Genomic DNA, 52872 nt, shown 5'->3' on the forward strand with positions numbered 1-52872 from the left:
TGGGGGGGGTTGGGGGGGGGGGGGGGGGTTTTGGGGGGGGGGGGGGGGGTGTTTGGGGGGGGGGGGGGGGGGGGGGGGGGGGGGGGGGGGGCCCCCCCCCCCCCCCCCAGGGGGAGAAGGATCAGACGGTCGCGGAGTACTGGCTGTCCTTCATGAGGAAGGTCGCCAGCGGCTTGCCGTCGCCCTTCGACATGGCGGAGAAGGTGATGCCCAGCTGCGAGGCCGCCTTGCGGGCCAGCTTGATGTCGTCGGACGCGGTGACCTGGCCGCGCGGGATGATGAAGCGGTACGTGACCGCGGTCGAGCCGCCGGCCTTGACGTCGGTGAACTCCAGGCCGAGAGCGCGCACGTCCGCGAACGGACGCTCGGCGACCTCGTACTTGTAGGTGTCGGTCGCCGGGGCGCCCACGGCCTCGACCTTGCCGCCGCCCATGAAGAACGGGAGCGTGTTCTCGTTGAACTGGAGCATGGAGAACTTCAGCGAGAGGTCACGGGCCGAGTAGATGTAGTGCACCGGGGAGACCGACTGCCACGAGTCGATGGCCTCCAGCTTGTCCTTCTTCGAGAAGGTGACGCCGTCACCGGTGGTGAAGCCGAGGTCCGTCCAGGACGCCCAGTCGGTGGCGGAGTCGGCGCCGAAGGCCGGGATGTCGGTACCGGCGTTGGCGACGTAGAGCTTGCCGATGCCTGCGACGCGGATCTCGGCGGAGTTGTTTCCTGCCATGGTGGATTTCTCCTTGGGTTGAGGAAGGGGTGGCGGCGCCGCCCCGGGTGTTGGCCCGGGTACGGCAAAGGCCCCGCCGGACGGCGAGGCCTGGTCTGTGGGGTGAGCGTCGGTCGGGGAGGGCCTTAGAAGACGCTCACGGAGAGCTGGATCACGCAGAGGTAGCGGTTGGCGCCCCGGTAGACGTAGTCGGGCAGCCAGCGCGGCCCGTCCTGCTCCTCGACGTCGCTGACGAAGTTGACGCCGATCTTCTTGCCGATGGTGGCGAGCAGCGCGCGCCGGGCGCCGTTGGCGAGCACGTGGGCCGCGTTCTTGGTCGGCCCGTACACCTCGAACTCGATCAGCGGCTTGTCGACGTGCAGATCGCCGATCCAGGCGCCGCCGCGGCGGTTGACCAGGACGGCGCTCTGCGTGCCGTCGAATCCGGCAGGCGCCTGTACGGCGATCACGGCGCCGGCCAGGGCGGGGTCGGCCTTGAGGACGTCGACGACCAGCTTCTCGACGTCCGGGAACGCACTCGGGGGAGTGGTCATGACGGTTCTCCTCGGTGGAAGGGGAGGCGGGACGGGGTGGTGCGGGGCGATGCGGGTGGTACGGGGGCCGTCCGGGGCGCTCGACGCGGGCGAGGGGGAGGGGGCGCGGAGCGCTCCCGGACGGCGAACGGCGGAGCCGCCGCCCGTTGCTCGGGCACAGCTCCGCCGCTGCACCAACCGTGACAGAGAGCGTGCGCGCACGCAACTAATTCGTCGACGGGCTGGGATTCTCCTGGCCGGGCGGGCCCGATCGGGCCGCGGTACGGGGGCGACTACCTCCGCAGCCAGCCCTTCTTGGGCGGATCGAGGAGAGCCGGCTCCCGCTCCATCACCAGCTCGGCATTCGCCACCGGTTCCGGACCGTCGGTCTGCGCACGACGAAGCGCCCCGTGTCTCTCCAGGAGACACGGGGCGCTTCGTCGTGCGGGGGTCGCGGGGGCTACGCGGTACGAGGGCGGCGGCGGGCGGTTCGTTCCGCCGCGAAGACGTCCTCCAGGCGGAACAGTTGGGCCCGGCCCGCCTTGCCGGCCGCTCGCAGATGGCCGAGCTGGACCCACTTGCGGATCGTCGCCGGGGCGACGCCGGCCTCTTCGGCGGCCAGGGGGCCGGGGATCAGGGCCGGCAGGGACAGCGGCATCGAGGTCGAGCTCAGCAAGGGGTCTCCTTCGTCGTGTCCATCGCCGTCTCGATCTCCTCCGTACGGGCGCCCGCCGCGTCCGCCAGCTCGGCCCACTCCGCCTCCGGCCACAGGTGCCGGTACGCCGGGTCGTCCTGGCAGCCGCAGTCGTCCACCGTGCACGTACAGGCCGGGTTGACGCACAGCACCGCCCGCCGGTCCGGGAACGCCCGCAGCGACACCGAGTCGCACCACGGGCAGCGGCCCGAGACCCGGACGACCGTCTCCGTGTCGCCGAGCGTCCGCGCGCACCGCCGCGCCATCCGGCGCAGCTCGTCGCGCACGTGCCGGGCCAGGTCGGGGTGGACCGCGATCTCGTCGAGCAGGGCCATGGTCCGCCGCAGCCGCTCCACGACCGGGGCGCGGCCGGGACGGGGGAGGCCGAGCCGGGCGCGTACCGCCTCCTCCAGCTCCACCACGCCGTCCGTGATGTCCCGGATCGCGTCGCTGACGTGCAGCCGGATCGGCGCGGCGCCGTGGCCCGGGACCACGAGCCCGTGCCGCTGTTCGAGCAGCAGCGCCTCGCGGCGCTCCTCGCGGATCAGTTCGTCGCGGCCGGGGTGCGGCGCGGCGGGCGCTGCGCCGGTGGGCGAGCGGCGGCCGGGCGCGAGCTCCTCGGAGAGCTCGGGGAACTGCCGGACGAGGGAGGCGGTCCACAGGGCGATGTCGGTGAGGATCCGCTCGACGGCGGCCTCGGCGGGGATGCGTTCGGGGGTCGGCTCGGCGAGGACCCCTTCGGCAGTCCGCTCCGCGAGGCTCCGTTCGGCGGCCGGCCCGGCGAGGGCCCGTTCGGCCGTCGGCTCCGCGGCCATCCGCTCCCCGGTCGGCTCAGCCACGGACGCCCCCCGCGGTCGCCGCGCCCAGGGCCTTCGCCGTACGTGCCTCCGGCACCGCGCGGCCGTTGCGCCACAGGCGGCCCGCGCAGACGCCGTCGAAGTAGCTCTCCGCGGGGGCCACGGCGGCCTCGCACTCGCGGCGGACCAGGCAGGCGGCGCAGGCGCGCAGGGCGGGGGCGGCCTGTTGGGGGCGGCGGGCGAAGACGACGGCCGGGGAGAGGCCGACGCACGCGGCGGCGGCCTGCCATGAGGACGAGTCGGGCAGGAGCATGGTTCTTCTCTCCACGGTCCGGGGCCACCGAGCCCTGGGGCCGGTGCGACTCCTGGGACTCATGAGGCCGACGAGTGCGACGGCGAGTCAGAGAGTGACATGTTGCGTGCGGGCGCGCAACAAATTTGGGGAGCGGCGTGAAGCGCCCTTCACTGATTCGACACGATTGCGTGCTCAAAAGCACGTAATTCTTTGCGCGCAAGCACGCTAGAGTGTGGTCCCCGGAGGGTGGGGGAGTTAGGGAGCGGTACATGAGCACTCAAGGGCTCGACGAGTTCGCAGGCTGGGTGGAAGGCCTGATGAGAGCGCGCGGCTACGACATCGACAGTCCGCGCGGTGGAGGAAAGTCCCGGATCGCCGACGAGGCCGGCGTCCACCGGGCCGCCGTGACCCGGCTGCTCCAGCGGCAGAGCATGCCCGACCTGGAGACCATGCGCAGGATCGCCCCCCTCCTCGGGGTCTCCGTACGCGACATGCTGATCCGGTCCGGCCGGGTCACGCCCGACGAGCTGCCGCTCGCGGCGGATCTGCTGCCGCCGGGCGACTGGCAGCCCACCATGGAGGACTTCGCCCGCTGGCTCGGCGTACCCGACGAGCGGATGGGTGTGTTCGTCAAGGTCGTCAACCAGTTCCTGGAACCCGGCGAGGAGGAGGGCGAGCCACGCTCCCCCGGCGAGCCCCGCCGGGCCGGCCGGGACTGACCCCCACCCCCGCCCCGGCGCGCGGCCGGAGCCCGTACCCACGACGCGGGTACGGGCTCTCCGTCACCGCCGGCTCACCGGCCGTCCCGGGATTCGTTCTCCCACGTCGGCCGGGCCCCGTGCGCGTGGGCATTTGTTTTGACCGGAGTCCATGCGATAGGTACGCTCAGACCTTGTGCCTGGGGTGTGCCTGGGCTCGTGTGCGTGTCCTCAACCGCATGGCGAGTTCGACAACGGCCACCGCAATCTGCGCCTTTTCCGCTTCCGGCGGAGGTCCGCAGTATTCGACACACCCGACCGCGTGGGTCGGTGGCGTGTTTCAGGTTAGTTTTACGACGGCACACAGAAACCGGAGAAGTAGTGCCTACGATCCAGCAGCTGGTCCGGAAGGGCCGGCAGGACAAGGTCGAGAAGAACAAGACGCCCGCACTCGAGGGTTCCCCTCAGCGTCGCGGCGTCTGCACGCGTGTCTTCACCACCACCCCGAAGAAGCCGAACTCGGCCCTCCGTAAGGTCGCGCGTGTGCGTCTGACCTCGGGCATCGAGGTCACGGCCTACATCCCGGGTGAGGGCCACAACCTGCAGGAGCACTCCATCGTGCTCGTGCGTGGTGGCCGTGTGAAGGACCTGCCGGGTGTTCGTTACAAGATCATCCGCGGTTCCCTCGACACGCAGGGCGTCAAGAACCGTAAGCAGGCTCGCAGCCGCTACGGCGCCAAGAAGGAGAAGTAAGAATGCCTCGTAAGGGCCCCGCCCCGAAGCGCCCGGTCATCATCGACCCGGTCTACAGCTCTCCTCTTGTCACCTCGCTGATCAACAAGATCCTGCTGGACGGCAAGCGTTCCACCGCCGAGCGCATCGTCTACGGTGCCATGGAAGGCCTCCGCGAGAAGACCGGCAACGACCCGGTCATCACGCTGAAGCGCGCCCTCGAGAACGTCAAGCCGTCCCTCGAGGTCAAGTCCCGCCGTGTCGGTGGCGCCACCTACCAGGTGCCGATCGAGGTCAAGCCCGGTCGCGCCTCCACCCTGGCTCTGCGCTGGCTCGTGGGTTACTCCCGCGCCCGCCGCGAGAAGACCATGACCGAGCGCCTCATGAACGAGCTCCTCGACGCCTCCAACGGCCTCGGTGCTTCGGTCAAGAAGCGCGAGGACACGCACAAGATGGCCGAGTCCAACAAGGCCTTCGCGCACTACCGCTGGTAGTCGCAACCCACATCGAGACCGAGAGAAGACTGAGCCGATATGGCTACCACTTCGCTTGACCTTGCCAAGGTGCGCAACATCGGCATCATGGCTCACATCGACGCGGGCAAGACGACCACCACCGAGCGGATCCTGTTCTACACCGGTGTTTCTTACAAGATCGGTGAAGTCCACGACGGCGCTGCCACGATGGACTGGATGGAGCAGGAGCAGGAGCGCGGCATCACGATCACGTCCGCCGCGACGACCTGCCACTGGCCGCTCGAGGACGTCGACCACACCATCAACATCATCGACACCCCGGGCCACGTCGACTTCACCGTCGAGGTGGAGCGTTCGCTCCGCGTGCTCGACGGTGCCGTGACGGTGTTCGACGGCGTCGCCGGTGTCGAGCCCCAGTCCGAGACTGTCTGGCGTCAGGCGGACCGCTACGGCGTTCCGCGTATCTGCTTCGTCAACAAGCTCGACCGTACGGGTGCCGAGTTCCACCGCTGCGTCGACATGATCGTGGACCGCCTCGGCGCCGTCCCGATCGTCATGCAGCTCCCCATCGGTTCCGAGATGGACTTCCAGGGTGTTGTGGACCTCGTCCGCATGAAGGCTCTGGTCTGGTCCGCCGAGGCGACCAAGGGCGAGATGTACGACATCGTCGACATCCCGGCCACGCACACCGAGGCCGCTGAAGAGTGGCGCGGCAAGCTGGTCGAGACCGTCGCCGAGAACGACGAAGAGATCATGGAGCTCTTCCTCGAGGGCCAGGAGCCCACCGAGGAGCAGCTGTACGCCGCGATCCGTCGTATCACCATTGCCTCCGGCAAGGGTGGCGGCGAGAAGACGATCACCCCCGTCTTCTGTGGCACCGCGTTCAAGAACAAGGGCGTTCAGCCCCTGCTCGACGCGGTCGTGCGCTACCTCCCCTCCCCCCTGGACGTCGAGGCCATCGAGGGCCACGACGTCAAGGACGCGGAGCTGGTCGTCAAGCGCAAGCCGTCCGACGACGAGCCGCTGTCGGCCCTCGCGTTCAAGATCGCGAGCGACCCGCACCTCGGCAAGCTCACCTTCGTCCGGATCTACTCCGGTCGCCTGGAGGCCGGCACCGCGGTGCTGAACTCCGTCAAGGGCAAGAAGGAGCGCATCGGCAAGATCTACCGCATGCACGCGAACAAGCGTGAGGAGATCGACTCGGTGGGCGCCGGCGACATCGTCGCCGTCATGGGCCTGAAGCAGACCACCACCGGTGAGACGCTGTGCGACGACAAGAACCCGGTCATCCTGGAGTCCATGGACTTCCCGGCGCCGGTCATTCAGGTCGCGATCGAGCCCAAGTCCAAGGGTGACCAGGAGAAGCTGGGTGTCGCCATCCAGCGTCTCGCGGAGGAGGACCCCTCCTTCCAGGTCCACTCGGACGAGGAGACCGGCCAGACCATCATCGGTGGTATGGGCGAGCTTCACCTCGACATCCTCGTCGACCGTATGCGTCGCGAGTTCAAGGTCGAGGCGAACGTCGGCAAGCCGCAGGTCGCGTACCGCGAGACGATCCGCAAGGCCGTCGAGCGCGTGGACTTCACCCACAAGAAGCAGACCGGTGGTACCGGTCAGTTCGCCAAGGTGCAGATCGCGATCGAGCCCATCGAGGGCGGCGACGCCTCGTACGAGTTCGTGAACAAGGTCACCGGTGGCCGCATCCCGAAGGAGTACATCCCTTCGGTCGACGCCGGTGCGCAGGAGGCCATGCAGTTCGGCATCCTGGCCGGCTACGAGATGACTGGCGTCCGCGTCATCCTTCTCGACGGTGCCTACCACGAGGTCGACTCCTCCGAGCTCGCGTTCAAGATCGCCGGCTCGCAGGCCTTCAAGGAGGCCGCGCGCAAGGCTTCCCCCGTCATCCTTGAGCCGATGATGGCCGTTGAGGTCGTCACGCCCGAGGACTACATGGGTGAGGTCATCGGCGACATCAACTCCCGCCGTGGCCAGATCCAGGCCATGGAGGAGCGCAGCGGCGCTCGCGTCGTGAAGGGCCTCGTGCCCCTTTCGGAGATGTTCGGCTACGTCGGAGACCTCCGCAGCAAGACCTCGGGTCGCGCAAGCTACTCGATGCAGTTCGACTCCTACGCCGAGGTTCCGCGGAACGTCGCCGAGGAGATCATCGCGAAGGCCAAGGGCGAGTAACTCACCCGAGTGCACGCTTTAGGCTTGACACCACTCACCGGGGTTCCGACCCCGAAACCCGAGGAATCGGGCCCCGGTGCGTGGCATCCCAGCAAAGATCACCTGGCGCCGATGAAGCAAGGCGTACAGAACCACTCCACAGGAGGACCCAGTGGCGAAGGCGAAGTTCGAGCGGACTAAGCCGCACGTCAACATCGGCACCATCGGTCACATCGACCACGGTAAGACGACCCTCACGGCCGCCATTACCAAGGTGCTGCACGACGCGTTTCCGGACCTGAACGAGGCCTCGGCCTTCGACCAGATCGACAAGGCTCCCGAGGAGCGCCAGCGCGGTATCACGATCTCGATCGCGCACGTCGAGTACCAGACCGAGTCGCGTCACTACGCGCACGTCGACTGCCCCGGTCACGCGGACTACATCAAGAACATGATCACGGGTGCCGCGCAGATGGACGGCGCCATCCTCGTGGTCGCCGCCACCGACGGCCCGATGCCGCAGACCAAGGAGCACGTGCTCCTGGCCCGCCAGGTCGGCGTTCCGTACATCGTCGTCGCCCTGAACAAGGCCGACATGGTGGACGACGAGGAGATCCTGGAGCTCGTCGAGCTCGAGGTCCGTGAGCTCCTCTCCGAGTACGACTTCCCGGGCGACGACCTGCCGGTCGTCAAGGTCTCGGCGCTCAAGGCGCTCGAGGGCGACGCGGAGTGGGGCCAGTCGGTCCTCAACCTGATGGCCGCCGTCGACGAGGCGATCCCGCAGCCCGAGCGTGACGTCGACAAGCCGTTCCTGATGCCGATCGAGGACGTCTTCACGATCACCGGTCGTGGCACCGTCGTCACCGGTCGTATCGAGCGTGGTGTCCTCAAGGTCAACGAGACCGTCGACATCGTCGGCATCAAGACCGAGAAGACCACCACCACGGTCACCGGCATCGAGATGTTCCGCAAGCTGCTCGACGAGGGCCAGGCCGGTGAGAACGTCGGTCTGCTCCTCCGTGGCATCAAGCGCGAGGACGTCGAGCGCGGCCAGGTCATCATCAAGCCGGGTTCGGTCACGCCGCACACCCAGTTCGAGGCCCAGGCCTACATCCTGTCGAAGGACGAGGGTGGCCGTCACACCCCGTTCTTCAACAACTACCGCCCGCAGTTCTACTTCCGTACCACGGACGTGACCGGCGTCGTGACCCTCCCCGAGGGCACCGAGATGGTCATGCCGGGCGACAACACCGCCATGTCGGTCGAGCTGATCCAGCCCGTCGCCATGGAGGAGGGCCTGAAGTTCGCCATCCGTGAGGGTGGCCGGACCGTGGGCGCCGGCCAGGTCACCTCGATCACCAAGTAATTGCTGATCGTTTGACCTGTGCCGCTCCTGACGGAGCGTCATGAGAGGGCCCCCGGCCCGCCGTTCGCGGCGGGACCGGGGGCCCTCTTCTTTGTTCTGTGCGGTTTTCGTTCTGTAGGGGCCGTGCTCCGTACGGGGTCTTCCCGTACGGAGCACAGCCCGAACGGGTCTACGAGTGCGAGGTCGCCCCCGAGCGCTGCGCCGGGCGCCACACCCACGGGTGGGCGTCCGCGCCCAGGCCGACGGCGACCGGGCCCTCCGGCGGCAGCCGCAGGACCGAGCTCTGGACGGCCGCCGCTCCCTGCGTACGGGTCCAGAGCCGGCCGCCCCGCCGCAGCTGGACGCGGCCGCGCAGGTCCCGGCCGAGCAGGACGGTGCCGGAGGCGTCGGCCGCCGCGGCCACGGGACCGTACCCGTCGAAGGACACGTTCCCGTGACGCTGCGACAGCAGCTCCTTGGCGGCGGGCTTGCGGTAGTACACGTCGAGCCCGGTGCGGCCCCGGCCCGGTACGGCGGCGACCGGGTCGCCCGCGAGGGGCAGCGGGGCGGCCGGCACGGAGTCGATCCAGTGCTGGACGGTCTTGCTGCCCGCGGCCAGCACGTGGACGCGTCCGTCGGCGTCGACCACGACGTCCAGACCGTCCTGGATCTCTTCGGTGACGGGCAGCGCGCGCCACGGGGACCAGCTGCCGTCGGTGGACCGTACGCGCGTCGACACGCCCTTGTCCGCGTTGCGCAGGAAGAGGTGGACCCGGCCGTCGGGGGTGGTCACCGCGACCGGCACGCCCACGCGGCGGCCCCGGTCGTCCTTGCGCTCCGGGTTGCCCAGACCGCGCCAGGCGAGGAACGGGCCGTCGGGGGAGCGCTGCTCCAGGAGGACGACCTCCCTCTTGTTGGGCCCGCCGCGCCCGGTGAGCGAGGCGATCCGTACGCCGAAGAGCAGGACCCGGCCGTCGGGCAGGGTCGCCGAGCCGAGCGCGGGCACGAGCGGACCGCCGCCCAGGTCCGTCGGCTCGCCCCACACCCCGGTGCCGCGCTCCGTCTCCCGCCAGCGGACCGCGCGAAGGCCGAGCACCCCGTAGGCGTCGAGCCGCCCGTCGGGCCGGGTGACGACGGCCGGGCCCGCGCCGGGCCAGCGGTAGTGGGTGGCCCGTACCCAGCCCTTGGTGTTCTTCAGGGGGCGGCCGCCGCCGACGCCGTAGTCGCCGCAGCCCGAGGCGTTGCCGCACTCCCAGTCGGGATTGCCGCCGTACGCGAAGAGGTGGCCGGCCTTCTCCTTGAGGACCTGCGGGGGGAGGTTCTTGGGCCAGTGCCGGTTGTAGTAGCCGCGGAAGGCGGTCGCGACGAACGCGGGTATCTGTCCCGGGCCCTTCTGGCCCTCGGCGACCCAGCGTATGAGCGCGGCCCAGGTGAAACAGGCGACCGCGGTGTGGTCGCTGTGGTCGGAGTAACCGGGCTGCTCGGCGTCGCGCTTGCGGACCGCCTCGGGGCTGACCTGGACGTCCGGGTCGGGGTCGAGGGTCTGGACGACGGTCGGGCGGTAGCGGTCGAGGAGGCCGACGAGGACGTCGATCAGCTGGTCGTGGTCGTAGCTGTCGGAGCGGTCGACGGGGGAGTCCGCGGAGAGGTGCGTACGCAGTTCGAGCGCGCGGTCGCGCCAGAGGGAGGTGAGCGCCAGGTAGCGCCGGGGCGCGTGCTCGGGCAGGTTGAGGAAGATCAGCTCGACCCGCCGGCCGCCGTGGACCAGCGTGTTGATCTCGGCACGCCGCCCGCCTTGAAGGGTGGTGACGCCCTTCTGCCAGGGCGTGAACATGTCGAGCCCCAAAGCCTTCGCGTACGCCTGGCGCAGGCCCTGGTGGCGCGAGGACGAGTAGGCGGCCCGGTTGGGCGGGGCGGGCGGCATGCCCTTGATCCGGTTCTCGCCGAGGTGCTCGCCGGCGGTGACGTAGACGGAGACCAGCGGGACACCGGCGTCGACCATGCGCTGGGTGTCCGGGTTCATGAAGTACAGGTCGTCGTCCGGGTGCGCGGCGAACTGCATGAGCTGCTCGCGCCGGGTGCTGGCGATCGGCACCCCGGGCGCCGGATCGGCGACGGGCTGGGCCCGTCGGGGCGGCTCGGGCACGGAACACCCGGAGAGAACCGTCGAACCGAAGGCGGTGGCACCGAGGGCGGCACCTGCCGCGAGAATCCCGCGCCGACGGAGGAGACCCTTCTTGAGCAGCCCGAAACCGTCCACTGTTGCTTTCCCCCCGTACCACGCGCACGTGCCCTGGAATCCGCGGGAGGCCTGCTCCAGGCCCGCTGCCGCGACTGGCTAGACGGGAATTCGAACGGGGAGGTTGCCCGGGAATTCGCTCATGTGCCCGGAGGGTGAAGAAGGTTGGGGGTGGGGTGAACGGCCAGGTCACAGGAAGATCAACAGTTCTGCCCCGCGCGCGTCGGGCGACGGGTGCCGTGAAACTCTCCGGTCCGTAGGTGTGTTGAGGGGTGGGGGAGCAGCATGAGCGAGAAGGATCCGTCGGTCTCGGACGAGGAGTGGGCGGCGTTCGTCGAGGCGGCGAAGAAGGACGGGGTGGGGGTCGGGGGCGGGGGCGGTACGGGTCGGGGCTCCCGTTCGGCACCCGCGCGGGAGCCCGAGGGCTGGCGCAGTGGCCCGGCCTGGCAGGAGGAGACCGGACGCGGCAGGCGGAAGCGCCAGGTGAAGGGGGTCCTGGGCTTCGCCGCAGCCGCCGCCGTGCTGCTCGTAGCCCTCCGCCCGCAGCTCGTCACCGACCATCTGCCCGAGGCGCTCGGGGGCCCGGGGGAGACCACGCCGCTTGCGGCCGAGAGCGCCCGCCCCACGGCGGCGCCGTCCGAGGAGGCGTTCGCGGAAGACCCCACGCTGCGCGAGCCGTTCCGCGGCTCCCCGGCGCTGCGGTGGAGCGACGGGGCCGCCGGGATCGAGACGCCGCAGGCCACGGCCGTCGGCTGGATGTCGAAGAACGAGGTCGGGGCCGCGCTGAAGTCGGCGAAGGACTTCCTCGTCGCCGCCAACCTCGACCCCACCGTGGTCAACGGAGGCAGGCCGACGGCCGCGCTGGCGCTGCTCGACCCGCACCAGCCCGATGTCCTCCCCGCCATGGAGAAGGGCCTGACCAAAGCCACCGAGAAGAACGACCCCACACTTCTCTTCAGCCGGTTCAGCCCGGCCGAGGCGAAGCTCGTCGGGTCCGTGGTGAAGGTCCGGGGGCGGATGACCCTGGAGAACGGCAAGGGCGCGTACGCCAACTACGTCCTGATCCACACGGACTACACCTTCGTCTACCCGGTGGTGAAGGTGCGGCCGGGCGCCGACGAGGTCGCGCGGACGGTCGCGCGCCGCCAGATCACCTTCGCGCTGCCCGACCCGGACGTGTACCGGGCGACCAAGGGCAAGCTGTCGGTGAGCCGGATGAACTCGAGCGTCGGCAACGACGCGTGCGACGGGCCGAAGGACGGGTTCTTCCACCCGATCTTCGCCGAGGACCGCACGGCGTCACCGGGCACGGACCCCTCGGGCCCGGCCACCGACCCGTACGACCGCAGCAAGGACCTCGCGGACCTCCCGCAGGAGTGCGGACGGCTCACGCGGAGCTGAGCTGGGGGGCTTCGGCGGCCGAGGTCACCTCTCCACTCCCGAGCGCGACGGTCGCCCGGACCAGCATCGGACCGTCCTCGCGGCGGGACAGCAGCACGACGTCCCTGACCCGGGCGGTCGCGCTGCCGAGGAGGGCCTCGGCGGTGGTGGCGAGGGTGTGCGGGTCGCGGCTGCGGCCGAGGGAGAGGTGCGGGGTGAAGCCCCTGCCCCGGTCTCCGCACAGTGGGAACCGGGCCTCCAGGCCCTCCCGCAGCCGGGCCCACGGCTCCTCGCCGTCCGCGCAGGGATCGAGCCATACGGTGGCGTCCTCACGGTGCCCGAACCAGTGCACGCCCTCCAGCCGGGCCCGGAACGGCGGCACCTGCCGTGCCGCCGCCGCGACGAGCGGGACCGCCCGCTCGAAGTCGGCCTCCGGTACGAAGCCGAAGAGGACGTTCACGTGCGGCGGCCAGCGGTGGACCTGGCGGTCGTGCGCGCGGCGGACATGCTGGATGGCGGGCCACAGCCGGCGGGGCGGGATCCACGCGACGGCGGTCCTGGCGGTCGGCGGCACGGCGAGCACCTCCCCGGGCGGCACGGGCCCCTCGACCCGGGCCGGCAACACGGCATCGAGCCGGTCGACCCCGGTGGCCCGGTCCCAGACGACCCGCCCGTCGACCTCGAAGAACACCACCCGATGCCAGGGCACGTCCCCACCGGGCACGAAGTCGGGAAGCGCGACGCGCGCCGGCTGGTCGGTCCCACGCTCGTGGATCCCCATCACGAACCGCTCGGGATCGAACCGGTCGTCCCACAGGACCCGGTGGTAGATCTCGTCACTCGTATGCACGCTGGGCGACTGCCCGCGGGGGGTGGGGGTTACTCGGACGGGGGCGGGGGCGGGGGCGGGGGCTTGGGGTGGGGCGGGGCTTGGGGTGGACGCACACGGGGGCTTCTGGTTCGGCCGCCCTCGTTCTGAGTTCTTCGCGTCCGGCGACGGAAAGGCATGGCTGGACGCTCAGTTCGAGCAGGTCGGATGGGAGCTTGAGGAGCTGCTCGACCGCGCCGCGTACTTCGCCCCCGACGCGAAGCGCGTTCTGGTCGGCTACCCCAGGCTCGTACCCGCAGACACGAACAAGTGCCTGGCCCCGGCACCCGGCCAGACCGAGCTGCCGCTCGCCGACATCCCGCAGGACGCCCTGCCGGTCCTGGACCAGATCCAGAAGCGGCTGAACGACGTCACCAAGAAGGCAGCCACTGACGCGGACGGTGGCGCCGACTTCGTCGACCTCTACACCCACACGGGCAGCAACACGGCCTGCGACGCTGCCGACCGTGGCATCGCCGGCCTGCTGGAGAACTCCCAGATCGGCGGAGACGGCCAGTGGCTCCCCTGGTACGCGCACCCCAATGAGAAGGGCCGCGACATCCAGGCCCAGCACGTGGCCGACAAGGCCGAGGAGATCCTCAACCGGTAGCAGGTACCCGCCCACGGACTCGTAGCCCCAGGTCACCGGCCTGGGGTTACGCCGTGCGGCCCCCCAAACCCACCCGGAATGATCAGCCGGGCATGAAGCCCAGCCGCCCGCCCGACGCCAGCCGCTGAGCCGGTGCCGTCACCGCGCCAGCGCCTCAAGCGCGTCCGCTTGGCCCCGAAGTCGCCCCCGCGTAGCCGACACCCCCGGCAATTGCCGCCGTCCGTGCGCGGCTATGCGGAGTTCGCTGCACTTAGGGCCCCACAGTGGCTCCCGCAGGGAACTGGGACCCACCGGGAGCAATCAGCGGGGCATGAAGCCCAGCCGCACGCCCGACGTCAGTCGCTGAGCCGGTGCCGTCGCCGCCCCACTCCACTGTCGCGCACCCAGAGCCGACCGGCACCAGCTTCCCTGCCTCGGCTGCGAACCGAGCCCCCACCCACCGGGGCGAGGCACCCGCTCGACCGGAGCGATACCCGGCCCCCCACCCACCGGACGCAAGGGGCCCACCCCGCCCGACCAATCCCCAAGCCCCCACCCACCGGGCCGCAGGCGGCCTCGCGGCCGGAGCGATTCCCGCCGTTCCCCGTGGCCACGCCCCCGGGCCGCCCTCCGAGAGTGTTTTCGCGCCTGGAGGCGTCGGGTCAAGGGTGGCCGTAGGCCATCGCGGAGCGACGCGACCGGAGGGAGCGCCCTTGACGCGGCGGTGGAAGGTGCGACTCTCGGAGAGAGGGCGGCCCCACCAGAAGCTCGCGAGGGCCAGGGCCTCGACTGCTCAGGCGCCCCGCGCTTCGAAGGCCGGTCGGCACTCGCGGCAGTGGCCTGGCTCCGGGGCTCTGAAGGCGCGGTCGCAGGTGTCGCAGTTCTGGAGCGGGTCGGCGGCCTGCGCTGCGGCCGGGAGCGGGGGTGGCAGTAGGACGGTGAGGCGGTGGGCCAGGAGGCCGGCCGGGTGGGCCAGGTTGTCGGGGAGGTTCGCGGCGAGCGTGCGGACGATGGCCTTGGGGTGGGCGCCGCGCTCCAGCCAGGTGGCTACGGCGGGAGTCAGGCGGTGGATGTCCCGTTCAGCGAGGAGGAGCCGGGGCTCGTGGACCCGCAGGCCGGCGAGGACGTCGGCGGCGGGTCGGTGGGCGTGCGCGAGTGGAGCGGGTGGAGCAGCAGGCGGAGTGGGCGGAGCTGGGGCTACGGCTACGGCTACGGGGCCGGGCGCGGGGCTGGGCGCGGGTTCCGGGCGATGCTCCGTCCAGGCCGGAGGCTCCGGCGGCGGGGGAGGCTGGAGGTCCGGGGGAGGGGCCGTGTCCCGGTGAGGCTGGAGGTCCGGGGGAGGCTCCGTGTCCCGGGGAGGCTCGGAATCCGGGGGAGGCTCCTGTTCTGGGGGCAACTCGTGGCCCCGGGGCGTCTCCCGCTCGCGGGCCGGTTCAGCCCCTGGTCGGTTGTACGAGATCGTGCGGGGCGCGAGGCGTCCGTTCGGCAGGCGTTCGTTGAAGCGCTTCAGGTAGCCGTGGTCCTCCAGCTCGTGCATGGCGCCCGCGATCCGTAGCTCGCTCTCGGGGAACCAGGCGGCCAGGGCCTTGATGCCGACCGAGGCGCCGGTGGGCAGCGACTGGAGGTGGACGGCCAGCCCGATGGCGAGCAGCGAGAGCTCGCGGTGCTGGGCGAGGTGGTTGCCGACGACCGTGTACCGGGTCGTATGCCGGACGTTGACGTGAATGAGCCCGGAGGCGCGCCGGGGCGCGCTAGGCTGCGAGGAAGCCATCAGGAAGCTCGAATCTTCCGTGTTGGTCAGGCCCTCGATCGGGATCGCTAGTCCCGGCCGGGGGCCGACGTCTGTCTGGGGTTGTGTGGCGAGAGCATATGCCAGGCAACCGGCCCCAAATCCAGCCCAGTTGGCGCAGATCACCCGTGTGAGTGACGGCGAGTCACGGCGACCGGCTGGGGAGGCTGGAGGGGTTGGGAGGGGTATTTCTGCTCTTGGTTCTTTATCTCTTGTAAGCGTCGTGCGTCACCGCATCGCGGCCGCTCGCGACGCGGTGACGATCTCCGCCCAGACCGTCTTCCGAGGAACGGGCCCCGAGCTGACACCCCACCCGTCCGCGAGCGCCTCGACGAGCACCAGCCCGCACCCGGGTCCTGCGACGGGCAGGCGGTCACAACGGGTGTCCGCCACCTCGATGCGGAGAACGGTCTCCGTGGCGCGAAGCGCCAGGCAGAAGTCTCTGCCGGGTACGCGGCCGTGCGTCACGGCGTTCGCCGCCAACTCGGCGACGACGTGAGCGGCGGCCTCCGCCACCGCCTCCAGCTCCCAGGTGCGCAGCTGCTCGACGGCGAGGAGCCGTGCGAGCCGGGCACCCCGAGGAGTAGCGGAGAGCTGGATTCCGAACTGGCGTACAGGTGCCAAGAGTTGGGTTCGTTCTGGATTCATGTCACTCAGCGTGGCGGCGCGTGCGTACGCTGCCCATCGAACAAGCCCTTACGTACCGTGACTGTCCCGAGACTGTCCGGCCCTGTCCCGGCTGTCCTGGGTGGGCCCCGGGGTAGGGGCGGCCGAGGAGGTGGCGCGCATGAGCGTGGACAGTGTGGATGGCGTGGGGACGGAAGAGCCGGGCTGGGAGATTGACCCGGACGACGAGTCGGGCGTCGCGGTCGTGGCGACGGTGGGGCGCCAGATCAGGATGTGGCGGGAGGCGAAGGGCCTTCGGGCGGCGGAGTTCGGTGAGCGGGTCGGCTACGGCGAGGACATGATCCGCAAGATCGAGCGCGGTGCCCGGATCCCCCGCCCGGAGTTCCTGGACAAGGTGGACCAGGTCCTGGGGGCGGGTGGGCTGATCTCGGCCATGAAGAAGGACGTGGTGGAGGTCCGGTACCCGAAGAAAGTGCGGGATCTGCAGCGGCTGGAGGCGCGAGCGGTCGAGTTCGGGCTCTACGAGAGCAACAGCATCCATGGACTGTTGCAGACACCGGAGCATGCGCAGGCGCTCTTCGAAGCCGGACAGCCGGCGTACTCCCAGGACGACATCGAACGCATGCTTGCCGCGCGGATGGCCCGGCGTTCGGTCTTCGAGCGGTCACCGGCGCCCGCGCTCAGTTTCGTGCTTGAAGAGGCCCCGCTGCGCCGTCCCGTTGGAGGCACAATGGTGTGGCGACAGCAGCTCGAACGTCTGCTGGAGGTGGGGCGGTTGCGCAGCGTTTCGCTCCAGGTGATGCCGACGCACAGTGAGGCTCACCCCGGGTTGGACGGTCGGATCGAGGTGCTGAAGTTCGGGGACGGCACGGCCGTGGGCCGATCCGACGGAGCGTTCGGCGGCCGCCCGGTCTCCGAACCGAAACAGCTGCGCATCCTTGAACTGCGGTACGGCACCATCCGGGCGCAGGCTCTCACCCCGAGGGAGTCGCTGGCCTTCATCGAGCAATTGCTGGGAGAAAGATGATCCACAAGCCCGAGCTCGCGTGGTTCAAGAGCAGCTACAGCAGCGGCACCGATGGTGAGTCCTGCGTCGAAGTCGCCACCACCCCCGCCACCATCCACGTCCGCGACTCCAAGGTCACCGAAGGCCCCCGTCTCGCCTTCACCCCCCACGCCTGGGCCGGGTTCCTCTCGTACGCCGGTCGGCGCTGATCCCGCCCCGTTGCCGGGCGGGACGATCACCCGCGCCTTAGTGTCCGGGTATGAAGCCCAGGGCCGGGGGCGTGCTCACCTCGATCATGGTTGTGCTCACGATGACGACCGGGATGATTGAGGCCGTCAGCTTTCTCGCGCTCGGGCCGGTCTTCACCGCCATGCAGACCGGGAACCTGCTGCTGCTCGCGTTCGCGCTCACCGGGGCCGCCGGGCTCTCGCCGGCCGCTGCCGGGGTGTCCTGTGCCGGGTTCGTGGTCGGGGCGGTCCTCGGGTCGTTGCTGGAGTCGAGTGTGGACGCGCGTGAGCGGCGGTGGTTCGCTCCCGCGTTGCTCGCCGAGGGGGTGCTGCTGGGGGGTGGGGCGCTCGTCGCCTGGCACGGCGGGGTCGACGGGCCGCCGGCCGGGCCCGTGAACGGGCACCATTTCGGGGTGATCGCGCTGGTCGCCGCCGCCATGGGGGTTCGTAACATCACCACCCTGCGGGTGCGGGTACCTGACGTGCCCACGACGCTGTCCACCCGTGCCCTGACCGCCTTCGTCGGCGGTCTGCCGCACGTCGCCGACCCGCGCATCGGTGCGGGGGCCCGGCACGAGGGGCGGCGGTTCGCCTCGATCGGCGCCATGTTCGCGGGGGGTCTGGTCGGTGGCTGGCTGCTGCACGAGGGGGTGCGCCCGGCCGTGGTGCTGGGGGTTCCGTGTGGGCTGGTGCTGCTGCTCGGATTCGCGTCCTGGGCGGTGCCCGCGCGGCGTACGACCGAGCCCGGATGACCCCCGCGTGAGTGGGCGGCGGCGCGGCCCGACCGCACCCGAACGGCACGGCACAGACCCCTGAGCAGCATCGACCCGCCCCACTCGGAGGGTCGGCGTTTGACTTGCGTCACGTGCGGGGTATTCTCTCGGGCTCGATTGGCCAGGCCCGCATCCCGTATGGCAGACTGTCGGGGTTGCTCGGTTGAGTGCCGATGCTGCGCGCCTCCCGTCGGGAGGACCGGAAGCGAGTCCCACAGTACTCGTCGACCCCTCGGGTCGGACGTACGGGAATCTTCCGGGAAGCGTCAGCGGGGTACCGGCCAGGCGCTCGGGTGGTGTTCTGCCCCCCGGCTTCGCGGTTCTGGGAACCGCACCCCCTTGGTTGGGAGATCCCTAGGGATTTCTGCGTAGAGGGAGTGCGACACGCCCGACCGCGTGGGTCGGAGGCGGAGTCAAGAGATCCCCCGAGTACCAGAGCGTTACTAGACAAAGGACTACTGAGTAGCCATGGCGGGACAGAAGATCCGCATCCGGCTCAAGGCCTACGACCACGAGGTCATCGACTCCTCGGCGAAGAAGATCGTCGAGACGGTGACTCGCACTGGTGCGTCGGTCGCGGGCCCGGTGCCGCTGCCCACTGAGAAGAACGTGTACTGCGTCATCAAGTCGCCGCACAAGTACAAGGACTCGCGCGAGCACTTCGAGATGCGCACGCACAAGCGCCTCATCGACATCCTCGACCCCACGCCGAAGACGGTTGACTCGCTCATGCGCCTCGACCTGCCGGCGGGCGTCGACATCGAGATCAAGCTCTGAGGTGACGCGCGAGATGGCTAAGAACATCAAGGGCATCCTGGGCGAGAAGCTCGGCATGACGCAGGTCTGGGACGAGAACAACCGGGTCGTCCCGGTGACCGTCGTCAAGGCCGGTCCGAATGTCGTGACCCAGGTGCGTACGAACGACATCGACGGCTACGAGTCGGTCCAGATCGCCTTCGGCGAGATCGACCCGCGCAAGGTGAACAAGCCCCTCAAGGGCCACTTCGCCAAGGCCGACGTCACCCCGCGCCGCCACCTGGTGGAGCTCCGCACCGCTGACGCCTCCGAGTACACGCTCGGCCAGGAGATCACCGCCGAGGTCTTCGAGGCCGGCGTGAAGGTCGACGTCACCGGTAAGAGCAAGGGCAAGGGCTTCGCCGGTGTCATGAAGCGCCACAACTTCCGTGGTGGCAAGGCCTCGCACGGTGCCCACCGCGTGCACCGCAAGCCCGGTTCGATCGGTGGCTGCGCCACCCCGGGCCGTGTCTTCAAGGGCATGCGCATGGCCGGCCGCATGGGTAACGAGCGCGTGACCACCCAGAACCTGACCGTTCACGCCGTTGACGCGGAGAAGGGCCTGCTCCTGATCAAGGGCGCGGTTCCTGGTCCGAACGGCGGCCTCGTCCTGGTCCGCACCGCGGCCAAGGGGGCCTGAGGATATGAGCACCATTGACATTCTGTCGCCCTCCGGCGACAAGACCGGGACCGTCGAGCTCCCGGCCGAGATCTTCGAGGCCAAGATCAGCATCCCGCTGATCCACCAGGTCGTCGTCGCGCAGCTGGCCGCCGCCCGTCAGGGCACGCACAAGGTCAAGTCGCGTGGCGAGGTCCGCGGTGGTGGCAAGAAGCCGTACCGCCAGAAGGGCACCGGCCGCGCCCGTCAGGGTTCGACCCGCGCCCCGCAGTTCGCCGGTGGTGGCGTCGTGCACGGTCCCGTGCCGCGTGACTACTCGCAGCGCACCCCCAAGAAGATGAAGGCCGCCGCCCTCCGCGGTGCCCTCTCCGACCGGGCGAACCACTCCCGCATCCACGTCGTCTCCGGCGTGGTCGAGGGTGACATCTCCACCAAGGCCGCCAAGACGCTGTTCGGCAAGATCTCGGAGCGCAAGAACCTGCTCCTGGTCGTCGAGCGCTCCGACGAGGCCGCGTGGCTGTCCGCCCGCAACCTGCCCCAGGTGCACATCCTGGAGCCGGGCCAGCTGAACACGTACGACGTGATGCGATCCGACGACGTGGTCTTCACCCAGGCCGCCCTCGAGTCCTTCGTGTCTGGCCCCAAGGCCGCTGACAACGAAGGGAGCGAGGCCTGATGTCCGAGGCCACGATCACCAGCAAGACCTTCACGGACCCGCGTGACATCCTCGTCAAGCCGGTTGTTTCCGAGAAGAGCTACGCGCTGCTCGACGAGAACAAGTACACGTTCATCGTTGCGCCCGGCGCCAACAAGACCCAGATCAAGCAGGCCGTCGAGGCGGTCTTCTCGGTCAAGGTCACCGGGGTCAACACGATCAACCGTCAGGGCAAGCGCAAGCGCACCCGCACCGGTTTCGGCAAGCGCGCCAACACCAAGCGCGCCATCGTGACCCTTGCCGAGGGCAACCGTATCGACATCTTCGGCGGCCCGACCGCCTGACGGCGGTCGAGTCGTCCGGAATCGGACGAGGACTGAGAAATGGGAATCCGCAAGTACAAGCCGACTACGCCGGGCCGTCGTGGCTCCTCCGTAGCCGACTTCGTCGAGATCACGCGGTCCACGCCGGAGAAGTCGCTGGTCCGCCCGCTGCACAGCAAGGGCGGCCGTAACAACGCCGGTCGTGTGACCGTTCGCCACCAGGGTGGTGGACACAAGCGCGCCTACCGCGTGATCGACTTCCGTCGTCACGACAAGGACGGCGTGCCGGCCAAGGTCGCGCACATCGAGTACGACCCCAACCGCACCGCGCGCATCGCGCTGCTGCACTACGCCGACGGCGAGAAGCGCTACATCATCGCGCCGCGCGGTCTGCAGCAGGGTGACCGGATTGAGAACGGCCCTGGCGCCGACATCAAGCCGGGCAACAACCTCGCGCTCCGCAACATCCCGGTCGGTACCACGATCCACGCGATCGAGCTCCGTCCCGGTGGTGGCGCCAAGTTCGCCCGTTCCGCGGGTGCCTCGGTGCAGCTGCTCGCGAAGGAGGGCACGATGGCCCACCTTCGTATGCCTTCCGGTGAGATCCGCCTGGTCGACGCGCGCTGCCGCGCGACCGTCGGTGAGGTCGGCAACGCCGAGCAGTCGAACATCAACTGGGGCAAGGCCGGCCGTATGCGGTGGAAGGGCGTTCGCCCGACCGTCCGTGGTGTCGCGATGAACCCGGTTGACCACCCGCACGGTGGTGGTGAGGGCAAGACCAGCGGTGGTCGTCACCCTGTGTCCCCGTGGGGCAAGAAGGAAATGCGTACTCGCGACCGTAACAAGGCCAGCGACAAGTACATCGTCCGCCGCCGCAAGACGAACAAGAAGCGCTAGGAGCGGGTTTAGATGCCGCGCAGTCTCAAGAAGGGACCCTTCGTTGACGGCCACCTCGTAAAGAAGGTGGACGCTCAGAACGAAGCCGGTACCAAGAACGTCATCAAGACCTGGTCCCGTCGCTCGATGATCATCCCGGCCATGCTCGGCCACACGATCGCGGTGCACAACGGCAAGACCCACATTCCGGTGTTTGTCACCGAGTCGATGGTCGGCCACAAGCTCGGCGAGTTCTCGCCGACGCGCACCTTCCGGGGTCACGTCAAGGACGACCGGAAGTCGAAGCGCCGCTAGTAGCGGGGTGGAATGACCATGACAGACACTGGAAGGACAACCATGGAAGCCAGGGCCCAGGCGCGGTACATCCGCGTTACGCCCATGAAGGCCCGCCGCGTGGTGGACCTTATCCGTGGCATGGATGCCACGGAGGCTCAGGCGGTCCTGCGTTTCGCCCCGCAGGCCGCGAGCGTGCCGGTCGGCAAGGTGCTTGACAGCGCCATCGCCAACGCCGCGCACAACTACGACCACAGTGACGCCTCTTCGCTGTACATCAGCGAGGCGTTCGTGGATGAGGGCCCGACCCTGAAGCGGTTCCGTCCGCGTGCTCAGGGCCGTGCCTACCGGATCCGTAAGCGGACCAGCCACATCACCGTGGTCGTCAGCAGCAAGGAAGGAACCCGGTAATGGGCCAGAAGGTTAACCCGCATGGGTTCCGGCTCGGCATCACCACGGACTTCAAGTCCCGTTGGTACGCCGACAAGCTGTACAAGGACTACGTCAAGGAAGACGTCGCCATCCGTCGGATGATGACGTCCGGCATGGAGCGCGCCGGCATCTCGAAGGTTGAGATCGAGCGCACCCGTGACCGCGTGCGGGTGGACATCCACACCGCGCGTCCCGGCATCGTCATCGGCCGCCGTGGCGCCGAGGCCGACCGCATCCGCGGCGACCTCGAGAAGCTCACGGGCAAGCAGGTCCAGCTGAACATCCTCGAGGTCAAGAACCCCGAGATGGACGCTCAGCTGGTTGCTCAGGCCGTTGCCGAGCAGCTCTCCTCCCGCGTCTCCTTCCGTCGCGCCATGCGTAAGAGCATGCAGGGCACGATGAAGGCCGGCGCCAAGGGCATCAAGATCCAGTGCGGCGGTCGCCTCGGCGGCGCCGAGATGTCCCGCTCGGAGTTCTACCGCGAGGGCCGCGTGCCCCTGCACACCCTCCGTGCGAACGTCGACTACGGCTTCTTCGAGGCCAAGACGACCTTCGGCCGCATCGGCGTGAAGGTCTGGATCTACAAGGGCGACGTCAAGAACATCGCCGAGGTCCGCGCCGAGAACGCCGCTGCCCGCGCCGGCAACCGTCCGGCCCGCGGTGGCGCTGAGCGCCCCGCCGGCCGTGGTGGCCGTGGTGGCGAGCGTGGCGGTCGCGGCCGCAAGCCGCAGCAGTCGGCTCCCGCCGCCGAGGCCCCCAAGGCCGAGGCTGCCGCCGCTGCTCCGGCTGAGAGCACCGGAACGGAGGCCTGACCGAAATGCTGATCCCCCGTAGGGTCAAGCACCGCAAGCAGCACCACCCGAAGCGCAGCGGTATGTCCAAGGGTGGTACGCAGGTTGCGTTCGGCGAGTACGGCATTCAGGCCCTCACTCCGGCGTACGTGACCAACCGCCAGATCGAGGCGGCTCGTATCGCGATGACCCGCCACATCAAGCGTGGCGGCAAGGTCTGGATCAACATCTACCCGGACCGCCCGCTGACCAAGAAGCCTGCCGAGACCCGCATGGGTTCCGGTAAGGGTTCGCCGGAGTGGTGGATCGCGAACGTCAAGCCCGGTCGGGTGATGTTCGAGCTGTCCTACCCGAACGAGAAGATCGCGCGCGAGGCCCTGACCCGTGCGGCCCACAAGCTGCCGATGAAGTGCAAGATCGTTAAGCGCGAAGCAGGTGAGCTGTGATGACCGCCGGTACGAAGGCGTCCGAGCTGCGCGAGCTGGGCAACGAGGAGCTTGTCGCCAAGCTCCGCGAGGCCAAGGAAGAGCTGTTCAACCTCCGCTTCCAGGCGGCGACGGGCCAGCTCGAGAACCACGGTCGGCTCAAGTCCGTCCGTAAGGACATCGCCCGGATCTACACCCTGATGCGTGAGCGCGAGCTGGGCATCGAGACGGTGGAGAACGCCTGATGAGCGAGAGCAACGTGACTGAGAACAGCGAGCGCAACGCCCGCAAGGTCCGCGAGGGCCTCGTCGTCAGCGACAAGATGGACAAGACCGTCGTCGTCGCTGTCGAGGACCGCGTCAAGCACGCGCTGTACGGCAAGGTCATCCGCCGTACGAACAAGCTCAAGGCTCACGACGAGACCAACGCTGCCGGCATCGGCGACCGTGTCCTCCTGATGGAGACCCGGAAGCTGTCCGCCACGAAGCACTGGCGCGTCGTCGAGATCCTCGAGAAGGCCAAGTAATTACTTGAAGGGGTAACCCTTCGAGTTTCGTTCCGCCAGGCTCGGTGGGGGCCACGCCTCGAAAGAGGCCGGCCCCCGCCGGGAACCGGCAGACAATCAGGAGATAGACGTGATCCAGCAGGAGTCGCGACTGCGTGTCGCCGACAACACTGGTGCCAAGGAGATCCTTTGCATCCGTGTTCTCGGTGGTTCCGGTCGCCGCTACGCGGGCATCGGTGACGTCATCGTCGCCACCGTCAAGGACGCGATCCCCGGTGGCAACGTGAAGAAGGGTGACGTCGTCAAGGCGGTCATCGTTCGCACCGTCAAGGAGCGCCGCCGCCAGGACGGCTCGTACATCCGCTTCGACGAGAACGCCGCTGTCATTCTCAAGAACGACGGCGACCCTCGCGGCACCCGTATCTTCGGCCCGGTCGGCCGTGAGCTGCGCGAGAAGAAGTTCATGAAGATCATCTCGCTCGCGCCGGAGGTGCTGTAAGCATGAAGATCAAGAAGGGCGACCTGGTCCAGGTCATCACGGGTAAGGACAAGGGCAAGCAGGGCAAGGTCATCACGGCCTTCCCCCGCGAGAACCGCGTCCTGGTCGAGGGTGTCAACCGGGTCAAGAAGCACACGAAGGCCGGCCCCTCGCAGGCCGGTGGCATCGTCACGACCGAGGCGCCCGTCCACGTCTCCAACGTCCAGCTGGTCGTTGAGAAGGACGGCAAGAAGGTCGTCACGCGCGTCGGTTACCGCTTCGACGACGAGGGCAACAAGATCCGCGTTGCCAAGCGGACGGGTGAGGACATCTGATGGCTACCACCACCACTCCGCGTCTCAAGACGAAGTACCGCGAGGAGATCGCGGGCAAGCTGCGTGAGGAGTTCTCGTACGAGAACGTCATGCAGATCCCCGGCCTCGTCAAGGTCGTGGTCAACATGGGTGTGGGCGACGCCGCCCGCGACTCCAAGCTGATCGAGGGCGCCATCCGCGACCTCACCACGATCACCGGTCAGAAGCCGGCCGTCACCAAGGCCCGCAAGTCCATCGCGCAGTTCAAGCTGCGTGAGGGCCAGCCGATCGGTGCCCACGTCACCCTCCGTGGCGACCGCATGTGGGAGTTCCTGGACCGCACCCTGTCGCTCGCGCTTCCGCGCATCCGCGACTTCCGTGGTCTGTCCCCCAAGCAGTTCGACGGCCGTGGCAACTACACCTTCGGTCTCACGGAGCAGGTCATGTTCCACGAGATCGACCAGGACAAGATCGACCGTGTCCGGGGTATGGACATCACCGTGGTCACCACGGCGACCAACGACGCTGAGGGCCGCGCCCTTCTCCGTCACCTCGGCTTCCCCTTCAAGGAGGCGTAAGCGAGATGGCGAAGAAGGCTCTCATCGCGAAGGCTGCCCGCAAGCCCAAGTTCGGCGTGCGTGGCTACACGCGCTGCCAGCGCTGTGGTCGTCCCCACTCCGTGTACCGCAAGTTCGGCCTGTGCCGCGTGTGCCTTCGTGAGATGGCTCACCGTGGCGAGCTGCCGGGCGTGACCAAGAGCTCCTGGTAATCCCTGTAATTCAGGGATGACCGGAGTCTCTCGGTAAGCAGAGGGTTGGCGGAGGCCCACCTCTCCATGGCTTAGGCTAGGAGGGTTGGGCGTCCGCCGCCCGTACGACTTACTACGCCGTAGGTCCCCGCGCCGCACCCGTCCCGCCCCTGTGTGGGGAGAGGGATGGCGCATACAGGAAACCCCGGCGAGAGAGGCCGAAGGCCAATTCATGACCATGACTGATCCCATCGCAGACATGCTCACGCGTCTGCGTAACGCGAACTCGGCGTACCACGACACCGTGACGATGCCGCACAGCAAGATCAAGTCTCACATCGCGGAAATCCTCCAGCAGGAGGGCTTCATCACGGGCTGGAAGGTCGAGGACGCCGAGGTCGGCAAGAACCTCGTTCTCGAGCTCAAGTTCGGTCCGAACCGTGAGCGCTCCATCGCGGGCATCAAGCGGATCTCGAAGCCGGGCCTCCGGGTTTACGCGAAGTCCACCAACCTGCCGAAGGTTCTCGGCGGCCTGGGCGTGGCGATCATCTCCACGTCCCACGGTCTCCTGACCGGCCAGCAGGCAGGCAAGAAGGGCGTAGGTGGGGAAGTCCTCGCCTACGTCTGGTAGTCGGGAACGGAGGAATAGCTAATGTCGCGTATTGGCAAGCTGCCTATCCAGGTTCCCGCCGGCGTGGACGTCACCATCGAGGGCCGCTCGGTCACGGTGAAGGGTTCCAAGGGCACCCTGAGCCACACCGTTGCCGCGCCGATCGAGATCGTGAAGGGTGAGGACGGCGTTCTGAACGTCACCCGCCCGAACGACGAGCGTCAGAACAAGGCCCTTCACGGCCTGTCCCGCACGCTGGTGGCCAACATGATCACCGGTGTGACCCAGGGTTACGTGAAGGCGCTCGAGATCAGCGGTGTCGGTTACCGCGTGGCCGCGAAGGGCTCCAACCTGGAGTTCCAGCTCGGCTACAGCCACCCGATCCTGGTCGAGGCGCCCGAGGGCATCTCGTTCAAGGTCGAGTCGCCGACCAAGTTCTCGGTCGAGGGCATCGACAAGCAGAAGGTCGGCGAGGTCGCGGCGAACATCCGCAAGCTGCGGAAGCCCGACCCGTACAAGGCCAAGGGCGTCAAGTACGCCGGCGAGGTCATCCGCCGCAAGGTCGGAAAGGCTGGTAAGTAAGCCATGGCATACGGTGTGAAGATCGCCAAGGGCGACGCTTACAAGCGTGCGGCCAAGGCTCGCCGCCACATCCGCATCCGCAAGAACGTGTCGGGTACGGCGGAGCGTCCGCGCCTCGTCGTGACGCGTTCCAACCGCGGTATCACCGCTCAGGTCATCGACGACCTCAAGGGTCACACCCTTGCGTCCGCGTCGAACCTGGACGCGTCGATCCGCGGTGGCGAGGGTGACAAGTCGGCCCAGGCCAAGCAGGTCGGCGCTCTTGTCGCCGAGCGCGCCAAGGCCGCGGGTGTCGAGACTGTCGTGTTCGACCGTGGTGGCAACAGGTACGCCGGGCGCATTGCCGCTCTGGCTGACGCCGCCCGCGAAGCCGGGCTGAAGTTCTAAGCCCCGGTTCCGGGACTAACGGACGTAACAGAGAGAGGTAATCCAATGGCTGGACCCCAGCGCCGCGGAAGCGGTGCCGGTGGCGGCGAGCGGCGGGACCGGAAGGGCCGCGACGGTGGCGCTGCCGCCGAGAAGACCGCGTACGTTGAGCGCGTTGTCGCGATCAACCGCGTCGCCAAGGTTGTCAAGGGTGGTCGTCGCTTCAGCTTCACCGCGCTGGTCGTGGTGGGCGACGGTGACGGCACCGTAGGTGTCGGTTACGGCAAGGCCAAGGAAGTTCCCGCGGCCATCGCCAAGGGTGTCGAGGAAGCCAAGAAGAACTTCTTCAAGGTTCCCCGCATCCAGGGCACCATCCCGCACCCGATCCAGGGCGAGAAGGCGGCCGGCGTTGTCCTGCTGAAGCCCGCTTCCCCCGGTACCGGTGTTATCGCCGGTGGCCCGGTGCGCGCCGTTCTGGAGTGCGCCGGCGTTCACGACATCCTGTCGAAGTCGCTCGGCTCCGACAACGCGATCAACATCGTGCACGCGACCGTGGAGGCCCTCAAGGGCCTGCAGCGTCCCGAGGAGATCGCGGCTCGCCGTGGTCTGCCGCTCGAGGACGTCGCCCCCGCGGCTCTGCTTCGTGCACGTGCGGGAGCGGGTGCGTAATGGCCCGTCTCAAGATCACGCAGACGAAGTCGTACATCGGTAGCAAGCAGAACCACCGCGACACCCTGCGTTCGCTCGGGCTCAAGCGCCTGAACGACGTGGTCGTCAAGGAGGACCGCCCCGAGTTCCGCGGAATGGTGCACACCGTCCGCCACCTCGTGACGGTCGAGGAGGTCGACTGACATGGCGGAGAACAACCCGCTGAAGGTCCACAACCTCCGTCCCGCCCCGGGCGCCAAGACCGCCAAGACCCGTGTGGGTCGTGGTGAGGCGTCGAAGGGTAAGACGGCCGGTCGTGGTACCAAGGGCACCAAGGCCCGTTACCAGGTTCCGCAGCGCTTCGAGGGTGGGCAGATGCCCCTCCACATGCGTCTGCCGAAGCTCAAGGGCTTCAAGAACCCGTTCCGCACCGAGTTCCAGGTCGTGAACCTGGACAAGCTGGCCGCGCTCTACCCGCAGGGTGGCGAGGTCACGGTGGCCGATCTGGTCGCCAAGGGTGCGGTTCGTAAGAACCAGCTCGTCAAGGTGCTCGGCACCGGCGAGATCACCGTGGCGCTGCAGGTTTCGGTTGACGCCGTCTCCGGCTCCGCCAAGGAGAAGATCGCCGCCGCTGGTGGCACCGTCACCGAGCTCGTCTGAGTCTCGGCCTGACAGCACGGAGCCCGGCCGGTTCCCCCTCGGGGGAGCCGGCCGGGCTTCTGTGCGTCCGGGGTGGGCCTTCCGTGTGTCGGGGGCCGTGGCGGCCGCTCGGTCCGCCCTCGTGAGGTCGTTCGTCCGGGTTGCCGCCCCTTCGTAGCCCCTACGCCGACCCACCGCGCCGTCCGGGCCCCTGAGGGCATGTCAACGGCCGTACGGGACTCCCCGTACCCGGCCCTGGGGGCACGATCCGCTCGAACGGTGGCCGATACCGGGTTGACGTGCCTGGGAGACGTTTCCCGCTGGCTGTAGGGGCGGGTATGGTAGCGGCTGTTAGCTTCCCCGGCAGTCTGCGCTTGTGGCGTGCGGCTGCCGTGTTCTGTAATTGCTCACATTCAAACCGTCACCCTCACGCGCGTAACGCGGGGGTCGCAGGAGGCACCGTGCTCACCGCGTTCGCCCGGGCGTTCAAGACGCCCGACCTGCGCAAGAAGCTGCTCTTCACACTCGGCATCATCGTGCTGTACCGGCTCGGGGCACACATCCCCGTACCCGGTGTCAGTTACCAGGCCGTCCAGCAGTGTGTGGACCAGGCGAGCCAGGGCAACAACTCCCTGTTCGGCCTGGTGAACATGTTCTCCGGCGGGGCGCTGCTGCAGATCACCATCTTCGCGCTCGGCATCATGCCGTACATCACGGCGAGCATCATCCTGCAGCTGCTGACCGTGGTGATCCCCCGCCTCGAGGCCCTCAAGAAGGAGGGGCAGTCGGGCACCGCCAAGATCACGCAGTACACGCGTTATCTGACGATCGCCCTCGCCGTCCTCCAGGGCACCGGCCTCGTCGCCACGGCCAAGAGCGGTGCGCTGTTCAGCGGCTGCACGGTCGCCAACCAGGTCGTTCCGGACCCGTCGATCTTCACCATCGCCACCATGGTCATCACGATGACCGCCGGTACGGCCGTCGTCATGTGGCTCGGTGAGCTCATCACCGACCGCGGCATCGGCAACGGCATGTCGATCCTGATGTTCATCTCGATCGCCGCCGGCTTCCCGGGCGCGCTGTGGAAGATCAAGGTCGAGGGTGACCTGGCCGACGGCTGGATCGAGTTCGGCACCGTGATCCTCGTCGGATTCGCGATGGTCGGCCTCGTCGTCTTCGTCGAGCAGGCCCAGCGCCGCATCCCGGTGCAGTACGCGAAGCGGATGATCGGCCGCAGGTCCTACGGCGGTACGTCCACTTACATCCCGCTCAAGGTGAACCAGGCAGGTGTGATTCCTGTCATCTTCGCCTCGTCGCTGCTCTACATCCCGGCCTTGATCGCTCAGTTCTCGAGCTCCACCGCAGGGTGGAAGACCTGGATCGAAGCCCACTTCGTCAAGGGTGACCACCCCTACTACATCGCTACGTACTTCCTCCTGATCGTGTTCTTCGCCTTCTTCTATGTGGCGATCTCGTTCAACCCCGAGGAAGTCGCGGACAACATGAAGAAGTATGGTGGCTTCATCCCGGGTATCCGGGCTGGTCGACCTACTGCCGAGTACCTGAGCTACGTGCTCAACAGGATCACTTGGCCGGGCTCGCTGTATCTGGGTCTGATCGCTCTTGTGCCGACGATGGCGTTGGCGGGCTTCGGCGGTGCCAATGCCAACTTCCCCTTCGGTGGGACGAGCATCCTCATCATCGTGGGTGTGGGGCTGGAGACCGTGAAGCAGATCGAGAGCCAGCTCCAGCAGCGCAATTACGAAGGGTTCCTCCGCTGATGCGAATCGTCCTCGTCGGACCGCCCGGGGCCGGGAAGGGTACGCAGGCCGCGTTCCTTGCCAAGAACCTGGACATTCCGCACATCTCCACGGGTGACCTGTTCCGTGCCAACATCTCGCAGGGCACGGAGCTGGGCATGAAGGCCAAGGCGTTCATGGACGCCGGCGACCTCGTGCCCGACGAGGTGACCATCGGGATGGCCAAGGACCGCATGGAGCAGCCGGACGCCGTCAACGGTTTCCTGCTCGACGGCTTCCCGCGCAACGTGGCCCAGGCCGAGGCGCTGGACGTGGTCCTGAAGGCCGAGGACATGCAGCTGGACGCGGTCCTGGACCTGGAGGTCCCCGAGGACGAGGTCGTGAAGCGGATCGCGGGTCGCCGCATCTGCCGCAACGACAGCGCGCACGTGTTCCACCTGACGTACAACGCTCCGAAGACCGAGGGTGTCTGTGACGTCTGCGGCGGCGAGCTCTTCCAGCGCGACGACGACTCCGAGGAGACCGTCCGCCGGCGCCTGGAGGTCTACCACACGCAGACCGAGCCGATCATCGACTACTACCGGGCGCAGAACCTGGTCGTGACGATCTCGGCGCTCGGCAAGGTGGACGAGGTCACCGCGAAGGCGATGGCCGCGCTCAAGAAGTAACCCTGGTTCGTACGACACGGCCGCGGTGCCCCTGGGGGGCGCCGCGGCCGTATCGTTGTTCTGTCCGTGTACTCGCAAGGAAAGGCCCCCGTCACGATGGTGCAGATCAAGACCCCTGAGCAGATCGCGAAGATGCGCGAGGCGGGGCTGGTCGTCGCAGCCATCCACGCGGCCACGCGCGAGGCGGCCGTTCCGGGCGCGACGACGAAGGACCTGGACGAGGTCGCCCGCAAGGTCATCGCGGACCACGGCGCGAAGTCGAACTTCCTCGGCTACGGCGGCTTCCCCGCCACGATCTGCACCTCGGTGAACGAGGTCGTCGTCCACGGCATCCCGGACGAGAAGACCGTCCTGAAGGACGGCGACATCATCTCCGTCGACGCCGGCGCGATCATCGACGGCTGGCACGGCGACGCCGCGTACACCGCCTTCGTCGGCACCGGTCACTCCCCGGAGCTGGTCGAGCTCTCCCGGGTGACCGAGGAGTCGATGTGGGCCGGCATCGCCGCGATGAAGGCCGGCAACCGCCTGGTGGACATCTCCCGGGCGATCGAGACGTACATCCGCCGCCAGCCGAAGCCCGGCGGCGGCAAGTACGGCATCGTCGAGGAGTACGGCGGCCACGGCATCGGCACCGAGATGCATATGGACCCCCACCTGCTGAACTACGTCACCCGCAAGCGCGGCAAGGGCCCGAAGCTGGTCCCCGGCTTCTGCCTGGCGATCGAGCCGATGGTCGCGCTCGGCACCCCGCACACGGAGGTCCTGGCGGACGACTGGACGGTCGTCTCCACGGACGGCACCTGGTCCTCCCACTGGGAGCACTCGGTGGCCCTGACGGAGGAGGGCCCCCTGGTCCTGACCTCCCCGGACGGCGGCAAGGCGAAGCTGGCCGAGCTGGGCGTCGTCGCGGCGCCGGATCCGTTGGCGTAGGCGAGGCGCGCGGATCGCACTGTCCCTCGCCCCGGCTCCGCCGGTCGGAGGCCGGCGCAGCCGCCCGAAGCTTGTGAGGCGCCCCCAGGGCGCCGAGCCCGCGAGGGCTGCGTCGAGGAATGGGTCGGCGGCAAGGCGAAGCTGGCCGAGCTGGGCGTCGTCGCGGCGCCGGATCCGCTCGCGTAAGGGCTTCGTAGTGCGGCGTGGCTCCTTGCGTAAGGATCTTTCCGGGTGGGCAAACTTTCCGGATTCGTCTTTTCCAGGGGCCTGACGTAGACTGATGCGTCGGCTCTCGTGTACCCGTGTGTCCGCACACGGAGCGGGAGTCGATCAAGGTAGCCGATTCGAAAGGCGAAGCGTGGCCAAGAAGCAAGGTGCCATCGAAATCGAGGGCACCGTGATCGAGTCCCTCCCGAACGCCATGTTCAAGGTGGAACTCCAGAACGGTCACAAGGTCCTCGCGCACATCTCCGGCAAGATGCGGATGCACTACATCCGAATCCTTCCGGACGACCGGGTCGTGGTGGAGCTCTCTCCCTACGACCTGACGCGTGGCCGGATCGTCTACCGGTACAAGTAGATCTTGCCCGCACCCCGGCATCGCCGCGGGTGGTGGCACTGACCCGGAGAACCTCACATCCCATGAAGGTCAAGCCGAGCGTCAAGAAGATCTGCGACAAGTGCAAGGTGATCCGCCGTCACGGCCGGGTCATGGTCATCTGCGACAACCTGCGCCACAAGCAGCGCCAGGGCTGACGCACGCCGACCGACCTGCACCCCGCAGTTCTTCGCGCGACGCAAGCAATTCGTACATACGCAGAGCCCGCCCAGCCCGCAAGGGTCGGCGGCACCTCCGGCGGGGGCCGGAGACCCGATTCGTACCTCATACGGCGAATGGGGAGCGGCTCTGCGGAAGACCCCCGAACACACAGGAGCCATTGAATGGCACGCGTTTCCGGTGTTGACATCCCGCGCGAAAAGCGCGTGGAGATCGCACTCACCTACGTCTTCGGCATCGGGCGTACCCGGTCCAAGGAGATCCTCGCCTCGACCGGCGTCGACCCGAACACCCGCGTTCGTGACCTGGCCGAAGAGGACCTCGTCAAGATCCGCGAGTACGTGGACGCCAACCTCCAGACCGAGGGTGACCTCCGCCGCGAGATCCAGGGCGACATCCGCCGCAAGATCGAGATCCAGTGCTACCAGGGCATCCGCCACCGTCGTGGCCTGCCCGTGCACGGACAGCGCACCAGCACGAACGCCCGTACCCGCAAGGGCCCGCGTCGCGCCATCGCCGGTAAGAAGAAGCCGGGCAAGAAGTAGTCCTCAGCGGACGCTTGACCAAGCGGTCTTCGCTGTAGGACCGACCACCTCCCGTAGGAGTAATAGATGCCCCCCAAGGGTCGTCAGGGCGCTGCCAAGAAGGTGCGCCGCAAGGAAAAGAAGAACGTCGCTCACGGCCACGCGCACATCAAGAGCACGTTCAACAACACGATCGTCTCGATCACGGACCCCTCGGGCAACGTGATCTCCTGGGCCTCCGCCGGCCACGTCGGCTTCAAGGGCTCGCGCAAGTCCACCCCGTTCGCCGCGCAGATGGCCGCCGAGTCGGCCGCTCGCCGCGCGCAGGAGCACGGCATGCGCAAGGTCGACGTCTTCGTCAAGGGTCCCGGCTCCGGCCGTGAGACCGCGATCCGTTCCCTCCAGGCCACCGGCCTCGAGGTCGGCTCGATCCAGGACGTCACCCCCACGCCGCACAACGGCTGCCGTCCGCCGAAGCGTCGTCGCGTCTGACGCACGACCGGCAACGGTTGGTTTGAGGGTTGGGCGGTACGCCTCTTTGGAGGGGTGCCGCCCGTACCCTTGCAGTACGAGCAGTAACACCATCGGGCTCTGCCCGGTGGCCCGTCGGGCGTCAAATAGTGGGCGTCCACGACTGAAGGAACACACACCATGCTGATCGCTCAGCGTCCCTCGCTGACCGAAGAGGTCGTCGACGAATTCCGCTCGCGGTTCGTCATCGAGCCCCTGGAGCCGGGCTTCGGCTACACGCTCGGCAACAGCCTCCGTCGTACGCTCCTCTCCTCGATCCCGGGTGCGGCTGTCACGTCCATCCGCATCGACGGTGTCCTGCACGAGTTCACCACCGTGCCGGGCGTCAAGGAGGACGTCACCGACCTCATCCTGAACATCAAGCAGCTGGTCGTCTCCTCGGAGCACGACGAGCCGGTCGTGATGTACCTGCGCAAGCAGGGTCCCGGCCTGGTCACCGCTGCTGACATCGCCCCGCCGGCCGGTGTCGAGGTGCACAACCCCGACCTGGTGCTCGCCACGCTCAACGGCAAGGGCAAGCTGGAGATGGAGCTGACCGTCGAGCGCGGTCGCGGCTACGTCTCCGCCGTGCAGAACAAGCAGGTGGGCCAGGAGATCGGCCGTATCCCGGTCGACTCCATCTACTCGCCGGTGCTCAAGGTCACGTACAAGGTCGAGGCGACCCGTGTCGAGCAGCGCACCGACTTCGACAAGCTGATCGTCGACGTCGAGACCAAGCAGGCCATGCGGCCGCGCGACGCCATGGCGTCCGCCGGTAAGACGCTGGTCGAGCTGTTCGGTCTGGCGCGCGAGCTCAACATCGACGCCGAGGGCATCGACATGGGTCCGTCCCCGACGGACGCCGCCCTGGCCGCCGACCTGGCGCTGCCGATCGAGGAGCTCGAGCTCACCGTTCGTTCGTACAACTGCCTCAAGCGTGAGGGCATCCACTCCGTGGGTGAGCTCGTGGCGCGCTCCGAGGCCGACCTGCTCGACATCCGCAACTTCGGTGCGAAGTCGATCGACGAGGTCAAGGCGAAGCTGGCCGGCATGGGCCTGGCCCTCAAGGACAGCCCGCCCGGATTCGACCCGACCGCCGCGGCGGACGCCTTCGGCGCCGACGACGACGCGGACGCCGGGTTCGTCGAGACCGAGCAGTACTGACCGCTACGCGCGGACTGATATCTGCTGCGGACCGGCTGTGGCTGGTCGCGCAGTTCCCCGCGCCCCTCACCGGGCGCGGGTCTCCGACGGGTAACCGCCCGCTCGGACACTGACACCGGTACCTCATACGGCCGGTGCAGATCACAAGGAGAAACACCATGCCGCGTCCCGCCAAGGGTGCCCGCCTCGGTGGCAGTGCCGCTCACGAGCGTCTGCTGCTCGCCAACCTGGCGAAGTCCCTCTTCGAGCACGGCCGCATCACCACGACCGAGGCCAAGGCTCGCCGCCTGCGTCCGGTCGCCGAGCGCCTGATCACCAAGGCGAAGAAGGGCGACATCCACAACCGTCGCCTGGTGCTGCAGACGATCACGGACAAGGGCATCGTCCACACGCTCTTCACCGAGATCGCCCCGCGCTACTCCGAGCGCCCGGGTGGCTACACCCGTATCACCAAGATCGGCAACCGTCGTGGCGACAACGCCCCGATGGCTGTGATCGAGCTGGTCGAGGGCGAGATCGCCAAGAAGGCGACCGTCGCCGAGGCCGAGGCCGCTGCCAAGCGCGCCGTCAAGGAGGCCGACGAGGCCGCCAAGGTCGAGGACACCAAGGTCGAGGACGCCGCTGAGGCTCCGGCCGAGGAGTCGAAGGACGCGTAAGCGTTCTGACGATCTCGTGGGCGGGCCCGCACCCTCAGGGGTGCGGGCCCGTTCCCGTGTCTTGAGAGGCTTGAGAGGATTTACGGCGTGAGTGACTTCGTGCAGCCCGGGTTCGTACGGGTACGGCTTGACCTTTCCTACGACGGCAAGGACTTCTCCGGCTGGGCCAAGCAGGCCAACGGGCGGCGGACCGTGCAGGGCGACATCGAGGACGCCCTGAAGACGGTCACCCGCTCCAAGGAGACGTACGAGCTGACCGTCGCAGGGCGTACGGACGCCGGTGTGCACGCCCGCGGCCAGGTCGCGCACGTCGACCTGCCCGTCGAGCTGTGGGCCGAGCACCGCGAGAAGCTGCTGCGCAGGCTCGCGGGGCGGCTCTCGCACGACGTACGGGTCTGGCGGCTCACCGAGGCCCCCAGTGGCTTCAACGCGCGGTTCTCGGCGATCTGGCGGCGGTACGCCTACCGCGTGACCGACAACCCCGGCGGGGTCGACCCGCTGCTGCGCGGGCACGTCCTGTGGCACGACTGGGCGCTCGACATGGACGCCATGAACGCCGCCGCCGAGCGGCTCGTCGGCGAGCACGACTTCGCCGCGTACTGCAAGAAGCGCGAGGGCGCGACCACCATCCGTACGCTCCAGGAGCTGCGGTGGGAGCGGCGGCCCGGGGGCATCCTCGAAGCGACCGTGAAGGCCGACGCCTTCTGCCACAACATGGTCCGCTCGCTCGTCGGCGCGCTGCTCTTCGTCGGCGACGGTCACCGGCCGGTGGACTGGCCGGGGAAGGTGCTCGCCGCGGGTGTGCGGGACTCCGCCGTGCACGTCGTACGGCCGCACGGGCTGACGCTCGAAGAGGTCGGCTACCCGGCCGACGAGCTCCTGGCCGCCCGGAACCTGGAGGCCAGGAACAAGCGGACCCTGCCGGGCGCCGGCTGCTGCTGAGCCCGCGCCCGGTCCGGCCGCGCTCCCGCTACTGGCCGGGGGCGCCGGCCGCGGCGGCGGCCTGGGACTTGCCGCGGGCGTAGATCTGGTTGAAGGCGAAGGTGCCCAGGTCGTCGCTGGCCCGGAAGACGGCCTGGTCGGACTTGGTGACCTTCTTGCCGTCGAGGAAGCCGGCCTGGGTGAAGTACGCGTACCGGCCGATCGAGTTCGCCCGGCGCAGACAGACCGTCGCGCGGCAGAAGTCCTTGACGCCTGCCCCGGCCAGCGGGGCGATGCCGCCCGTGGCCTGGTTCTTCGCCTTCAGTGCCGCCGCCTCGTTCGGGAACACGGCCACGCCGACCGTGAGGGCGACCCCGTCCTGCACGTACGTGGCGCGGATCACCCGGTCGCAGCCGTTCTTCTTCAGGACCGCGCCGAGGCCGGCCTCGCCGACGCTCGCGCAGTCGGTCGTCGAGGACGTGGCGCCCTTGGAGTAGGCGCGGCCGTTCATCGTCAGCTTCTTGCCCGGGAAGAGCCCCTCGGCGCTGAGCGGGGCCTTGTCCTTCTTCTCGTCCGAGATGAAGTCCTTGGGGTTCGGCGGGGGCGGCGGGGCGACGGAGGAGAACGTCGGGCCGGGCGTGGGGGAGTCGCTGGGGGCGGCGGAGCCGGTGGGGGTGACCGTGCCGTTCTTCGCCGTGTCGTCGGTCTTGTTGCTCTTCACGACCGCCGTGGCGACGATCGCGCCGACGACGAGGGCCGCGAGCGCGCCGCCGCCGATCAGGAGCCAGCGCTTACGCCGCCGGCCCGCCGCGGAGGCGTCCGCGAGGGCACCCCAGTCGGGTGTCCCGTCGGCCGTCGCCCCCGGGAAGGGGCCGGCCTGCTGCCCGTACTGGTTTCCAGGCTGCTGCCGGCCGTATCCCTGGCCGTACTGCTGCTGTGCCGGCTGCTGTCCGTACGGCTGCTGACCCGGCTGCTGCGGCTCCTGCGGCCACTGCGGTCCCCCAAAGCTCATGCCGCGCATCCTAAACCGGTTGGGGCCGAGCCATGCGGGCGGTGACAATGGCCCGCATGGGACACGTCGAGGCCGCGCATCTGGAGTACTACCTTCCCGACGGGAGGGTCCTGCTCGCGGACGCCTCCTTCAGGGTCGGGGAGGGCGCCGTCGTCGCCCTGGTCGGGGCCAACGGCGCCGGGAAGACCACCCTGCTCCGGATGATCGCCGGAGAGCTCCAGCCGCACGGCGGCTCGGTCACCGTGAGCGGCGGACTCGGCGTGATGCCGCAGTTCGTGGGCTCGGTGCGGGACGACCGTACGGTCCGTGACCTGCTGGTCTCGGTCGCCCAGCCGCGTATCCGGGAGGCCGCGAAGGCCGTCGACGCGGCCGAGCACCTGATCATGACGGTCGACGACGAGGCCGCGCAGATGGCGTACGCGCAGGCGCTCAGCGACTGGGCCGAGGTCCAGGGGTACGAGGCCGAGACCGTCTGGGACATGTGCACGATGGCCGCCCTCGGCATGCCGTACGACAAGGCGCAGTTCCGTGAGGTCCGCACGCTCAGCGGCGGCGAGCAGAAGCGCCTGGTCCTGGAGTCGCTGCTGCGCGGCACGGACGAGGTGCTGCTCCTGGACGAGCCGGACAACTACCTCGACGTGCCTGGCAAGCGGTGGCTGGAGGAGCGGCTGCGGGAGACCCGTAAGACCGTGCTCTTCATCTCGCACGACCGCGAGCTGCTCGCCCGCGCCGCGCAGAAGATCATCGCGGTGGAGCCGGGCCCGGCCGGGTCGGACGTCTGGGTGCACGGCGCCGGCTTCGGGACCTTCCACGAGGCGCGGCGGGAGCGGTTCGCCCGCTTCGAGGAGCTGATGCGGCGCTGGGAGGAGAAGCACGCGCAGCTGAAGAAGCTGGTGCTCAACCTGCGGCAGGCGGCGGCGGTCTCCCACGACATGGCGTCCCGGTACGCGGCGGCGCAGACCCGGCTGAGGAAGTTCGAGGAGGCCGGCCCGCCGCCCGAGCCGCCGCGCGAGCAGGACATCCGGATGCGGCTGCGTGGCGGCCGTACCGGCGTACGGGCCGCGACCTGCGAGAACCTTGAGCTGACCGGTCTGATGAAGCCGTTCTCGCTGGAGATCTACTACGGGGAGCGGGTCGCCGTCCTCGGTTCGAACGGCTCGGGCAAGTCGCACTTCCTGCGGCTGCTCGCCGGGGACCCGTCGGTGGCGCACACCGGCGAGTGGAAGCTGGGCGCGCGGGTCGTGGCGGGTCACTTCGCGCAGACCCACGCGCACCCGGAGCTGCAGGGGCGGTCCCTGGTGGACATCCTCTGGTCGGAGCACGCCAAGGACCGGGGCGGGGCGATGTCGGTGCTGCGGCGGTACGAGCTGGAGGGGCAGGGGGACCAGCCCTTCGAGAAGCTGTCGGGCGGCCAGCAGGCCCGTTTCCAGATCCTGCTCCTGGAGCTGTCCGGCACGACGGCGCTGCTGCTGGACGAGCCGACGGACAACCTGGACCTGGAGTCGGCGGAGGCGCTGCAGGACGGTCTGGAGTCGTACGACGGGACGGTCCTTGCCGTCACGCACGACCGGTGGTTCGCGAAGACCTTCGACCGGTATCTCGTCTTCGGTTCGGACGGGGTCGTGCGGGAGACGAGCGAGCCGGTGTGGGACGAGCGGCGGGTCGAGCGGGCGCGCTGACCTGGCGTCCCGCGGCGTTTTGACCCGTCGGGGGTGGCGCGGGTACTGTTGCGGTTTGTTATGTGTATGGGTTTCGTCGTCTCGACGAAGGACCCTTACGCAAGTTCCCTGGAGCAGTTACCAGTGGCTCGCATACGGGCGGTGTTCCCGGCAGTGCAGGCCCCAGCTGCATGATCGCTTCAGGTGTGTCTGGACTCCATCCACTGAAGAAGCGAAGGCTACGAAGTGCGTACGTACAGCCCCAAGCCCGGCGATGTCACTCGCCAGTGGCACATCATCGACGCCCAGGACGTTGTCCTCGGTCGTCTGGCGACGACGGCTGCGAACCTCCTCCGGGGTAAGCACAAGCCGGTCTACGCCCCCCACATGGACATGGGCGACTTCGTCATCATCATCAACGCCGACAAGGTGCACCTGTCCGGCAACAAGCGTGAGCAGAAGCTCGCCTACCGCCACTCCGGCTTCCCGGGTGGTCTGCGCTCCGTCCGTTACGACGAGCTGCTGGACAAGAACCCCGAGAAGGCCGTCGAGAAGGCCATCAAGGGCATGATCCCCAAGAACACCCTGGGCCGTCAGATGATCTCGAAGCTGAAGGTCTACGCGGGCGAGAACCACCCGCACGCTGCCCAGCAGCCGGTCCCGTTCGAGATCACCCAGGTCGCGCAGTAGTTCCGGCCACATCCCCCTAAGAACGAAAGAAATCTGAGGAGCATCGTGGCCGAGACCACTGTTGAGAACCCCATCGAGGGCGAGGAGACCTACGCCGAGGTCACCACCTTCGAGTCCGAGGTCCCCGTCGAGGGCGAGTACACCTCGGAGTCCATGGCGTCGCGCTTCGGCGACCCGCAGCCGGCCGCCGGCCTGGGCCGTCGCAAGAACGCCATCGCCCGCGTCCGGATCGTCCCGGGCACCGGCAAGTGGAAGATCAACGGTCGCACCCTTGAGGACTACTTCCCCAACAAGGTGCACCAGCAGGAAGTCAACGAGCCCTTCAAGGTGCTCGAGCTCGACAACCGCTACGACGTCATCGCCCGCATCTCGGGTGGCGGCGTCTCCGGCCAGGCCGGCGCCCTGCGCCTCGGCGTGGCCCGTGCGCTGAACGAGGCGGATGTCGAGAACAACCGCCCGGCGCTGAAGAAGGCCGGCTTCCTCTCCCGCGACGACCGTGCGGTCGAGCGCAAGAAGGCCGGTCTCAAGAAGGCCCGTAAGGCCCCGCAGTACAGCAAGCGTTAATCGCCTGCTCGGTCTGCTTTGCACGTACGCCCCGGCGGCACTGCCCGTGCTGCCGGGGCGTACGTCTTTTCCTCCCCTTGAGGCCTTTCGGTCAGCTTCGGCGCGAAAACGGGCATCAGGCGTTCAGGGGTTCGCACTTTTTCGGAGCAGTTTCGGAGGACAGCTGTGGGACGACTCTTCGGCACGGACGGTGTACGCGGTGTGGCGAACGCGGATCTGACGGCGGAGCTCGCGCTCGGCCTGTCGGTCGCGGCGGCGCACGTGCTCGCCGAGGCGGGGACCTTCGAGGGCCATCGGCCGACCGCGGTGGTCGGGCGTGACCCCCGTGCGTCGGGAGAGTTCCTGGAGGCCGCCGTCGTGGCGGGCCTCGCGAGCGCGGGCGTCGACGTCCTGCGCGTCGGCGTCCTGCCCACCCCGGCGGTGGCGTACCTCACCGGAGCGCTCGGCGCGGACCTCGGTGTGATGCTCTCCGCGAGCCACAACGCGATGCCCGACAACGGCATCAAGTTCTTCGCGCGCGGCGGCCACAAGCTCGCCGACGAGCTGGAGGACCGGATCGAGTCCGTCTACGAGGAGCACCGCACCGGCGCCCCGTGGCAGCGGCCGACCGGCGCCGGCGTCGGCCGGGTCCGTGACTACGACGAGGGCTTCGACAAGTACGTCGCCCACCTCATCGCCGTCCTGCCGAACCGGCTCGACGGGCTCAAGGTCGTCCTCGACGAGGCGCACGGCGCGGCCGCGCGCGTGTCGCCCGAGGCGTTCGCCCGGGCCGGTGCCCAGGTCGTCACGATCGGCGCGGACCCCGACGGCCTCAACATCAACGACGGCTGCGGCTCCACCCACCTCGGCCTGCTGAAGGCCGCCGTCGTCGAGCACGGCGCCCACTTCGGCATCGCGCACGACGGCGACGCCGACCGCTGCCTCGCCGTGGACGCGTCCGGCGAGGAGATCGACGGCGACCAGATCCTCGCCGTCCTGGCGCTCGCCATGCGCGAGGCGGGGACGCTGCGCGGCGACACCGTCGTCGCGACCGTGATGTCCAACCTGGGCTTCAAGCTCGCCATGGAGCGCGAGGGGCTCCAGCTGGTGCAGACGGCGGTCGGCGACCGGTACGTCCTGGAGTCGATGAAGGAGCACGGCTACGCGCTCGGCGGCGAGCAGTCCGGGCACGTCATCGTCCTCGACCACGCCACCACCGGCGACGGCACCCTGACCGGTCTGATGCTGGCGGCGCGGGTCGCGGCCACCGGCAAGTCCCTCGCGGAGCTGGCCGCCGTGATGGAGCGGCTCCCGCAGGTCCTCATCAACGTGCCCGACGTCGACAAGTCCCGGGTGAAGACCTCCGCCGAGCTGGCGACCGCCGTCGGCGACGCCGAGCGCGAGCTGGGCTCGACCGGCCGCGTCCTGCTCCGCCCCTCGGGCACCGAGCCGCTGGTCCGGGTCATGGTCGAGGCCGCCGACATCGAGCAGGCGCGGGCCGTGGCCGGCCGGCTCGCCGACGCGGTGAAGTCCGCGCTGGGATAAGCGCGTTCAGTGCTTGCGTGGCGCACCCGGCGGGCGGGTCATCCGTCCCTGCTGGGTGCGCCACAGCAGTTTCCAGGCGATGAGGGTCAGGACGCCGGCGATGATGATGCCGGTCAGGTTGAGCAGCAACTGCTCGGCGGAGCCCCACATCTGGCCGAGATCGCCGTAGCTGAGGGCCACGGCCGCGTTCGCCGCGGCCGGGACGGTCGTCACCGAGATCGCCACGCCGACCAGGACGCCCGCCTTCGACGACGTCATCGAGACCACGCCGGCCACGCCCGCGAGAAGTGCCACGATGAACGAGAACGGGTCGGGCTGGAAGATGAATCCGGTGTTGGGGCGGTCCGCTTCGAGCATGCTCCGGTCGAACTGGCCCATGGCGTCCATCACCAGGCTGAAGAGGGTCGTCGCCACGATGGCCGCGGCGAAGCCGACCACCAGCGCGATCGATGAGCGGAGGACGCCCCTGCCGTCGCGCCGCACCAGGTTGGTGCTGATCCCGGCGAGCGGGCCGAACTCCGGGCCGACCGCCATGGCGCCCACGATCAGGATCGCGTTGTCCAGGACGACGCCGCAGGCCGCGATCATCGTCGCCACGATCATCAGGGCCGCGTAGGCGATCGTGAGGGTGGACTCCTCCTGCGTGGTCTCCGTGATCTGCTCCCAGATCACCGCGTCAGCCGCCTCGCCGGGCGCCTCCTCCTCCGCCTTCTCCGCGCGGTAGGAGAGAGACAGGTCCACGTTCTCGACGGCGATCGAACCGACCTTGTCGATGTCCAAGTGCCGTAGCCCCTGCAGGAGTTCGTCGCCTGCCTCGCGGGCCACGTCGACCAGGACGATGTCCCCCTCGGGCTCGCGGGCGACGCCCTTGAGCACCGCCAGATGCGTCGTGCCCACGGTGGTGTCGATGAGGTCGAGCACGGCGTCCGTGCGGACGGTCGGGGTGATGATCCGCAAGTGCAGCATGGCCGCACCTTAACGGGGTTCGGTGACGGGACTCAGAGTTTGCGCAGGGACAGCCGCTGCACCTTGTGGTCCGGGCCCTTGCGGACGACGAGGGTCGCCCGGCCGCGCGTCGGCGCCACATTCTCCAGCAGGTTGACCTTGTTGATGGTCCGCCACATCGTGCGGGCGTAGTCCAGCGCCTCCTCCTCGGAGACCTGGGTGTACTTCTGGAAGTACGAGAACGGGTTCTGGAACGCGGTCTCGCGCAGCCGGCGGAACCGGTTGAGGTACCAGGCCTCGATGTCCTCGGGCCGGGCGTCCACGTACACCGAGAAGTCGAAGTAGTCGGCGAGACCCACCCGCGTGCGGCCGTCCTTGCCGGGCAGGGCCGGCTGGAGGACGTTGAGCCCCTCCACGATCAGGATGTCGGGGCGGCGGACCACGAGCCGCTCGCCCGGCACGATGTCGTAGATGAGGTGGGAGTAGACCGGGGCGGTGACCTCGTCCTTGCCGGCCTTGATGTCGGCGACGAACCGGGTCAGGGCCCTGCGGTCGTACGACTCGGGGAAACCCTTGCGGGACATCAGGCCGCGCGCCTTCAGCTCCTGCATCGGATAGAGGAAGCCGTCGGTGGTGACCAGCTCCACGCGCGGGTGCTCCGGCCAGCGGGCGAGGAGCGCCTGGAGGAGACGGGCCACGGTGGACTTGCCGACGGCGACGGAGCCGGCGACCCCTATGACGAAGGGCGTCCCGCGCTGCTCCGCCTTCTCCCCGAGGAAGGTGTTGAGCGCGCCGCGCAGCCCGCTGGTCGCCTGGACGTACAGATTGAGCAGCCGGGACAGCGGCAGATAGATGTCCCTGACCTCGTCGAGGTCGATGACGTCACCGAGTCCCCGCAGCCGCTCGACCTCCTCGGCGGAGAGCGGCAGCGGCGTCTTGTCCCGCAGCGCGCTCCACTCGTCCCGGGTGAGGTCGACATAGGGCGTGGCCTCGGGAGGCCGGCGCTGGCTTCGTGGCGGCGAAGTGATCACCCCGCCATTGTCGGTGCTGCGGGGTGGTTGTGGGCCGTGGGCTCGGTCACGCGGAAATCCTGTTGTCGGACCCTTGCTCTACCGTGAGCATGCACATGGCCGCGTGGGCTGTGGACTTCACGCGGGGGGACGCCGCCCGGGGCGGCACAAAGGGACAGAAGGTTACATTCGTATGCGTACGTCCATCAGGATCGCCGCCGCCACCGTCACCGCCGCCTCGCTCGGGCTGCTGCTCACCGCCTGCGGCGGGGACACGAACGACGGCAAGCTGAAGGGCGACAACGACGCCTCCGCGTCCGCCGACGCGGCTCCCGACGTGAAGGCGCTCTCCGCCGCCGAGTTGGAGAAGCTCATCGTCGAGCAGGCCGACCTCAAGGGCCACCAGGTGCAGAAGGCCAAGCCGGCCGAGGTGCTGAACACCGGGGACGTCGGCGCCGACAAGGCGGCCTGTGAGCCGCTCGCCGAGGCCGTGTCGTCCGTCGCTCCCGGGGACCCGGGCGCCAGCGTCCACCGCAAGACGATCGAGGCGCGCAAGGACACCTCGGCTTCGCCGGAGGACATCATGGGCGCGCTCGCCGCCCCGGTGACCTCCGTGACCCTCGGTTCGTACGGTGGTCAGGGTGCCCAGCAGGCCTTCGCCTCCCTCAAGACCGCCGGGACCGAGTGCGCCGCCGGGTTCACGGTCAACGCGAGTGGCGAGAAGACCAAGGTCACCAAGGTCGCCCCGGAGGCCGTGGCCGCCGGTGAGGAGGCGCAGGCCTGGACCGTCACCGTCGACATGGAGGGCAAGCCGTTCGTCACCAAGCTCGTCGTCTTCCGCAAGGGCAACACGCTGGCGTCCCTCTCCACCATCAGCCTCGGCGGTCAGGTCAAGGCGCTCCCCAAGGCCGTCATCGACGCGCAGGCGGCCAAGCTCGGCTGAGTCGGGACGTCCGCACCTTTTCGGTCGTAGGCTGCCGTCATGTGCGGAATCGTGGGATACGTCGGCGGGCAGTCGGCGCTTGATGTGGTGATCGCGGGCCTCAAGCGGCTCGAGTACCGGGGCTACGACTCGGCCGGCGTCGCGGTGCTCTCCGACGGAGGTCTCGCCGCGGCCAAGAAGGCGGGCAAGCTCGTCAACCTGGAGAAGGAACTGGTGGACCGGCCGCTGTCGAGCGGCTCCACCGGCATCGGACACACCCGCTGGGCCACCCACGGCGGGCCGACCGACACCAACGCGCACCCGCATCTCGACAACGCGGGGCGGGTGGCCGTCGTCCACAACGGGATCATCGAGAACTTCGCCGCGCTGCGCGCGGAGCTGGAGGAGCGGGGGCACGATCTCGCGTCCGAGACGGACACCGAGGTCGTCGCCCATCTGCTCGCCGAGGAGTTCTCCTCCTGCGGGGACCTCGCGGAGGCGATGCGGCTGGTGTGCCGGCGGCTCGACGGGGCGTTCACCCTGGTCGCCGTGCACGCGGACGAGCCGGACGTCGTCGTCGGGGCCCGGCGGAACTCGCCCCTGGTCGTGGGCGTCGGCGAGGGCGAGTTCTTCCTCGCCTCGGACGTGGCCGCGTTCATCGCGCACACCCGCGCGGCCATCGAGCTGGGCCAGGACCAGGTCGTGAAGCTGACCCGGGAGGGCGTCGAGGTCACCGACTTCGCCGGCACCCCCGCCGAGGTACGGGCGTACCACGTCGACTGGGACGCCTCGGCCGCCGAGAAGGGCGGCTACGACTACTTCATGCTCAAGGAGATCGCCGAGCAGCCGAAGGCCGTCGCCGACACGCTGCTCGGCCGCATCGACGGGGAGGGCCGGCTCCGGCTCGACGAGGTCCGCATCCCCGACGCGGTGCTTCGCGAGGCCGACAAGATCGTGATCATCGCGTGCGGCACGGCCTTCCACGCCGGGATGATCGCGAAGTACGCCATCGAGCACTGGACCAGGATCCCCTGCGAGGTGGAGCTGGCCAGCGAGTTCCGCTACCGCGACCCGATCCTCGGCCAGCGGACCCTCGTCATCGCGATCTCCCAGTCCGGCGAGACCATGGACACGCTGATGGCGCTGCGCCACGCGCGCGAACAGGGCGCCAAGGTGCTGGCCGTCTGCAACACCAACGGGTCGACCATCCCGCGCGAGTCCGACGCCGTGCTCTACACGCACGCGGGCCCCGAGGTCGCCGTCGCGTCGACGAAGGCGTTTCTGACGCAGCTCGTGGCCTGCTACCTGCTCGCGCTGTACCTGGGGCAGGTGCGCGGGACCAAGTGGGGCGACGAGATCCACGCCGTCATCCGCGAACTCGCCCGGATCGCCGACGAGGTCGAGCGCGTCCTGGAGACCATGGAGCCGGTGCGCGCCCTCGCCCGCTCCCTCGCCCACAAGGACACCGTGCTCTTCCTCGGCCGGCACGTCGGCTACCCCGTGGCCCTCGAAGGCGCGCTGAAGCTGAAGGAACTCGCGTACATGCACGCCGAGGGCTTCGCGGCGGGCGAGCTGAAGCACGGGCCGATCGCGCTCATCGAGCAGGACCTGCCGGTGGTGGTGGTCGTGCCGTCGCCGCGCGGGCGGTCCGTCCTGCACGACAAGATCGTCTCCAACATCCAGGAGATCCGGGCGCGCGGAGCGCGGACCATCGTGATCGCGGAGGAGGGCGACGAGACCGTCGTCCCGTACGCCGACCATCTGATCCGCATCCCGGCAACGCCTACGCTGCTTCAGCCGCTGGTCTCCACCGTGCCGCTGCAGGTCTTCGCCTGCGAACTCGCGACCGCGCGGGGCAACGAGGTGGACCAGCCGCGGAACCTGGCGAAATCTGTGACCGTGGAGTGAGCGAATGATCATCGGGGTGGGGATCGACGTGGCGGAGATCGACCGCTTCGCGGCGTCGATCGAACGGACGCCGGGGCTGCTGCGCCGTCTCTTCGTCGAGCGCGAGCTGATGCTGCCGAGCGGCGAGCGGCGCGGAACGGCGTCCCTCGCGGTCCGCTTCGCCGCCAAGGAGGCCGTGGCCAAGGCCCTCGGCGCGCCGGCGGGCCTGCACTGGACGGACGCGGAGGTCTACGTGGAGTCCAGCGGCCAGCCCCGGCTGCGCGTCCGGGGCACGGTGGCGGCCCGCGCGGCGGAGCTGGGCGTCCGCCACTGGCACGTCTCGCTCAGCCATGACGCGGGCGTCGCGTCGGCGGTGGTGATCGCGGAGGGGTGAGCGCCGGGGCGGGGTGCGGGCGTGGGTCCGGGGGCCCTGCCTGGTCGCCTATCGGCCGGGCAGGGCCCCCGGGTTCGCGCGCGGACCGGGGCCACGGGAGTGGGCGCGCGCGTTCGTGGCCGCCTGCCTTAGGGCCGCTTGGGGTTCCGTCGGGTGCGGTGGCGGGTGAGCAGGACGGTGGCTCCGCCGAGGACGGCGAGAGCGGTGGCGGCGAGGGCGGTGGGGAGGGCGGTGCTGCCGGTGGCGGCGAGGCTGTTGGTGCCGTCACCGCCGCCTACGGTGCCGGTTTCGGGTGGTGCTGGTGTGGACGGCGGTACGGGCGTCGTCGAATCCGTGGGCTCTGTGGGCTCTCTCGGCTCTGTGGGGGCCGGGCTCGGGTCGGTGGTGGGCGTGGGCGCCGTCGGTGTGGGAGTCGGGGTCGTCGGCGTCGGCGTCGGCTCAGGCTCCGGTTCCGGTGTGCGGCGTTGGGTCTGGGTGACCGAGCCTCCCGCCACCGTGTAGAGGGTGTGGGCCTCCGTGTCGAGGGCCACGGCCGACGGGCGTTCCCCCGTCGTGATCGTCTCCGTCACCGCCGCCCGCTCCGGGTCCACGACCGCCACCGCGGAGGCGCCGGTCTGGGCCGCGTACAGGGTCTTGGTGCCCGGGTCGTACGCGAGGGCCTTCGGGTTGCCCTCGACCGGGATCGTGCCGGTCACCTTCTGAGCCGTCAGGTCGACGGCAGAGACCGTGCCGGCCGCCAGGTTCGCGACGTAACCCGTGCGGGTGGTCGGGTCGACCGCCACGCCCATGCTGCCGAGCGCCGTCGAGCCGAGGCTCACCGTGCCCGTGAGGCGGCCGGTCGTCCCGTCGACGGCGTTGAGGACGTTCTTGTAGACGACGGAGCCGTTCTCCATCGCGCCGCCCACGTACGTCGCGTACCCGGTGTGGTGGACGGTGTCGACGGCCAGGCCCGCGGGGTGGAACGGCAGGACCACGGGGTCGGCGACCGCCCGGGCCGTTCCGGTGTCGTACACCGTCACCGACTTGGCGGCCTGGTTGCCGACGTAGAGGCGTCGCTGCCCCGGGTCCGCCGCGAGCAGGGAGACGCTGCCCGTGACCGGGACGACGTCGTCCGTGAGTGTGCGGCTCGGCGGGTCGTACGCGGCGATCCGGGTGGACAGGCCCAGGTACAGCCGGCCGGAGCCGGCGAGGGCGAGCACCGTGGCCGGGGCGGGGAGGGCGACGGGCTCGCCGACGAGGGTGCCGGTGGCCGTGTCGTACGTGCTGAGGCGGTGGGCCGTGCCGTCGCTGCTGCTCACGTAGAGGCGGTCGGCGGCCGGGTCGACCTCGGCGTCGAGGGCGTCGCCGAGGGGCGGGCGGACGGTGCGTACGTTCTCGTGCGTCGCGGGGGCGGTGGTGGTCGACGGGGCGGGCGCCGCCACCGCCGTGCCCGTGAGGGCGACGGCGACGGCGGCGGCCAGGGTCAGGGCGCGTCTCACTGGAAGGTCACCGGGACGTACACGTCGTACTTCCGGTCCGCGCTGTCGTAGTGGTCCGCGCGGGTGACGATCGCGCAGTTCACGCCGGACTGGCCGCAGGTGACGGTGTCGGAGATCTTCGCCTTGACGTGGATCTGGACGCTGAACGAGCCGAGGCCGGCCGATTCCGTGTACGGGGAGGAGCTGGAGGGCGAGAGCCAGTACCAGTCGCTGTTCACCCAGTGCGAGGCGCCGGTCGTACCCGACTGGTCCTGGCCGCCGAGGCAGGGTGTGGGCTTGCTGTTCCAGGTGGCCGGATCGGCCGGGTTCACCCCCGCGGGTATCGCGCAGAGGCCGACGTAGACGCCCTGGTCGGGGTTGTAACCGGAGCCGCTGACGGTGACGTTGGCGCCGGCCGCGGGGGCGGTGGCGGGTGCGGTGAGGGAGAGGTTGTAGGTGCGGGAGCCGTCGGTGACGGTCCGGCCTGCGGTCGCGGCGGAGGCGGTGGAGGCGAGGCCGAGGGTGAGCGCGGCGGCGGAGGCGAGGGTGAGCGCGGTGCGGCTGATGGTGCGCATGGCGGAGGAGGCCTTCCCTGAGCGAGGTGTGATGCCTGGTTAGGTAAGGCAAACCTAAGTTGATCGGTGAAGGGGCGTCAACCCTCGCTTCCGGGACGGGGCTTGGCGGGTGGGGCAGACTGCGGGCATGCGTACCGCTTACCGCGTGGAGACCGTACGGGCCGCCGAGGCCGAGCTGATGGCAGCGCTGCCCGAGGGCGCGCTCATGCAACGGGCGGCGGCCGGGCTCGCCGCCGCGTGCCTGTCGCTGCTCGGCCGGGGCCATGTGTACGGGGCCAGGGTCGTGCTGCTCGTCGGCAGCGGGGACAACGGGGGCGACGCCCTCTACGCGGGCGTCCGGCTCGCGCGGCGCGGGGCGGGTGTGACGGCCGTCCTGCTCGGCGCGCGGGCCCACGAGCACGGGCTCGCCGCGCTGCTCGCCGCCGGGGGGCGGGTGGCGGAGGACCCCTTCGAGGCGCTCGCCGTGGCCGATCTGGTCGTCGACGGGATCACCGGGATCGGCGGGCAGGGGGGCTTGCGTCCGGACGCGGTCCCGGTCGCGCGGGCCGCGCGCGGCTCGGACGCGGTCGTGGTCGCCGTCGACCTGCCGAGCGGGGTGGACGCCGACACGGGGCGGGTCGCGGGGGAGGCGCTGCGGGCGGACGCGACGGTGACCTTCGGGGCGTACAAGCCGGGGCTGCTCATCGACCCGGCACGCGAGTACGCGGGGGCGCTGCGGCTCGTGGACATCGGGCTCGGGGAGACGCTGCCGTCGGTGCCGGACTTCGAGGCGCTGCAACACGAGGACGTGGCACGGCTGTTGCCCGTGCCGGGCGCGGAGAGCGACAAGTACCGGCGCGGTGTGGTCGGCGTCGTGGCCGGCTCCGCGCGCTACCCGGGCGCGGCGGTGCTCGCGGTGACCGGCGCGCTGCGGGGCGGTGCGGGGGCGGTGCGGTACGTGGGGCCGGCCGGGGACGCGGTCATCGCGCGCCACCCGGAGGCGCTGGTGGTGGCGGGGTCGCCCGCGAAGGCGGGGCGGGTCCAGGCGTGGGTGGTCGGGCCGGGCCTCGGTGACGAGCGTTCCGGGGTCGCGGAGGTCCTCGCCTCGGACGTACCGGTCCTGGTGGACGCGGACGGGCTCGCGGGCCTCGACGCGACGGCGGTACGGGTGCGCACGGCACCGACCCTGCTCACCCCGCACGCGGGCGAGGCGGCGGCGCTGCTGGGTGTCTCGCGGGAGTCGGTGGAGGCGGAGCGCCTCGCGGCGGTACGGGAGCTGGCGGGGCGCTTCGGGGCGACGGTGCTCCTGAAGGGCTCGACGACGCTGGTGGCGGACGAGTCGGGTCCGGTACGGGTGAACCCGACGGGCACGTCCTGGCTGGCGACGGCAGGCAGCGGCGACGTCCTGTCGGGCCTGGCGGGCTCCCTACTGGCGGCGGGCCTCCGGTCGCGGGACGCGGGCTCGGCGGCGGCGTACCTGCACGGGCTTGCGGCGCGGCGCGCGTCGGCCGGGGGCGTGTCGGGCGGCATGTCGGGGACGTCGGCCGGCGCGCCGATCGTGGCGGGCGATGTGGCGGAGGCCCTACCGGACGCGTGGCGCGACGTGGTGTCCGGATAGGCCCCCCACCCCACCCCTTCCCGAAACCCTGCCGGGGGCTGGGGAGGGGCGGGGTGGGGGTGGGGCTGTGCCCCGGGCCCCTGCGGGGACGCGGCGGCTTCGCGCCGCGTGGGGGTGGGGGCATCAGCTGTGCCGGGCCCGTTGACTGGTGCTGCCTAGGTCTGGTCGGGCCGCCGGTTGGCATGGGGGCGTTCGGTGAGCCACGCCGAGGGGTGTAAGGGTGACCGGGGCTACAGCGGAGGTAGGCGGCCCTGGAGCTGACACCTGAGAGACTGGGCGCGATGACTGAGACACCGCCGCCCCGACGAGCCCGCGCCGAGATCGACCTCGGTGCGTTGCGTGCGAACGTTCGTACGCTGCGTGCCCGCGTCGCGCCCCACGTCCAGGTGATGGCCGTGGTCAAGGCCGACGCGTACGGCCACGGCGCCCTCCGCTGCGCCCGCGCCGCGCTCGAAGCGGGTGCCACCTGGATCGGCACCGCCACCCCGCACGAGGCGCTCGCGCTGCGCGCCGCCGGGATCACCGACGCGCGGATCCTGTGCTGGCTCTGGACCCCGGGCGACCCCTGGGCCGAGGGCATCGAGGCCGGGCTCGACATGACCGTCAGTGGGATGTGGGCCCTGCGGGAGGTCGTCCAAGCAGCCCGCGAGACCGGGAAGTCCGCTCGTATCCAGCTCAAGGCCGACACCGGGCTCGGCCGCAACGGGTGTCAGCCCGCCGACTGGCCCGCACTCGTCGGCGAGGCCCTCAAGGCCCAGAAGGACGGGCTCGTCACCGTCACCGGGCTCTGGTCGCACTTCGCCTGCGCCGACGAGCCCGGCCACCCCTCCATCGCCTCCCAGCTCGACGTCTTCCGCTCGATGCTCGACTACGCCGAGAAGGCCGGCGTCGAGCCCGAAGTGCGGCACATCGCCAACTCCCCGGCCACCCTCACCCTCCCCGAGACCCACTTCGATCTTGTTCGGCCCGGGATCGCCATGTATGGCGTATCGCCCAGTCCCGAAGTCGGCACCCCTGCCGACTTCGGGTTGCGGCCCGTCATGTCGCTCATCGGCAGCGTCGCGCTCGTCAAGGAAGTGCCCGCCGGGCACGGGGTCAGCTACGGGCACCACTACGTCACCCCGAGCGAGACCACCCTCGGGCTCATCCCGCTCGGGTACGCCGACGGCGTCCCGCGCCACGCCTCCGGACGCGGCCCCGTCCTCGTCGGCGGACGGATCCGGCGGGTGGCCGGGCGGGTCGCCATGGACCAGTTCGTCGTCGACCTCGGCGGCGACGCCGTCGAGCCCGGCGCCGAGGCCGTGCTCTTCGGCCCCGGCGACCGGGGCGAGCCCACCGCCGAGGACTGGGCCCAGGCCGCCGACACCATCGCGTACGAGATCGTCACCCGCATCGGCGCCCGCGTTCCGCGCGTCTATGTGAACGAGTAAGGACCTATCCAACAGGGAGCGTCAGTGAGTGAGTCCAGCACCGACAACTGGCGGCGTGCCGGGCTCGCCGGCGCCGCGATAGGCGTCCTGGCCGCCGGCGCGGCGGCCGGGGTGGCCATCGAGCGGCTCACCGTCGGGCGCGGCATGCGGCAGAAGGCCCGGCTCGCCCTCGACGCCTCCGCGCCCTACGGCTCCCTGCGCGGCACCCCCGGCAAGGCGCCCGCCGACGACGGCACCGCGCTGTACTACGAGGTCGACGAGGTCGAGTCGGACGCCCCCGCGCCCCGCCGCCGGCGGCTCTTCGGCCGCAAGGCCCCCGCGCCCGTCACCGTCGTCTTCAGCCACGGCTACTGCCTCGGCCAGGACTCCTGGCACTTCCAGCGCGCGGCCCTGCGCGGCCTCGTCCGTACCGTCTACTGGGACCAGCGCAGCCACGGACGGTCCGAGCGCGGCCGCGCCCAGTCCGGGCCCGACGGCCTGCCCGTCTCCATCGACCAGCTGGGCCGCGACCTCAGGGCCGTCATCGACGCCGCCGCCCCCGAAGGACCGCTGGTGCTGGTCGGGCACTCGATGGGCGGCATGACGATCATGGCGCTCGCCGACCGCTACCCGGAGCTGATCCGCGAGCGGGTCGTCGGCGTCGCCTTCGTCGGTACGTCGGCGGGGAAGCTGGGCGAGGTGAACTACGGACTGCCGATGGCCGGGGTCAACGCGGTGCGGCGGGTCCTGCCGGGCGTCCTGAAGGCCCTCGGTTCGCAGGCGGAACTCGTCGAGCGGGGGCGCAGGGCCACGGCCGACCTGTTCGCCGGGCTGATCAAGAAGTACTCGTTCTCGTCCCGCGAGGTCGACCCCGCCGTCGCCCGCTTCGCCGAGCGGATGATCGAGGCCACCCCGATCGACGTGGTCGCGGAGTTCTACCCGGCCTTCGCCGAGCACGACAAGGCCGCCGCGCTCGCGGCCTTCCGCGACCTGCCCGTCCTCGCCCTCGCCGGTGACCGCGACCTCGTCACCCCCAGCTCGCACACGGAGGCCATCGCCGATCTGCTCCCGGACGCCGAGCTGGTCATCGTGCCCGACGCCGGGCACCTGGTGATGCTGGAGCACCCGGAAGCCGTGACGGACCGGCTCGCCGACCTCCTCGCGAAGGTCGGAGCGGTGCCCGCGACGGCGGCGAACGCGGGGGCCGGCAACAGCTAGGTTGGGCCGTATGGAAGAACCGCACGCCGTGGAAACCCCGCACTCCACCGCCCACCTCG

Annotated in this window: 65 protein-coding genes and 1 pseudogene (1 of these 66 only partly in view); 52 read left to right on the forward strand and 14 right to left on the reverse strand. The window is 69.6% G+C overall.

Annotation, left to right across the window (positions count from 1 at the left end):
* Positions 1–121: 121 nt before the first annotated feature.
* From AB0F56_RS25495 to AB0F56_RS25515, 5 genes are all read right to left on the reverse strand, one after another.
* Complete coding sequence (locus tag AB0F56_RS25495) at positions 122–724, reverse strand: phage tail protein (RefSeq protein WP_362013621.1); 603 nt, start codon at positions 722–724, stop codon at positions 122–124.
* 125 nt (positions 725–849) lie between these two features.
* Entirely contained in the window at positions 850–1257 is a 408-nt protein-coding gene (locus tag AB0F56_RS25500) for a hypothetical protein (protein WP_362013623.1), read from the reverse strand.
* Positions 1258–1696: 439 nt separating this feature from the next.
* Complete coding sequence (locus AB0F56_RS25505; RefSeq protein ID WP_362013884.1) at positions 1697–1894, reverse strand: hypothetical protein; 198 nt, start codon at positions 1892–1894, stop codon at positions 1697–1699.
* Between the two features lie 11 nt (positions 1895–1905).
* On the reverse strand, positions 1906–2769 hold the full coding sequence (locus AB0F56_RS25510) for a hypothetical protein (RefSeq protein WP_362013624.1): 864 nt from the start codon (positions 2767–2769) through the stop codon (positions 1906–1908).
* Entirely contained in the window at positions 2762–3040 is a 279-nt protein-coding gene (locus tag AB0F56_RS25515) for a WhiB family transcriptional regulator (RefSeq protein ID WP_362013626.1), read from the reverse strand. Before AB0F56_RS25515 ends, AB0F56_RS25510 begins: the two co-directional genes overlap by 8 nt.
* Positions 3041–3291: 251 nt before the next feature.
* On the opposite strand from AB0F56_RS25515, the gene AB0F56_RS25520 reads away from it, so the two are divergent.
* The 5 genes from AB0F56_RS25520 to tuf all read left to right on the forward strand — a co-directional run bounded on the left by AB0F56_RS25520 (position 3292) and on the right by tuf (position 8460).
* Positions 3292–3741: a helix-turn-helix transcriptional regulator gene (locus tag AB0F56_RS25520; RefSeq protein ID WP_362013627.1), complete on the forward strand. Its 450-nt coding sequence runs from the start codon at positions 3292–3294 to the stop codon at positions 3739–3741.
* A gap of 360 nt (positions 3742–4101) precedes the next feature.
* Positions 4102–4473: a 30S ribosomal protein S12 gene (gene rpsL, locus AB0F56_RS25525; protein WP_003948652.1), complete on the forward strand. Its 372-nt coding sequence runs from the start codon at positions 4102–4104 to the stop codon at positions 4471–4473.
* A 2-nt stretch (positions 4474–4475) separates the two neighbouring features.
* Positions 4476–4946 (forward strand): 30S ribosomal protein S7, encoded by a 471-nt coding sequence (gene rpsG / locus AB0F56_RS25530; RefSeq protein ID WP_003966970.1) that lies wholly within the window; start codon positions 4476–4478, stop codon positions 4944–4946.
* A gap of 39 nt (positions 4947–4985) precedes the next feature.
* Positions 4986–7115, forward strand: a complete 2130-nt coding sequence (fusA, locus tag AB0F56_RS25535; protein ID WP_362013629.1) for an elongation factor G — start codon at positions 4986–4988, stop codon at positions 7113–7115.
* Between the two features lie 151 nt (positions 7116–7266).
* Positions 7267–8460 carry an elongation factor Tu gene (gene tuf / locus AB0F56_RS25540; protein ID WP_362013630.1) on the forward strand — a complete coding sequence of 398 codons (1194 nt, stop codon included), beginning with the start codon at positions 7267–7269 and terminating at the stop codon, positions 8458–8460.
* Positions 8461–8629: 169 nt separating this feature from the next.
* Here tuf and AB0F56_RS25545 read toward each other — a convergent pair whose 3' ends face one another.
* Positions 8630–10699 (reverse strand): PIG-L family deacetylase, encoded by a 2070-nt coding sequence (locus AB0F56_RS25545; RefSeq protein WP_362013631.1) that lies wholly within the window; start codon positions 10697–10699, stop codon positions 8630–8632.
* A gap of 264 nt (positions 10700–10963) precedes the next feature.
* Between AB0F56_RS25545 and AB0F56_RS25550 the strand changes: the two genes are divergently transcribed.
* Positions 10964–12079, forward strand: a complete 1116-nt coding sequence (locus AB0F56_RS25550; RefSeq protein ID WP_362013632.1) for a hypothetical protein — start codon at positions 10964–10966, stop codon at positions 12077–12079.
* 25 nt (positions 12080–12104) lie between these two features.
* On the opposite strand, the pseudogene AB0F56_RS25555 reads toward AB0F56_RS25550, so the two are convergent.
* Positions 12105–12908 (reverse strand): annotated as a pseudogene (locus AB0F56_RS25555) (RNA repair domain-containing protein); the annotation flags it as partial.
* Between the two features lie 85 nt (positions 12909–12993).
* Between AB0F56_RS25555 and AB0F56_RS25560 the strand changes: the two are divergent.
* Positions 12994–13536, forward strand: coding sequence for a hypothetical protein (locus AB0F56_RS25560; RefSeq protein WP_362013634.1), 543 nt, complete (start codon positions 12994–12996; stop codon positions 13534–13536).
* 772 nt (positions 13537–14308) lie between these two features.
* Here AB0F56_RS25560 and AB0F56_RS25565 read toward each other — a convergent pair.
* Positions 14309–15286, reverse strand: a complete 978-nt coding sequence (locus AB0F56_RS25565; RefSeq protein ID WP_362013636.1) for a helix-turn-helix domain-containing protein — start codon at positions 15284–15286, stop codon at positions 14309–14311.
* A 246-nt stretch (positions 15287–15532) separates the two neighbouring features.
* Positions 15533–15952: an ATP-binding protein gene (locus AB0F56_RS25570; RefSeq protein WP_362013637.1), complete on the reverse strand. Its 420-nt coding sequence runs from the start codon at positions 15950–15952 to the stop codon at positions 15533–15535.
* 139 nt (positions 15953–16091) lie between these two features.
* On the opposite strand from AB0F56_RS25570, the gene AB0F56_RS25575 reads away from it, so the two are divergent.
* From AB0F56_RS25575 to truA, 34 genes are all read left to right on the forward strand, one after another.
* Positions 16092–16958, forward strand: a complete 867-nt coding sequence (locus AB0F56_RS25575) for a helix-turn-helix transcriptional regulator (RefSeq protein ID WP_362013639.1) — start codon at positions 16092–16094, stop codon at positions 16956–16958.
* Positions 16955–17146 (forward strand): DUF397 domain-containing protein, encoded by a 192-nt coding sequence (locus AB0F56_RS25580; protein WP_362013640.1) that lies wholly within the window; start codon positions 16955–16957, stop codon positions 17144–17146. Before AB0F56_RS25575 ends, AB0F56_RS25580 begins: the two co-directional genes overlap by 4 nt.
* A 50-nt stretch (positions 17147–17196) precedes the next feature.
* Positions 17197–17916, forward strand: coding sequence for a YoaK family protein (locus tag AB0F56_RS25585; RefSeq protein WP_362013642.1), 720 nt, complete (start codon positions 17197–17199; stop codon positions 17914–17916).
* A 489-nt stretch (positions 17917–18405) separates the two neighbouring features.
* The gene (rpsJ, locus tag AB0F56_RS25590) at positions 18406–18714 is read left to right on the forward strand and encodes a 30S ribosomal protein S10 (RefSeq protein ID WP_003948644.1); all 309 of its coding nucleotides are present in this window, start codon (positions 18406–18408) and stop codon (positions 18712–18714) included.
* A gap of 13 nt (positions 18715–18727) precedes the next feature.
* Positions 18728–19372 carry a 50S ribosomal protein L3 gene (gene rplC, locus AB0F56_RS25595; protein WP_361965481.1) on the forward strand — a complete coding sequence of 215 codons (645 nt, stop codon included), beginning with the start codon at positions 18728–18730 and terminating at the stop codon, positions 19370–19372.
* 4 nt (positions 19373–19376) lie between these two features.
* Entirely contained in the window at positions 19377–20027 is a 651-nt protein-coding gene (gene rplD / locus AB0F56_RS25600; RefSeq protein WP_362013643.1) for a 50S ribosomal protein L4, read from the forward strand.
* Entirely contained in the window at positions 20027–20350 is a 324-nt protein-coding gene (rplW, locus tag AB0F56_RS25605; RefSeq protein WP_352188385.1) for a 50S ribosomal protein L23, read from the forward strand. Before rplD ends, rplW begins: the two co-directional genes overlap by 1 nt.
* A gap of 39 nt (positions 20351–20389) precedes the next feature.
* Positions 20390–21226 carry a 50S ribosomal protein L2 gene (gene rplB, locus AB0F56_RS25610; RefSeq protein ID WP_362013644.1) on the forward strand — a complete coding sequence of 279 codons (837 nt, stop codon included), beginning with the start codon at positions 20390–20392 and terminating at the stop codon, positions 21224–21226.
* Between the two features lie 12 nt (positions 21227–21238).
* Positions 21239–21520: a 30S ribosomal protein S19 gene (rpsS, locus tag AB0F56_RS25615; protein ID WP_015035577.1), complete on the forward strand. Its 282-nt coding sequence runs from the start codon at positions 21239–21241 to the stop codon at positions 21518–21520.
* Positions 21521–21562: 42 nt separating this feature from the next.
* Positions 21563–21910, forward strand: coding sequence for a 50S ribosomal protein L22 (gene rplV, locus AB0F56_RS25620; protein WP_041662774.1), 348 nt, complete (start codon positions 21563–21565; stop codon positions 21908–21910).
* The gene (rpsC, locus tag AB0F56_RS25625) at positions 21910–22743 is read left to right on the forward strand and encodes a 30S ribosomal protein S3 (RefSeq protein ID WP_356886096.1); all 834 of its coding nucleotides are present in this window, start codon (positions 21910–21912) and stop codon (positions 22741–22743) included. Before rplV ends, rpsC begins: the two co-directional genes overlap by 1 nt.
* A gap of 5 nt (positions 22744–22748) precedes the next feature.
* Entirely contained in the window at positions 22749–23168 is a 420-nt protein-coding gene (gene rplP / locus AB0F56_RS25630) for a 50S ribosomal protein L16 (RefSeq protein WP_015035580.1), read from the forward strand.
* Entirely contained in the window at positions 23168–23392 is a 225-nt protein-coding gene (gene rpmC / locus AB0F56_RS25635) for a 50S ribosomal protein L29 (RefSeq protein ID WP_361445390.1), read from the forward strand. Before rplP ends, rpmC begins: the two co-directional genes overlap by 1 nt.
* The gene (rpsQ, locus tag AB0F56_RS25640) at positions 23392–23673 is read left to right on the forward strand and encodes a 30S ribosomal protein S17 (protein WP_362013647.1); all 282 of its coding nucleotides are present in this window, start codon (positions 23392–23394) and stop codon (positions 23671–23673) included. The genes rpmC and rpsQ overlap by 1 nt, the downstream gene beginning before the upstream one ends.
* A gap of 109 nt (positions 23674–23782) precedes the next feature.
* Positions 23783–24151 (forward strand): 50S ribosomal protein L14, encoded by a 369-nt coding sequence (gene rplN, locus AB0F56_RS25645; RefSeq protein ID WP_003956455.1) that lies wholly within the window; start codon positions 23783–23785, stop codon positions 24149–24151.
* Positions 24152–24153: 2 nt separating this feature from the next.
* A complete protein-coding gene (gene rplX, locus AB0F56_RS25650; RefSeq protein ID WP_015035583.1) occupies positions 24154–24465 on the forward strand; it encodes a 50S ribosomal protein L24 in 312 nt (103 codons plus the stop codon).
* Positions 24465–25022 (forward strand): 50S ribosomal protein L5, encoded by a 558-nt coding sequence (gene rplE / locus AB0F56_RS25655; protein ID WP_260229393.1) that lies wholly within the window; start codon positions 24465–24467, stop codon positions 25020–25022. The genes rplX and rplE overlap by 1 nt, the downstream gene beginning before the upstream one ends.
* A 5-nt stretch (positions 25023–25027) precedes the next feature.
* A complete protein-coding gene (locus AB0F56_RS25660) occupies positions 25028–25213 on the forward strand; it encodes a type Z 30S ribosomal protein S14 (RefSeq protein WP_003948630.1) in 186 nt (61 codons plus the stop codon).
* A gap of 211 nt (positions 25214–25424) precedes the next feature.
* Positions 25425–25823 (forward strand): 30S ribosomal protein S8, encoded by a 399-nt coding sequence (rpsH, locus tag AB0F56_RS25665; protein WP_030209003.1) that lies wholly within the window; start codon positions 25425–25427, stop codon positions 25821–25823.
* Between the two features lie 21 nt (positions 25824–25844).
* Complete coding sequence (gene rplF, locus AB0F56_RS25670) at positions 25845–26384, forward strand: 50S ribosomal protein L6 (protein ID WP_362013648.1); 540 nt, start codon at positions 25845–25847, stop codon at positions 26382–26384.
* A gap of 3 nt (positions 26385–26387) precedes the next feature.
* Positions 26388–26771: a 50S ribosomal protein L18 gene (gene rplR / locus AB0F56_RS25675; RefSeq protein ID WP_351793016.1), complete on the forward strand. Its 384-nt coding sequence runs from the start codon at positions 26388–26390 to the stop codon at positions 26769–26771.
* Positions 26772–26816: 45 nt separating this feature from the next.
* Positions 26817–27419: a 30S ribosomal protein S5 gene (gene rpsE / locus AB0F56_RS25680; RefSeq protein ID WP_015035588.1), complete on the forward strand. Its 603-nt coding sequence runs from the start codon at positions 26817–26819 to the stop codon at positions 27417–27419.
* On the forward strand, positions 27419–27601 hold the full coding sequence (gene rpmD, locus AB0F56_RS25685; RefSeq protein ID WP_005313525.1) for a 50S ribosomal protein L30: 183 nt from the start codon (positions 27419–27421) through the stop codon (positions 27599–27601). The genes rpsE and rpmD overlap by 1 nt, the downstream gene beginning before the upstream one ends.
* A 1-nt stretch (position 27602) precedes the next feature.
* On the forward strand, positions 27603–28058 hold the full coding sequence (gene rplO / locus AB0F56_RS25690; protein ID WP_362013650.1) for a 50S ribosomal protein L15: 456 nt from the start codon (positions 27603–27605) through the stop codon (positions 28056–28058).
* Positions 28059–28498: 440 nt separating this feature from the next.
* On the forward strand, positions 28499–29818 hold the full coding sequence (secY, locus tag AB0F56_RS25695; protein WP_260229390.1) for a preprotein translocase subunit SecY: 1320 nt from the start codon (positions 28499–28501) through the stop codon (positions 29816–29818).
* The gene (locus tag AB0F56_RS25700) at positions 29818–30465 is read left to right on the forward strand and encodes an adenylate kinase (protein WP_362013652.1); all 648 of its coding nucleotides are present in this window, start codon (positions 29818–29820) and stop codon (positions 30463–30465) included. The genes secY and AB0F56_RS25700 overlap by 1 nt, the downstream gene beginning before the upstream one ends.
* Positions 30466–30561: 96 nt before the next feature.
* Positions 30562–31398: a type I methionyl aminopeptidase gene (gene map, locus AB0F56_RS25705; RefSeq protein WP_362013886.1), complete on the forward strand. Its 837-nt coding sequence runs from the start codon at positions 30562–30564 to the stop codon at positions 31396–31398.
* Positions 31399–31756: 358 nt separating this feature from the next.
* Positions 31757–31978 (forward strand): translation initiation factor IF-1, encoded by a 222-nt coding sequence (infA, locus tag AB0F56_RS25710; protein WP_003956442.1) that lies wholly within the window; start codon positions 31757–31759, stop codon positions 31976–31978.
* 62 nt (positions 31979–32040) lie between these two features.
* Entirely contained in the window at positions 32041–32154 is a 114-nt protein-coding gene (gene rpmJ / locus AB0F56_RS25715; protein WP_003956441.1) for a 50S ribosomal protein L36, read from the forward strand.
* Between the two features lie 186 nt (positions 32155–32340).
* Positions 32341–32721, forward strand: coding sequence for a 30S ribosomal protein S13 (gene rpsM / locus AB0F56_RS25720; RefSeq protein ID WP_030201533.1), 381 nt, complete (start codon positions 32341–32343; stop codon positions 32719–32721).
* 66 nt (positions 32722–32787) lie between these two features.
* Positions 32788–33192 (forward strand): 30S ribosomal protein S11, encoded by a 405-nt coding sequence (gene rpsK / locus AB0F56_RS25725; RefSeq protein ID WP_003956432.1) that lies wholly within the window; start codon positions 32788–32790, stop codon positions 33190–33192.
* A 159-nt stretch (positions 33193–33351) separates the two neighbouring features.
* Positions 33352–34374, forward strand: coding sequence for a DNA-directed RNA polymerase subunit alpha (locus AB0F56_RS25730; protein WP_003966937.1), 1023 nt, complete (start codon positions 33352–33354; stop codon positions 34372–34374).
* Positions 34375–34532: 158 nt separating this feature from the next.
* Positions 34533–35030 (forward strand): 50S ribosomal protein L17, encoded by a 498-nt coding sequence (gene rplQ, locus AB0F56_RS25735; RefSeq protein WP_362013653.1) that lies wholly within the window; start codon positions 34533–34535, stop codon positions 35028–35030.
* An 87-nt stretch (positions 35031–35117) separates the two neighbouring features.
* A complete protein-coding gene (gene truA, locus AB0F56_RS25740) occupies positions 35118–35972 on the forward strand; it encodes a tRNA pseudouridine(38-40) synthase TruA (RefSeq protein WP_362013654.1) in 855 nt (284 codons plus the stop codon).
* 28 nt (positions 35973–36000) lie between these two features.
* Here the strand turns inward: truA and AB0F56_RS25745 are convergent, their stop codons facing one another.
* A complete protein-coding gene (locus tag AB0F56_RS25745; RefSeq protein WP_362013656.1) occupies positions 36001–36963 on the reverse strand; it encodes a hypothetical protein in 963 nt (320 codons plus the stop codon).
* Between the two features lie 47 nt (positions 36964–37010).
* Between AB0F56_RS25745 and AB0F56_RS25750 the strand changes: the two genes are divergently transcribed.
* From AB0F56_RS25750 to glmM, 4 genes are all read left to right on the forward strand, one after another.
* Positions 37011–38642 carry an ATP-binding cassette domain-containing protein gene (locus AB0F56_RS25750; RefSeq protein ID WP_362013888.1) on the forward strand — a complete coding sequence of 544 codons (1632 nt, stop codon included), beginning with the start codon at positions 37011–37013 and terminating at the stop codon, positions 38640–38642.
* Between the two features lie 225 nt (positions 38643–38867).
* A complete protein-coding gene (gene rplM, locus AB0F56_RS25755; RefSeq protein WP_362013657.1) occupies positions 38868–39311 on the forward strand; it encodes a 50S ribosomal protein L13 in 444 nt (147 codons plus the stop codon).
* A 45-nt stretch (positions 39312–39356) separates the two neighbouring features.
* Positions 39357–39875 carry a 30S ribosomal protein S9 gene (rpsI, locus tag AB0F56_RS25760; RefSeq protein ID WP_362013659.1) on the forward strand — a complete coding sequence of 173 codons (519 nt, stop codon included), beginning with the start codon at positions 39357–39359 and terminating at the stop codon, positions 39873–39875.
* Between the two features lie 165 nt (positions 39876–40040).
* Positions 40041–41399: a phosphoglucosamine mutase gene (glmM, locus tag AB0F56_RS25765; protein WP_362013661.1), complete on the forward strand. Its 1359-nt coding sequence runs from the start codon at positions 40041–40043 to the stop codon at positions 41397–41399.
* Positions 41400–41405: 6 nt separating this feature from the next.
* Here the strand turns inward: glmM and AB0F56_RS25770 are convergent, their stop codons facing one another.
* Both AB0F56_RS25770 and coaA read right to left on the reverse strand, forming a co-directional pair.
* On the reverse strand, positions 41406–42365 hold the full coding sequence (locus AB0F56_RS25770) for a DUF389 domain-containing protein (protein WP_362013663.1): 960 nt from the start codon (positions 42363–42365) through the stop codon (positions 41406–41408).
* Between the two features lie 32 nt (positions 42366–42397).
* The gene (gene coaA / locus AB0F56_RS25775) at positions 42398–43375 is read right to left on the reverse strand and encodes a type I pantothenate kinase (protein WP_362013665.1); all 978 of its coding nucleotides are present in this window, start codon (positions 43373–43375) and stop codon (positions 42398–42400) included.
* Between the two features lie 172 nt (positions 43376–43547).
* Here coaA and AB0F56_RS25780 point away from each other — a divergent pair, with 172 nt between their 5' ends.
* The 3 genes from AB0F56_RS25780 to AB0F56_RS25790 are packed head-to-tail and all read left to right on the forward strand — an operon-like array spanning position 43548 to position 46557.
* Positions 43548–44297 carry a hypothetical protein gene (locus tag AB0F56_RS25780; protein WP_362013666.1) on the forward strand — a complete coding sequence of 250 codons (750 nt, stop codon included), beginning with the start codon at positions 43548–43550 and terminating at the stop codon, positions 44295–44297.
* 39 nt (positions 44298–44336) lie between these two features.
* Positions 44337–46184, forward strand: coding sequence for a glutamine--fructose-6-phosphate transaminase (isomerizing) (gene glmS, locus AB0F56_RS25785; protein ID WP_362013668.1), 1848 nt, complete (start codon positions 44337–44339; stop codon positions 46182–46184).
* Between the two features lie 4 nt (positions 46185–46188).
* Positions 46189–46557: a holo-ACP synthase gene (locus AB0F56_RS25790; RefSeq protein ID WP_362013670.1), complete on the forward strand. Its 369-nt coding sequence runs from the start codon at positions 46189–46191 to the stop codon at positions 46555–46557.
* A gap of 128 nt (positions 46558–46685) precedes the next feature.
* Here AB0F56_RS25790 and AB0F56_RS25795 read toward each other — a convergent pair whose 3' ends face one another.
* Together AB0F56_RS25795 and AB0F56_RS25800 are read right to left on the reverse strand one after the other, a co-directional pair.
* On the reverse strand, positions 46686–48035 hold the full coding sequence (locus tag AB0F56_RS25795) for a YncE family protein (RefSeq protein WP_362013672.1): 1350 nt from the start codon (positions 48033–48035) through the stop codon (positions 46686–46688).
* The gene (locus AB0F56_RS25800) at positions 48032–48589 is read right to left on the reverse strand and encodes a hypothetical protein (RefSeq protein WP_362013673.1); all 558 of its coding nucleotides are present in this window, start codon (positions 48587–48589) and stop codon (positions 48032–48034) included. Before AB0F56_RS25800 ends, AB0F56_RS25795 begins: the two co-directional genes overlap by 4 nt.
* Before the next feature lie 127 nt (positions 48590–48716).
* Here AB0F56_RS25800 and AB0F56_RS25805 point away from each other — a divergent pair, with 127 nt between their 5' ends.
* The 4 genes from AB0F56_RS25805 to tsaE all read left to right on the forward strand — a co-directional run.
* Positions 48717–50186 (forward strand): NAD(P)H-hydrate dehydratase, encoded by a 1470-nt coding sequence (locus tag AB0F56_RS25805; protein WP_362013675.1) that lies wholly within the window; start codon positions 48717–48719, stop codon positions 50184–50186.
* 281 nt (positions 50187–50467) lie between these two features.
* On the forward strand, positions 50468–51616 hold the full coding sequence (gene alr / locus AB0F56_RS25810; RefSeq protein WP_362013676.1) for an alanine racemase: 1149 nt from the start codon (positions 50468–50470) through the stop codon (positions 51614–51616).
* Positions 51617–51640: 24 nt separating this feature from the next.
* On the forward strand, positions 51641–52813 hold the full coding sequence (locus tag AB0F56_RS25815) for an alpha/beta hydrolase (RefSeq protein WP_362013678.1): 1173 nt from the start codon (positions 51641–51643) through the stop codon (positions 52811–52813).
* Positions 52814–52823: 10 nt separating this feature from the next.
* A protein-coding gene (gene tsaE, locus AB0F56_RS25820) for a tRNA (adenosine(37)-N6)-threonylcarbamoyltransferase complex ATPase subunit type 1 TsaE (protein WP_362013680.1) crosses the window boundary here: on the forward strand, positions 52824–52872 show its start. 461 nt of this gene lie beyond the right edge of the window; 49 of the gene's 510 nt are visible here — the first part of the coding sequence; its start codon is at positions 52824–52826; its stop codon lies off the right edge, out of view.

Origin of the sequence: Streptomyces sp. NPDC026092, assembly GCF_040638605.1 — a bacterium.
Taxonomy (GTDB): domain Bacteria; phylum Actinomycetota; class Actinomycetes; order Streptomycetales; family Streptomycetaceae; genus Streptomyces.

Coding starts and splice junctions, on each gene's coding strand:
- AB0F56_RS25495 (WP_362013621.1), bottom strand. CDS start 724: ATGGCAGGAAACAACTCCGCCGAGATCCGCGTCGCAGGCATCGGCAAG.
- AB0F56_RS25500 (WP_362013623.1), bottom strand. CDS start 1,257: ATGACCACTCCCCCGAGTGCGTTCCCGGACGTCGAGAAGCTGGTCGTC.
- AB0F56_RS25505 (WP_362013884.1), bottom strand. CDS start 1,894: ATGCCGCTGTCCCTGCCGGCCCTGATCCCCGGCCCCCTGGCCGCCGAA.
- AB0F56_RS25515 (WP_362013626.1), bottom strand. CDS start 3,040: ATGCTCCTGCCCGACTCGTCCTCATGGCAGGCCGCCGCCGCGTGCGTC.
- AB0F56_RS25520 (WP_362013627.1), top strand. CDS start 3,292: ATGAGCACTCAAGGGCTCGACGAGTTCGCAGGCTGGGTGGAAGGCCTG.
- rpsG (WP_003966970.1), top strand. CDS start 4,476: ATGCCTCGTAAGGGCCCCGCCCCGAAGCGCCCGGTCATCATCGACCCG.
- fusA (WP_362013629.1), top strand. CDS start 4,986: ATGGCTACCACTTCGCTTGACCTTGCCAAGGTGCGCAACATCGGCATC.
- AB0F56_RS25550 (WP_362013632.1), top strand. CDS start 10,964: ATGAGCGAGAAGGATCCGTCGGTCTCGGACGAGGAGTGGGCGGCGTTC.
- AB0F56_RS25565 (WP_362013636.1), bottom strand. CDS start 15,286: ATGGCTTCCTCGCAGCCTAGCGCGCCCCGGCGCGCCTCCGGGCTCATT.
- AB0F56_RS25570 (WP_362013637.1), bottom strand. CDS start 15,952: ATGAATCCAGAACGAACCCAACTCTTGGCACCTGTACGCCAGTTCGGA.
- AB0F56_RS25575 (WP_362013639.1), top strand. CDS start 16,092: ATGAGCGTGGACAGTGTGGATGGCGTGGGGACGGAAGAGCCGGGCTGG.
- AB0F56_RS25580 (WP_362013640.1), top strand. CDS start 16,955: ATGATCCACAAGCCCGAGCTCGCGTGGTTCAAGAGCAGCTACAGCAGC.
- AB0F56_RS25585 (WP_362013642.1), top strand. CDS start 17,197: ATGAAGCCCAGGGCCGGGGGCGTGCTCACCTCGATCATGGTTGTGCTC.
- rpsJ (WP_003948644.1), top strand. CDS start 18,406: ATGGCGGGACAGAAGATCCGCATCCGGCTCAAGGCCTACGACCACGAG.
- rplC (WP_361965481.1), top strand. CDS start 18,728: ATGGCTAAGAACATCAAGGGCATCCTGGGCGAGAAGCTCGGCATGACG.
- rplD (WP_362013643.1), top strand. CDS start 19,377: ATGAGCACCATTGACATTCTGTCGCCCTCCGGCGACAAGACCGGGACC.
- rplW (WP_352188385.1), top strand. CDS start 20,027: ATGTCCGAGGCCACGATCACCAGCAAGACCTTCACGGACCCGCGTGAC.
- rplB (WP_362013644.1), top strand. CDS start 20,390: ATGGGAATCCGCAAGTACAAGCCGACTACGCCGGGCCGTCGTGGCTCC.
- rpsS (WP_015035577.1), top strand. CDS start 21,239: ATGCCGCGCAGTCTCAAGAAGGGACCCTTCGTTGACGGCCACCTCGTA.
- rplV (WP_041662774.1), top strand. CDS start 21,563: ATGGAAGCCAGGGCCCAGGCGCGGTACATCCGCGTTACGCCCATGAAG.
- rpsC (WP_356886096.1), top strand. CDS start 21,910: ATGGGCCAGAAGGTTAACCCGCATGGGTTCCGGCTCGGCATCACCACG.
- rplP (WP_015035580.1), top strand. CDS start 22,749: ATGCTGATCCCCCGTAGGGTCAAGCACCGCAAGCAGCACCACCCGAAG.
- rpmC (WP_361445390.1), top strand. CDS start 23,168: ATGACCGCCGGTACGAAGGCGTCCGAGCTGCGCGAGCTGGGCAACGAG.
- rpsQ (WP_362013647.1), top strand. CDS start 23,392: ATGAGCGAGAGCAACGTGACTGAGAACAGCGAGCGCAACGCCCGCAAG.
- rplX (WP_015035583.1), top strand. CDS start 24,154: ATGAAGATCAAGAAGGGCGACCTGGTCCAGGTCATCACGGGTAAGGAC.
- rplE (WP_260229393.1), top strand. CDS start 24,465: ATGGCTACCACCACCACTCCGCGTCTCAAGACGAAGTACCGCGAGGAG.
- AB0F56_RS25660 (WP_003948630.1), top strand. CDS start 25,028: ATGGCGAAGAAGGCTCTCATCGCGAAGGCTGCCCGCAAGCCCAAGTTC.
- rpsH (WP_030209003.1), top strand. CDS start 25,425: ATGACCATGACTGATCCCATCGCAGACATGCTCACGCGTCTGCGTAAC.
- rplF (WP_362013648.1), top strand. CDS start 25,845: ATGTCGCGTATTGGCAAGCTGCCTATCCAGGTTCCCGCCGGCGTGGAC.
- rplR (WP_351793016.1), top strand. CDS start 26,388: ATGGCATACGGTGTGAAGATCGCCAAGGGCGACGCTTACAAGCGTGCG.
- rpsE (WP_015035588.1), top strand. CDS start 26,817: ATGGCTGGACCCCAGCGCCGCGGAAGCGGTGCCGGTGGCGGCGAGCGG.
- rpmD (WP_005313525.1), top strand. CDS start 27,419: ATGGCCCGTCTCAAGATCACGCAGACGAAGTCGTACATCGGTAGCAAG.
- rplO (WP_362013650.1), top strand. CDS start 27,603: ATGGCGGAGAACAACCCGCTGAAGGTCCACAACCTCCGTCCCGCCCCG.
- AB0F56_RS25700 (WP_362013652.1), top strand. CDS start 29,818: ATGCGAATCGTCCTCGTCGGACCGCCCGGGGCCGGGAAGGGTACGCAG.
- map (WP_362013886.1), top strand. CDS start 30,562: ATGGTGCAGATCAAGACCCCTGAGCAGATCGCGAAGATGCGCGAGGCG.
- rpmJ (WP_003956441.1), top strand. CDS start 32,041: ATGAAGGTCAAGCCGAGCGTCAAGAAGATCTGCGACAAGTGCAAGGTG.
- rpsM (WP_030201533.1), top strand. CDS start 32,341: ATGGCACGCGTTTCCGGTGTTGACATCCCGCGCGAAAAGCGCGTGGAG.
- rpsK (WP_003956432.1), top strand. CDS start 32,788: ATGCCCCCCAAGGGTCGTCAGGGCGCTGCCAAGAAGGTGCGCCGCAAG.
- AB0F56_RS25730 (WP_003966937.1), top strand. CDS start 33,352: ATGCTGATCGCTCAGCGTCCCTCGCTGACCGAAGAGGTCGTCGACGAA.
- rplQ (WP_362013653.1), top strand. CDS start 34,533: ATGCCGCGTCCCGCCAAGGGTGCCCGCCTCGGTGGCAGTGCCGCTCAC.
- AB0F56_RS25745 (WP_362013656.1), bottom strand. CDS start 36,963: ATGAGCTTTGGGGGACCGCAGTGGCCGCAGGAGCCGCAGCAGCCGGGT.
- AB0F56_RS25750 (WP_362013888.1), top strand. CDS start 37,011: ATGGCCCGCATGGGACACGTCGAGGCCGCGCATCTGGAGTACTACCTT.
- AB0F56_RS25770 (WP_362013663.1), bottom strand. CDS start 42,365: ATGCTGCACTTGCGGATCATCACCCCGACCGTCCGCACGGACGCCGTG.
- AB0F56_RS25780 (WP_362013666.1), top strand. CDS start 43,548: ATGCGTACGTCCATCAGGATCGCCGCCGCCACCGTCACCGCCGCCTCG.
- glmS (WP_362013668.1), top strand. CDS start 44,337: ATGTGCGGAATCGTGGGATACGTCGGCGGGCAGTCGGCGCTTGATGTG.
- AB0F56_RS25790 (WP_362013670.1), top strand. CDS start 46,189: ATGATCATCGGGGTGGGGATCGACGTGGCGGAGATCGACCGCTTCGCG.
- AB0F56_RS25800 (WP_362013673.1), bottom strand. CDS start 48,589: ATGCGCACCATCAGCCGCACCGCGCTCACCCTCGCCTCCGCCGCCGCG.
- AB0F56_RS25805 (WP_362013675.1), top strand. CDS start 48,717: ATGCGTACCGCTTACCGCGTGGAGACCGTACGGGCCGCCGAGGCCGAG.
- alr (WP_362013676.1), top strand. CDS start 50,468: ATGACTGAGACACCGCCGCCCCGACGAGCCCGCGCCGAGATCGACCTC.